The organism is Pedobacter sp. Leaf216 (genome assembly GCF_001421515.1).
GTDB lineage: Bacteria > Bacteroidota > Bacteroidia > Sphingobacteriales > Sphingobacteriaceae > Pedobacter.
This window is the reverse complement of the sequence record NZ_LMKM01000035.1, coordinates 57,672-115,342: the sequence shown is the minus strand read 5'-3', so window position 1 is coordinate 115,342 and position 57,671 is coordinate 57,672. Positions and strand designations below refer to the sequence as shown.

Below are 57,671 nucleotides of genomic sequence, written 5' to 3'. Positions count from 1 at the left end.
AGTTGCTGTTCTTCCCATCGGACGAACGGTTTTTTCATTGAAACGGATTGCCCTACCTGATCTTAAAGCCATTACAATCTCACTTTCGCCATTGGTTAAGCATGCTTCCAATAATACATCGCCATCATTAATGTTAATGGCGTTAATACCATTTACCCGCGGACGTGAATAAGCCTCAAGAGAAGTTTTCTTTATGGTACCTTTTTTAGTACACATAATGATGAAATTGTTCTCTAAATACTCCTGGTCTTTTAAGTTTTTAACTTTAATATACGCTTTGATTTTCTCTTCTTTCGGAATGTTGATGATGTTCTGGATCGCTCTTCCTTTACTGGTTCTTGAACCTTCCGGAATTTCGTAAACCCTCAACCAGAAACATCTTCCTGCCTCAGTAAAGAACAACATATAGTTATGGTTGGTAGCCACGAGCATGTGCTCAATAAAATCTTCATTTCTTGAAGTACTGCCTTTTGATCCTTTACCACCTCTACCCTGTGCCCTGAATTCGGTTGCTGGTGTACGTTTAACATAACCTTCGTGAGAAATCGTGATTACCACCTCTTCATCATCGATGAAATCTTCCATGCTCATATCCTCAGCCGAGTGAACGATAGTTGTTCTACGCTCATCTCCAAACTTCTGGCGGATTTCTGCTAACTCATCTTTGATGATCTGCATACGCAAACCTTCATCAGCCAAGATAGATTTTAAATGTTCGATGGTTTTCATTAACTCAGCATACTCTTCTTTGATCTTATCACGCTCTAGTCCTGTTAAACGACGAAGCGTCATATCCAGAATTGCACGGGCCTGAATATCGCTCAATCCGAATTTTTCCATTAAGCCTAAACGGGCATCTTCTGGTGTTTCGGAAGCACGGATTAATTTAATAACTTCATCTAAATGATCTAAAGCAATTAAATAACCTTCTAAAATGTGTGCACGTTTTTCGGCTTCTGATAATTCGTAACGGGTACGGCGAACAATAACATCATGGCGGTGATCTACAAAATGCACAATTAAATCCTTTAGATTTAGCATTTGCGGACGGCCTTTTACCAATGCAATATTATTTACACTGAAAGATGTTTGTAAAGCAGTATACTTATATAAGTTGTTTAAAACGATAGAGGCGTTTGCATCGCGTTTAATTTCGTAAACAATGCGGATACCATCTTTATTGGATTCATCTTTAATGTTAGAAATCCCTTCCAGTTTTTTCTCGCCAACCAACTCAGCAGTACGCTCAATCATTTGTGCTTTGTTAACCTGGTAAGGAATTTCAGTAACAATAATTACTTCGCGTTCCTTAATGCTTTCGATTTCGGCTTTTGCACGCATTACAATACGGCCACGCCCGGTTTCAAAAGCTTCTTTAACACCTGTATAACCGTAAATAATACCACCTGTAGGGAAATCAGGGGCTTTTACAAACTTCATCAGTTCCTCGATAGTGATATCTCTATTATCAATATAATTTACAACACCATCAATTACTTCTGTTAAATTGTGTGGTGCCATGTTGGTGGCCATACCTACAGCAATACCTGATGATCCGTTAACCAATAAGTTAGGAATTTTTGCAGGTAAAACAGTTGGCTCCTGTAAGGTATCATCAAAGTTTAACTGAAAATCTACAGTATCTTTATTGATATCGGCAAGCATTTCTTCAGCAATTTTAGAAAAACGTGCCTCAGTATAACGCATTGCAGCCGGAGAGTCGCCATCAATGTGACCAAAGTTTCCCTGTCCATCTACCATCGGATAACGCAAGCTCCAATCCTGAGCCATACGAACCATGGTAAAATAAACAGATGCATCACCATGCGGGTGATATTTACCCAAAACCTCCCCTACAATACGGGCAGATTTTTTATGGGGTTTATTACTGGTTACACCAAGATCGAGCATACCATATAAAACACGGCGGTGTACCGGTTTTAATCCATCGCGTACATCAGGCAAAGCCCTCGATACGATTACCGACATTGAATAATCAATGTAGGCCGATTTCATCTGCTCCTCTATATTAATTTGAATGATTTTGTCGTTCTGCTGATTTTCTAAATCTTCTGCCATAAATTATTATTCTCGTTACTTAAAACGATATTAAAAAAGGGTATTACTATAACCTTGCGAATTTAACAAAATTTAGCCGAATTAAGGCATTGTGGAAAAGTTTTGACCTTTGTTATAGGTTTTTTATTCCCAGTGAGATTTTAATTTATTGAAGGCCAGTTTAACGAGTTTACAGCATTTACAAAAAAAAATGGTTTGTAAGTTTTTTTGTAAATGTGAGGTTCTATTTTAGTGGCGGTCTGCAGTCCTGCTATCGCTGCAAGTCCTCACTCGTACCTCATTGCGGGCTTTCCGCTATATCAGGTTTATAAACAGTGGCCAGTATCATATTTAGATCTAAACCTCGCAGGTTTCAAAAACCTACTAGGTTTGTAATTGAGTTTGTAGAGAACTAAAATTTACATTGTTAACTAATTCTGATACTTTTGTTTTTCAACCTGATCTACGATGGCAAATACGAAGAAATCTGCAATGAGTTTTATTATGGTTACCCTCCTGATTGATTTTACAGGTTTTGGGTTGATTATTCCTGTATTACCAAAACTTATACAGGATTTTACCGGAGGCGGTTTCGGCCTGGCTGCAGAGTATGGCGGTTGGCTTACATTGGCTTATGCATCGGTTCAATTTATATTTTCGCCAATTATCGGAGCAATGAGCGACCGGTACGGCCGCAGACCTGTATTATTAAGCTCTTTATTCGGCCTCGGTATCGATTATATCTTTTTAGCCTTCGCCCCTTCTATCATCTGGTTATTTGTAGGCAGAATTATAGCTGGCATTACCGGTGCCAGTTTCACTACAGCGCAAGCTTATATTGCTGATGTTTCGCCGCCTGAAAAGAGAGCGCAAAATTTTGGTTTGGTTGGGGCAGCATTTGGCGTTGGGTTTATCCTTGGTCCGGTATTAGGAGGTGTTTTTAGTCATTTCGGCACTCGGGTTCCTTTCATGATTGCTGCTGGTTTATCATTAATCAACTGGCTTTATGGTTATTTTATATTACCAGAATCTTTACCCGTGGATAAACGAAGGGCTTTCGACTGGAAAAGAGCAAACCCGGTTGGTTCATTGTTGAGTATTGGTAAATATCCTGCGTTATTAGGCTTAATGGCAACATTATTCTTATTGTATTTCTCTAGCCACTCTGTTCAATCCAACTGGACATTTTATACGATGGAAAAATTTAAATGGGATGCTGCATGGGTTGGTTATTCGTTAGGCTTTGTGGGTTTGGTAATCGGTATTGTTCAGGGTGGGTTAATCCGGATTATCCTTCCAAAAATTGGAGAAAAGAAAGCTGTTTATTTTGGATTGATTTTATATGTAATCGGTTTTGTTGCATTTGCATTTGCCAGTAAAGGCTGGATGATGTTTGCTTTTATGGTTCCTTATGGCTTGGCGGGTATCGGTGGACCAGCGATGCAGGGGTTAATCTCCAATCAAATTCCGTCAAATGCTCAAGGTGAAATGCAGGGCGTTTTAACGGGGCTACAAAGTTTAGCAGCCATATTTGCCCCTTGGGTAATGACACATATTTTCGCTTATTTTATTGAAGGGAAAGCACCAGTTTACTTTCCGGGCGCACCATTTATACTCAGTGCGGTTTTAACTTTAATCGGTTTGTTTATCTGTTTAAGAAGCTTGAAGAAATACCATTAAATTGAAACAAGCGTCAATCCCACGCAGGCGGGAATCTTAATGCATTAGGATTCCCTATCAAGTTGGGAATAACGATCAACTTAGTTTTTACGTAATAAAGTATCCTTTACAACAACTCATTTGCCAAATTTGCCAACTCACTCCTTTCGCCTTTATGTAAGGTAATGTGTGCGTAAAGCGGATGATTCTTCGCATTTTCTATCAGGTACGAAAGCCCGTTACTTTCCGAATCGAGATATGGTGTGTCGATTTGATATATATCGCCAGTAAAAACAACTTTGGTATGTTCACCTGCCCTCGATATAATTGTTTTTACCTCATGGGGTGTTAAATTTTGGGCTTCATCAATAATGAAGAAAATTTTGGTAAGGGTTCTTCCACGGATGAAAGCTAAAGGAGCAATGGCTATTTTCTCGGTTGCAACCAGCTCATCAATCTTTTCAGTCATTTTATCATCGCCGATAAACTGCTCTTTAATAAAACGCAGGTTATCCCATATAGGAGCCATGAAAGGATCGGTTTTTGATTTTGCATCCCCTGGCAAAAACCCGATATCTTTATTACTCAATGAAACGATTGGTCGGGTTACATATATCTGCCTGAAGTTTTTGCGCTGTTCTAACGCACTGGCCAGAGCCAAAAGAGTTTTGCCTGTACCGGCATTCCCCTGAATACTTACGAGCTTAATTTCCGGATCCAAAAGCGCGTGAATTGCAAAGGCCTGTTCAATATTTTTTGGTTTAATTTTAAATATAGGGTCGGTAGAAACAGCAGAAATCGTTTTTAAATTATTGTTATAAAATACATTTGCTGTTTTCCTTTTATTTTTTAAAACGTAAAAATGGTTGGCGTTTTTAGGTGGCAACTCAATCTCGCGGGCATCGATAAAGAGGTGTTTTTTTATCTCCTCTATAACTTCAACAGGAAAATCCGTTATCTCAGTTTTCCCAGCATAAAGTTCATCAACGTTTTTAATTTTACCAGTTTCATAATCTTCAGCATTTAAATCGAGTGCTTTGGCTTTTAATCTAAGGCAAATATCCTTCGATACCAAAACCACTTTTTTATCAGGATGCTCCTCTTTTAAACTTAAGGCGGCATTTAAAATCTTATGGTCGGTTTTTCCTTTTCCATACACTTCCTCCGCATCAACAGTGAGCGGTTTTTCATTTAAAACTACTTTAAACTTACCTGCATCGGCACTTTTAAGTGCAATCCAATCGCTAATGAGTTTTTGTTTAGATGTTTCATCAATTAGGCGTATAAAACTTCTGGCTTCAAAATTCCTGGTGTCATTACCACTTTTAAAATTATCAAGTTCTTCTAAAACCTGTATAGGAATAGCTACGTCATGCTCATGGAAATTATTTATTGCATCGTGATCGTATAAAATGACAGAGGTATCTAAAACGAAGATCTTTTTTGATGGAGCGGAGATTGATTTACCTTTTTTGGCCATTTGGTAAATTTAATACTTTAGGAATAATAAGCAGAAAAATGTGTGCTTCTTTTTTGATTGCTGGAAAGTTTTTACCAAAATAAAAACGGGGACCTTCTTCTTTCGATTCAGTTCCCCGTTTTAACTTTAAAAACAACCTTAGTCGTATTTTAAAGCATCTAATTCTTGTTACTTTGATTTTTCCGTTATCGTTAGGTTTTGCAACTTTTGCGATTCGTGAAAATTTATTTCCAACTCTTCCGTCCGTAAACTTCTTAGTTTTCAATAAGCTCTGTTTGGGCCTGTGCGATTTTCTTATCGTCCAATCTTTCGATGGTTATATATATTCTTACTCGGTTTAACCCTTTCTGAAATTAATCGTTTTCCCTGTAAACTATCCGAAACAATTTCCCTTTCGGTTCTTTATCTCTTTTGGATTGTTTTATCAGAATTCAAAGTACTTCGTATTTGATATGATCTAATTTAGCATGAAAACGTTCTTTTGTCAAGAGAAAAATGAACGTTTTTATCCACAAAGTTATCCACCTAAGAACACTGTTTATCAACATGTTAAATATTTAAAACGGCTATTTATTTAATCTAATGGCATATTGTTTCATCTTATTAACAATTAGGAAAGATGTAATTACAAACATTTCTTATCATTCTAGCAGTCAGCGCATTAAAGTATTTCTGCTTAAAAGTTAAAAAAAAGCATAAAACTTAATTTTAATCGCAACAAAAAACTTCGCTATTATGTTATTTTTGTACATGCAGATTAGGCAACCCATTAGAAATGTACAAGACTTTTTATTGAGTACGTATTTTGCCGACGGGCTCCGAATAACCATTGGTGTACTGCTCCCCTCTTTAATACTGGCCCAGTTCGGTTTGCTTAAGTACGGCATGACTTTATCGCTTGGTGCATTATGTGTAAGTGTGGTTGATAGCCCCGGCCCTATGGTACACAGGAGAAATGCAATGCTGGTTACCACCGCGCTAATTTTCATCTTTTCGATTATTACAGGCTTAACCAATAAAAACCATTATTTCATCGGGTTTTTACTCGTGGTATCAAGTTTCGTATTTTCAATGTTTTATATCTACGGGCTCAGGGCTGCATCGGTTGGCACTGCGGTGCTGCTGATTATGGTTTTAGGTATCGATGATGTACGCCCCTGGCAGGATGTGCTACTACATGCCGTTATGGTGCTGGCCGGAAGCCTTTGGTATACCGGTTTGAGTTATTTTGTATACCGCCTCCGCCCTTTCCGTTTGGTACAGCAATCGCTGAGCGATTCGATTTTGGAGGTGGCAGAATTTCTGCGGGAGAAGGCGAAGTTTTACCATCAGAACAACAATTACGATAAAACGTATTCCGATCTTTTACAACTCCAGGTTTCTGTACACGAAAAACAGGATGCAGTAAGGGAATTATTGTTTAGAACACGCGAAATTGTTAGGGATTCTACTCCCGAAGGTAGATTTTTGCTCCTGGTTTTTGTAGATATGGTTGATCTTTTCGAGCAGGTTATGTCTACCTATTATAATTACCAGCAATTGCATGATCAGTTTGATAAGGCCGGGATACTTTCTGATTATGAAATGGCCATTAAAAGGATTTCTTATGCGCTTGATGATATTGCTTTCGCATTAAAAAGCGGTGGCACACCTGTTGTATCAAAACGTTTATTGATTGAGATTGAACGTTTGAAGATTAAAATAAACGACCTGGAGAAAAACAATCAAAACCAGGAGTACAATACCCTTGGCATTATTGCACTTAAAAACATAGAAGTAAATATTGAAAATATACTGGCCAGGGTTAAAACCATCTTCAGTTATTTTAAGATCAGGAACAGCAAAGATATCAGGCAGGCAGAGGTAGATACAGAGAAATTTATTACACGGCAGAAATTTGATTTTAAACTTTTTACCGAGAATTTAACCTATAGCTCTTCCACTTTCAGGCATTCGCTGAGGGTTACCGTGGTAATGCTTTTGGGCTTTATTGTTTCGCTGATCCTCAATTTCTCACACAGTTATTGGATTCTACTTACCATCCTGGTTATCTCAAAACCAGGCTTTAGTTTAACAAAAGAACGCAATTATCAGCGTTTAATTGGCACTACAATAGGTGCGTTTATTGGAATGGGCGTGTTGACTTATATTGATGACAGACACTCCCTATTTGTAATTTTGCTGATCTGCATGGTGGGGTGCTACAGTTTCCAAAGGAAAAATTATGTAGTAAGTGTGCTGTTTATGACACCTTATATCTTAATCCTTTTCGATTTTTTGGGTATGGGATCAATTGCGCTTGCCCGCGAGAGAATCTATGATACTTTTATAGGTTCAGGAATTGCGCTAATAGCCAGTTATTCTTTGTTCCCAACCTGGGAGCATGAAAAACTAAAAGAAGCCATGCTAAATATTTTAAGGGCCAATAAAGCATATTATGCGCAGGTAATTAAACTTTATTTCGAAAAGAATTACAACAGAACCGAATACAAGCTTGCCCGCAAAGAAGTTTATGTGAGCACCGCAAACCTGGCTTCTCTATTTCAAAGAATGTTTTCAGAACCAAAAAGCAAACAATTATTTATTAAGGAGGTGCATCAGTTTACTGCATTAAGCCATCTGCTATCATCATATGTGGCAACACTTTCTTTATATAATAAAGAACATCAGTTCATTTTTGAAAGTTTCGACGCTTTAAAGCCAATTGCCAATAACACAAATTACCTGCTGGATACCGCTATTGATAATTTGATACAAGGCACCAGTACAATGGATAATGTTCCACTCATCAGGTTAAATGATACTGGCTTAGCCATAAAAAAAGGTGAAGATTTAGTACCCGAACAGTTCGACCTGATTCAAAAGGTAGCGTACGATATCTATAAACTATCGGTAAAAATTAAAATTTAATTTACCATTTCATTACTTCCATTAACCATTTTCAAATCGATTTAGCCAGGCTGAAATTTTTTGGTAACTAACCCGTATCAAACAAAGGCCTTTGTGATTTGTTAACTCTTCACATTAATATATCATTATGGAAAAGCTATATACAGCTGAAGTTACAGCTACTGGAGGAAGAGACGGACACATCAAATCAAGTGATGGAATTTTAGATTTCGAATTACGTAAACCTAAAGAGCTTGGTGGCCAGGGCGGGGCAACAAACCCTGAAGAACTATTTGCAGCAGCTTGGGGACCATGTTATTTAGGTGCATTAGGCTCTGTTGCAGAACGTGAAGGTGTTGATGTTAGTGAAGCAAATGTAAAAGTATTGGTTTCATTTAATAAAGACGGAAACTCATTCGTATTATCTGCAGATCTGGATGTGCATATTCCAGGTATTTCTCATGAAGAAGCACAGGCATTGGCTGATAAAGCACACAGGGCTTGCCCATATTCTAAAGCAACAAAAGGAAATATTGAGGTAAGGGTAACAGCAGTTTAAAAAGATACTGTTTTACTTTTTAACATGGTGTCAGATGGTAGACATCTGACACCATTTATATTAATGGGTGGCATTGAATCATCATTGCACACCAAAATTAATTTATTTCTTTATTAAACAGCTTCTTCAGCAACCCTTGTATTGGCTGGTCTGCCATTTTTAAAAGCGTCGCGGGTTTTTAATCCCAACAATTCGAACATTGCCATATCATCTACAAAAGCAGGATTTGGTGTGGTTAACAATTTATCTCCTGCAAAAATAGAGCTTGCACCTGCCATAAAGCAAAAAGCTTGTTCCAATGTGCTCATTTCGTTTCGGCCTGCTGATAAACGCACCACTGAATTTGGCATTACAATACGGGCCGTAGCGATCATTCGCACCATATCCCAGATTGGAACACGAGGTTGATTTTCCAAAGGTGTTCCTTTTACCGGAACCAAAGCATTAACTGGTACAGATTCAGGGTGTTTTTCCATGTTGGAAAGTGTCTGCAACATCGAAACCCTGTCTTCTACCGTTTCACCTAATCCAATAATACCACCACTGCAAACCGTTAATTTAGCTTTACGTACATTTTTAATGGTATTTAAGCGATCATCGTAAGTTCTGGTAGAAATAATCCTTTTATAATCATCTTCTGAGGTATCAATGTTGTGGTTATATGCATATAAACCGGCATCAGCCAAACGTTGCGCCTGATTTTCGGTAAGCATACCTAAAGTACAGCAAACCTCCATATCCATATCGTTTACGGCTTTAACCATTTCAATAACACGGTCAAAATCGCGGTTATCGCGTACTTCGCGCCAGGCAGCACCCATACATAAACGAGATGCACCACCTTCTTTCGCTTTAACCGCAGCACTAACCACCTGGCTAACCTGCATTAATGGCTGTACCTCCAGTTCGGTATAGTAACGCGCCGCTTGTGGGCAATATGAACAATCTTCTGCACAGCCACCGGTTTTAATAGAGATTAATGAACTTACCTGAACTTCATTGTAATCTTTATTTTCTCTATGGATGCTGGCAGCTTCATAAACCAGATCTAAAAATGGTCTATTATAAATTTCGTATATTTCTTCTTTTGTCCAATCGTGTCTTGTTGTTTGCATCGGGATCAGATTTTACAGATTTAATTTATGTAGTCTTAGTTAAATTTACAAGGGCTTCATTCGGTTTGCAAGCGTTAATTCTTGCACCTAAACCCTAATTATAGTAAAAGTTTGCTGGCCAGCCCTAAAATCAATAGGAAACCAAAAACGTCGGTAAAAGTAGTAATAATTATAGATGATGCAATGGCAGGATCGATACCCACACGTTTTAAAATAAGCGGAATTCCGGCACCGGTTATGCCAGCAATAACCAGATTACCCGTCATAGCCAGGAAGATAACCAATCCAAGCAGTGGATTTCCGTCGAAAAAGTAAGCAAAAATAAATACGATTAATCCATTGGAAGCACCATTGATCAAGCCTACCGTAAATTCTTTCAAAACCGTTCTGTAAGCTTGTTTATCCGTTAAATCGTAAAGAGAAATACGCCTAACCGTTACAGCAAGCGCTTGCGTAGCTGCATTACCGCCCATCCCTGCAATAATAGTCATATACGCGGCTAAAGAAGGGATTAACTTAATTGTTGGATCGAAGTAACGCACCACGGATGATGCTAAAAAAGCTGTTCCGAGGTTAATAATTAACCAGGGCAAACGCGATTTTACAGCTTCTACCCAGTTACCGCTTAATTCCTCATCTTCTGATACCCCTGATATTTTTAATATATCTTCAGTACTTTCAGCCTCCATCACATCAATCACATCATCAAATGTTACCCTGCCGAGCAATTTTTGATGATCATCGATAACCGGGATACTGGTTAAATTGTATTGAGAAATAAGGTTGGCCACCTCTTCCTGGTCGGTATCGGGATGCACATACACAGCATCTATCTTAACCAGTTCGGTTATTTTAGCATTGTGTTTTGCTTTGATAATATCTTTTAACGAAACTATACCTTTAAAAATCTCTTCATCATCCACTACGTAAATGGTATAAAACTCCTCCATTTCTTCGCTCTGGCGGATAATCTCGTCGATGGCATCTTTTTTTGTTAGGTTGATGTTTACACAGATCAACTCTGTATTCATCAAACCACCGGCAGTTTTTTCGTCGTAAGTTAAAAGGTTGCGGATTTCGGAGGCATGATCTTCGGTAAGGTCTTGTAAAATTTCCTTCTGTTCATGATCCTCCAACTGAGAAATGATGTCGGTTGCATCGTCATAATCCAGTTCTTCAACAATTTCGGTACGTTTATCGGGGTGGAGCTCAAAAAGTAAATCTTCCGGATGGGATTCTTCATCCATCTCCGAAATGATCTCCGAGGCTATTTCCGCAGGAAGCAGGTTTATGATATGCCGCTGTTCGGATTTATCCAGACGTTCGAAAAGAATCGCAATTTCTGACGCATGGTATTCCTCTAAAACTATTTTTAATGTCTCATCACCAGCTAAAATTGCATTTTTAACTTTGAGAACGTCGCTTTTATCTATTTCGAATGACTGCATCTATAACCTTACCAAAATGCCCTAAAGCTACAAATATTAAAAATTGATTTTATAAAAATTTGACCTTTGTCCAATTAAAGTCCTGACATTTTAGCCCTTAAATCCATCTTAGCATGTAAAATCCTAGCTATTTCGATTTCTCCACTCTCAATTATCCGATAAAAAATGATACATTCACCTGCTTTGAATCTAATACATTTTGATTTGTTTCCTTATAATTCCTACCTACCCCTGGTTTTTTAGCAATTTGAGTACAAAATCCAATTAGTAATTTATAGTATTTGTCTGCTTGATTTTCAGACCAAACATCATAAGTATAATCCCAAATTTCACTTAAATCTTCAAGTGCTTTGTTACTAAAAGAAAAGCTACCCATCTTTCCTTTTTTTGGCTTTCAACATTTCAAGGTGTTTTTTCGGATCAAAATCCTTCACTATTCCACTATCGATTCCAACCTGAAGGGCTTCTCTTAAAATTTTAATCTTATTCTCTTCTTCTTCCAATAACCTTAATCCTGCGCGAACAACTTCGCTTGCATTTTTAAATCTTCCTTCAGAAATCCTTTCATCAACAAACTTTTCAAAATGATCTCCTAAAGCCATAGATGTATTTCGTGCCATCGTTGTAATATTATTTTAATTAAATTTACCAAAAATTGGTACATTTTTTAAAATAAAAATTATTTAAACCAACCTTTACGCCAAAAGTAAATTACCTGTATAACAGCTATCACAGCCATCACAATCCAGGTGTATAAATAACCATGTTCGGCATATAATTCCGGCATGTTATCTTTCAATATTTTTCCTGTTGCGGGATCTTCCCTGCTAAAATTCATTCCATAAATACCGGCAATGAATGTTAAAGGGATAAATATGGATGATATAATGGTTAATACCTTCATAATTTCATTCATCCGATTGCTGATGATGGATAAATTCATGTCGATATTTGCTGAAGCAATCTCTTTGAGTGATTCTATGAAATCAATAATCTGGATACAATGATCGTAAGCATCCTTCATATAGGTTTTTGTGAGATCGGAAATTAGCGGACTATCGGTGCGGATAATATCATTCAGTTTATCGCGCTCGGGCCAGGTTACTTTTCTAATGGTAATCAACGATCTTTTGATGGCCTGTGTATCGTACATAATCCGTTTATCAGGATGATCGTATAAACGGTCTTCAATTGCATCCAGCTCTTCGCCCCAAAAATTCAGCAGTGTAAAGTAATTATCTACAATTACATCCATTATGGCATACATTAAATAGCTGCTGCCACCAATCCGGATATTGCCCTTCCCTATTTCCAGTCGCTTTCTTACCGGCTCAAAACAATCGGCATAGGTTTCCTGAAAGGTAATAAGCGTCCGTTCAGATAAAATGAAAGAAATCTGGTCGTTACTGAGCACGTTTTCATCATTTAAAAAAAGATGCCTGCTTACCGAAAAGATGTATTTATCATTATCGTACTCATCCAACTTCGGTCGCTGGTAAGAGCTAGTAATATCTTCCAAAACAAGCCTGCTGATATCCAACTTGGTATACAGCGTTTCAAAAATATTGGGATCGGCAAAACCTTTAATATCGAACCAATAATAAAAATCAGTATTTTCAGTCAGCTTATCAATATTGTTGATATTCTCAAGCTCCGTTTTTTTGTAATTTTTATCGTTATAAGTATGCAGTACAATTATTGGCTTTAGTGCATCTTCATCTATAGCGTACAGGCCCGGACTGGTACCCGGAGCTGGAACTTTATAGTGTTTGTGTCGATTACGAGGTTTGTTTTTTCCCATCTGCTACAAATATAGTTTGGCCTGTGGGCCCTGGTTAAACAACAGATCAACCACGCTTAAGTTGGGCAGAAACTGATGTCTATCTTCAAAAACCTGATAATATGGCTTATTGTTTACAATATCATCTTCTTTTTTAGGATTCATAATCGTGCGGAAATCCAGCTCAGGAGCGATATCATCATAATACTCGGGCGTAACCTCAAAAGCTTTGTTCAGTTTTAACTTTTTGCTTAACCATTCTACCAGTTCGAGGTTGTAATCGAATAAAAATTCGAATTTGTTATTGTAAAAACGCGACAACTCATCTTCGTAAAATTCAAAATAGGCCGAACTTCTATAACAGCTTTCCAAACTTAACCAATGCAAACGCTGCCACTTAAAATCGTAGCTAATCCTCACATCTTTCATCTTCGTATGTGTTTTAGAGCCTTTAACAACCGGAACAGTGATATCCAATTTTCCGTTGGGCGAATAAATACTGGCCCTGTTGCGGTAGGTCTGCTTGGCTAAATGTTCATGTTTTTCGATTAAAAAATCTGTTCCCAGTTTTTGCAATAAACTAAAATAACCCACTGGTGGAAGATAAAATAATGGAAGTATAGCTGTATTCTGCATTTGAAAATTTATGTTTGTAGCTGAAACGTTTTAAAAATAATGATTAAAAGAGGGATTGCGCACGTTGGCGTATTTTTTTTATACCTGTTGTCGCTGCTCCCTTTGCCTTTGCTGTTTTTTTTTGCAAGATTACTATATTATCTGCTTTATTACGTAATAGGCTATAGAAAAAAAGTTGTCAGGCAGAATTTAACCTGTTCTTTTCCTGAAAAATCTCCTTCAGAAATCAGGGTAATTGAAAAGAAATTCTTTCTGTACCTCGCCGAGCTCATTTTTGAAATTATTAAAATGACGAGCATCTCTAAAGCAGAAACTTTAAAGCGCGTAAAGTTTACGGGCCTGGAACAACTGGAAAAACATTTTAAAGCGGGCGAAAGCGTTTTGGCCTGTACGGGCCATTATGGCAACTGGGAGTTGGGTACCTTAGCTTTAGGACTTAACATTTCTGCCAAAACAATGGTTATTTTTAAACCGATATCGAATAAAGTATTTGGCAAGTGGTTCGATTATGCACGAACAAAATATGGCAACATTTTTATCGCAATGCGGCAAACGCTTCGTGGTTTGGCAGCCTATAAAAATGAACCTACCCTATTGTGTTTTGCAAGTGATCAATCGCCAACAAGAGAGGAAACAAAATACTTTGTAGATTTTCTAAATCAGCCAACCGCTGCTTTACTGGGTGTAGAAAAAATTGCAAAATCAACCAAAAGGCCCATCTACTACTTTAAGGTTAAAGTAATTAAAAAGGGTTATTACCATATTGATGTGCTCCCGATGTGCCTTGAGCCAGAGCTGATGCAGGATTTCGAAATTACCGACTTACACTTTAAGTTTTTAGAAGATATTATTAAAGAACAGCCTCAATACTGGCTTTGGAGCCATAAACGCTGGAAATTTAAACCCGAATAACAAAGAATGAAGCCATCAGTAGCCATTGTAATTTTAAACTGGAATGGAAAAGCATATTTAAAACAGTTTTTGCCAGGAATATTACTTTCCGAATATGATAACCTGCAAATAATTGTGGGTGATAATGCCTCAACAGATGATTCTGTGGCATACTTACAAGAAAACTTTCCAACGGTTAAAATTATTCTGAACGACCAGAATTATGGTTTTGCAGGAGGCTACAATATGGTTTTAGAACGTGTTGAAGCCGATTATTTCATTCTACTCAATTCGGATGTTGAGGTGATCCCGAATTGGATACAACCGGTTATTGATTTGATGGAAAGCGATGCACAGATTGCAGCCGCACAACCAAAAATAAAATGGCAGCTTAACAAAAATCAGTTCGAATATGCAGGTGCGGCCGGTGGCTACCTGGATATTTATGCTTACCCTTTTTGCCGGGGAAGAATTTTTAATGTGTATGAGTTAGATAGCGACCAGTACAATATTGAACAAGAGGTTTTTTGGGCAAGTGGAGCGGCTTTTTTCATTAAAAGTAAATGCTGGACAGAAGCAGGCGGTTTAGATGCAGATTTGTTTGCACACATGGAGGAAATAGACCTCTGCTGGCGTTTAAAAAACCTGAACTATAAGATAATGTACTGTCCGGATGCCGAAGTTTACCATGTTGGCGGTGGAACTTTGCAAACAGAAAATCCTTTTAAAACATACCTCAACTTTAGGAACAACCTGATTATTATGCAAAAAAACCTGCCTGCTGGTGATGCTGTTTTCAGGATAACAATCAGGATGTTTATTGATTTTATTGCCTGGTGGCACTTTTTGCTGAGCGGGAAACCTAAATTTACCCTGGCGGTAAGCAAAGGGCATTGGCATTTTGTTAAATCATTATTCAAAACAAACAAAAAGCGTAAGGCATTTCAAAAAGCATACCCCCAACACACCGGTGTGTACAATAACAGCATTGTTTGGGCTTTTTTTATCAAAAAAATTAAGTATTTCACTCAGTTAAAGTAAAATCGACACCAATTATGTGCGATTTTGGTCTCCTGCAGAAATGTAAAGGCTAATTCTATGCAATTTTAGTCTCCTGCAACCCTGCGGCTAACAATTACACGCGATTTTGGTCTCCTGCACAAATGTAATGACCAATTTTATGCGATTTTAGTCTCCTGCAACCTTGCGGCTAACAATTACACGCGATTTTGGTCTCCTGCACAAATGTGAGCACCTTAAAATTTAGCTTTCATATTAATTGGGGCCTTACACTCTACTAAAAATGAGCACTATTATAATCAGGTGCTAATCAGCTGCTCAAAATCAGATCAGCAAACTTTCAATAGCCAAACGGTAACCCTTCATACCAAAGCCTGTTAAAACACCCTGGCAGTTTTTACCTGTTAAAGAAACATGACGGTATTCTTCGCGGGCATAAATATTGGATATGTGCACCTCAACAACAGGCGTAACAATTGCGGCAATAGCATCTGCAATGGCTACAGAGGTGTGTGTATAGCCGCCGGCATTAAGTATTATGCCATCGCAGCTAAAACCAACTTCGTGCAGTTTATTAATAATTTCACCCTCTACATTACTTTGGTAATAGCTTATTTCAATGGCTGGGTAAACGGTTTTTAATTCTTTTATATAATCCTCTATACTCGTGCTACCGTAAATAGATGGTTCGCGCACGCCTAATAAGTTTAAGTTTGGGCCGTTAATAATTTGTATTTTCATAATATAATGTTGTAACGTTGCAATGTTATAAAAAATCTCAAATAAAAGCATGCTTTGGCAATCATATATTAAAGGATTTAAATCATATTTAAAGCTCGAACGTTCGTTGTCTGGCAATTCTGTTGAGGCCTACCTTAGTGATATAGATAAGCTGATTCAATACTTCGAATCTATAAATCAGGAACCAAAACTAACTGATATCAGCATTGCACAATTAAAATCATTCATTACGTGGCTAAACGAATTGGGGATGCAAGCCAGTACACAAGCGCGGGTAATTTCGGGTTTAAAGGCTTTTTTTTCTTATTTGATGCTCGAGGAGGTGATTACAAACGACCCAACAGCATTGATTGAAGCCCCGAAGCTAAGCAGGAAACTCCCCGATACGCTGAACATTTATGAGATAAACGAACTCATTGCTGCAATAGATGCTTCCAAGCCTGAAGGAATGCGCAACAAAGCCATTATGGAAGTATTATATGGCTGTGGTTTAAGGGTGACAGAACTTACCGAACTAAAAATCTCTAACCTATTCCCACAAATTGAATTTATAAAAGTAATTGGAAAAGGCAATAAAGAGCGTTTGGTACCCATTGGAGGTGTGGCTTTAAAACTGCTCGATATTTATATAAATGAAGTACGGGTACATGCCAGCATCAAAAAAGGGAATGAAGATTTTATTTTTTTAAACCGCTTCGGTGCTAAATTATCACGGATTTCGATATTTAACCTGATCAAAAGCCTGGCAATAACCACAGGTTTAAAGAAAACAATCAGTCCGCATACCTTAAGGCATTCATTTGCAACGCATTTAATTGAAGGTGGTGCCGATTTACGTGCTGTACAGGAAATGTTGGGCCATTCGAGTATTACCACTACTGAAATTTATACGCATATGGACAGAGATTACCTAAGAGAGGTAATTACGCAGTTTCATCCGAGAGCCTAACTTTAAATTAAGTAAATATGATCAGTATTACTGTACCATTCAATAAAATGCTTTGTATTAAAGGCAACAGGCTAAAATTCAAATTAGAAAACAAGAATAGCTATATTAAATTGTTTATCTATGTTATGCTAACTATAGGGTTAATAATTTCAATTACAATTGATAACGGACGGGGTTCATCATTTTATGGAATAGTGGGGTTTATACTTTGTATACTAACACTTAATTATATTTTAAGAATTATAAATGCACGTAGCATTTTTTCTAAGGAATTAAATATACTATGTAAAAAACACGAGAATTTCATCTATACTTTTGAATTTTTGGATGATGAATTTAGTTATTTTGATAATGAAAAAAGATTTCATTTTAAATGGGGAGCATTTTCATCATATTCAATTCGAAATGATTTTTTCGTATTGCTAATCGAGAATAAAATATTTCTCATGCTGCATAAGTCTGAAACAAGTGAGTCACAATTTAATGATATCATTGAATTAACTAAGTCAAAGCTGGGTTTTAAAAAAGTTTAACGGTATTAGCCTTAAGCAAAACGGCTAATTTTCCGTGCATCAGTTAATAGTTTTTAACCGCAAAGGCATAAAAACGCAAAACACGAAGTTCAGCTGAAATGGTTTTTCCTTTCTTTATATATATCCATACTTTCAGACATCTAAATCCTGACTTAGTAATGATTTCTCTTACCATTAAGAAGTTAAGGCCATTAAAATCATTCAATGATAAAACCTATATCGTTAGAAATTGATCAGTTAAAATCAATTTTTGACTTCTATTCTTCGTCCATTTTCCATTACACCTCTTCCATCCCAATTTCCGCCATTACCATTCTGTCTTTGCCCTGCATATCCTGTCTCAACTCAATATGTAAAAAGCCCTTTTCCTTTAGCATGTCAACGGTATCATTCCCCAGGTATTCATTAATTTCAAAAAACAATAATCCCTTAGGTTTCAGGTTCGTTTTGGCAAAGTCGGCTATTGCTTTGTAAAAGATCAGCGGATTTTCATTGCTTACAAACAGGGCTAAATGTGGCTCGTGTGATAGCACATTGTGATGCATATCGGCTTTTTCTAAATCTCTGATATAAGGTGGGTTACTTACAATGATGTCAAATTTTTGTTCAGTACTATAACTTAAAATATCTGCTTCAATGAAATTGATTTCAACTCCCATTTTTAAAGCATTTTGCCTGGCTACAACAATTGCATCGGCAGATACATCCAAAGTAGAAACTTCGGCATTTTGCAAATGCTTTTTAAGCGTTATAGGGATACAGCCAGATCCTGTTCCGATATCAAGTACACTAATTACTTTACCATTGTGAACCGAGCGCAGTGAATTGCAAACTGAAATCATCCAATCCACCAGTTCTTCCGTTTCAGGCCTTGGGATGAGCACATGCTCGTTAACCTTAAATACCGAACCATAAAAATGAGCTTCTTCTAAAATATGCTGTATAGGCTTGCCAATCTCAAGGTCGTTTAAGATACTCAGTAGTTTTTGCATGTTGATGAAAGGGATATCCGTTTCCTTCTGCATAACCTGCTGATTTGGAGAAAGGCTTAAAACATGTTCAGCAGCAATATTAAATAGTGCTTTAGCTTCATTGCTTTCATACAAAGCCGCTAGTTCAACCTGGTAATGTGCCGCTAATTCTCCGATCTTCATGCGCACAAAATTACTTAATTGAGATGACAACAGATCTCTTTTGATAAGCCCGTGACTCTTTTTTTACTACTTTTGCTCCAATGAGCGATGAATTTTATATAAAACGCTGTTTGGAGTTAGCAGCCTTAGGCATCGGAAACGTAAGTCCAAACCCAATGGTTGGTTGCGTAATTGTGGCAAATGGCAAAATTATAGGCGAAGGTTACCATCAGCAATATGGAAAGGCCCATGCAGAGCCCAATGCGGTAAAGGCAGTATTCGATCAATATGGAACAGCGGCAGGAAGCCTGCTTAAACAAGCTACAGCCTATGTTAGTCTCGAACCCTGTGCCCACTTTGGCAAAACTCCACCCTGTGCGGATTTATTTGTTAAGCATCAGCTAAAAAAAGTTGTAATAGGCAATAGAGATCCCTTTTCGGGTGTGGACGGAAAAGGCATTGAGAAGCTCGAAAATGCTGGTATTGTTGTAGTAAGTGGAATTTTAGATGATGAATGCCGGTATTTTAACAGAAGATTTTTTACACGGATACAAAAACAAAGACCTTATATTATTTTAAAATGGGCAGAAACAGCTAATGGTTATTTTGCTACAAAAGATGGGCATCAAAAATGGATCAGCGGGGCTTTGGCCAAGCGTTTGGCGCACCAATGGCGTACCGAAGAAGATGCAATTCTAATTGGCAAACAAACCGCCATTATGGATAACCCACAGTTAACAGCCCGCGAGTGGCCAGGTAAAAACCCTGTACGTTTGGTTATCGATAAAAACCTGCAAGTGCCGTTAAGCAACCATATATTTAATACTGAAGCCAAAACCATCATCTTTAATGAAGTTAAAACCGATGTAATTGATAATGTGCATTACATCCAAATGGAAGATATGCACTTCTATTTAGCACAAAAAATTGCTTTTCAGCTTTACCTGATGGATATTCAATCCGTAATTATTGAAGGCGGTGCAAACATATTAAACCAGTTTTTAAGCACAGGCTTATGGGATGAGGCGCGTATTTTCACTTCATCAAACAGTTGGACCGATGGTGTACCATCACCTACCATTAATGGCAATTTAAAGGAAGCTGTACAAATTGGAAATGATAAACTCTCTATCTACCTTAACGACATTAAATAAATGATTTACATTATTTTAAGTATCTGCTGTAGTGTTACTGTAGCTATTTTATTAAAATTGGCAAAACGGTATCAAATCAGCATCATTCAAGCCGTTACCGTTAACTACCTGGCAGCATTAACTTTGTGCTTCCTTTTTTTCAGGCCAGATGTAAGTCAGCTTAGCCCAGGCGCACCATGGCCAGCTTATATTGCACTGGCAGTTTTATTGCCAGCTATATTTCTATTTTTAGCGGCTTCCGTTAAAAACCTGGGCATTGTTAAAACTGATATTGCTCAGCGTTTATCGTTGTTTATCCCTGTACTGGCTGCCTATTTCATTTTTAAAGAAGATTTCAACAGTTTCAAAATAGCCGGATTATGCATTGGCTTCGCAGCTATTTTTCTAACTTTTATACGCAAACCCGATCAGGTAGAAAACAGCAAAGGAAATTTGCTTTACCCTGTGGTGGTTTTTATTGGGTTTGGTGTTATTGATGTGCTTTTTAAACAGATTGCCTTATATAAAGATCTGCCCTATACCACTTCCCTTTTCACGGTTTTTGCGCTTGCATTTGTTGTTTCATTGCTGATAGTAATTACTTTGGTAGTTGCCCGAAAAATCAAATTACAACTCATCAACCTGGTTTGCGGACTTATTTTAGGCTTATTCAATTTCGGAAACATTCTTTTTTATATGAAAGCCCATAAAGCACTGGCAGAAAATCCCTCAACGGTTTTTGCAGCTATGAATTTAGGGGTAATCATTGTGGCGTCGTTAATTGGAATCATAGCTTTTAAAGAGAAGTTGAGTAAATTAAATTACGCAGGTATCATTTTGGCTATTGCAGCCGTCATCTTCATAACACTATCGCAAAATGCTGTTCGATGATGCTTATAAAACAATCGAAAGTGCTTCAGAAAGTATCTTTCGTGATAAAGGAAGCAAGTTTCTTGCATATGCCTACCCTATGCGCAGCGAATCGGAATTAAAACCGATAATTGCTAAACTCCGGGCAGAACACGTTAAGGCCAATCATTTTTGCTATGCTTACCGCTTAACACCTGATCGATCTGTTTATAGAGTGAACGATGATGGTGAGCCATCGGGTACAGCAGGCAGGCCAATATTAAACTGTTTGTTATCAGAAGATATCACCAATGTATTAATTGTTGTAGTGCGTTATTTTGGCGGTACACTACTTGGTGTGCCAGGTTTAATCAACGCGTATAAAACCGCTGGTATTGAAGCCATTAAAGCCGCTACCATTGTTAGCAAAACGGTAAATGATGTTTACGAGGCACATTTTGAATACCTGCAGATGAATGATGTAATGAAATTATGTAAGGAAGAAAACCTGCAGATTCTGAATCAACAATTTGATAGCAACTGTATCCTTAAATTTGAGATCAGAAAGGCACAACTGAACCAGGTTTTAAGTAAATTTGATAAAATAGATGGCGTAAAGTTAAAATACCTCCATACTATATAAGGCGTGAACCGAAATCAGCAGGCAAAACAAACCAAATATGAAAATATCCGAAAGCGATTTAATCATCAATTCTGATGGCAGTATCTACCACTTAAACCTTTTGCCCGGAGACATTGCAGACACCGTAATTACTGTTGGTGATCCTGACCGCGTAGGTGAAGTAAGTAAACATTTCGATACGGTGGAGTATAAGAAAGGTAAACGTGAATTTATTACCCACACCGGTTATGTGGGCAAAAAGCGCGTTACAGTACTTTCAACAGGGATCGGTACCGATAATATCGATATCGTGTTTAACGAGTTGGATGCACTGGTGAATATCGATTTTGAAACCCGTGAAGTTAAAAAATCGCTTACTTCCTTAAATATTATCCGCATTGGCACTTCAGGGGCAGTTCAACCCGATATCCCGATGGGCACTATACTGGCTTCGTCACATGGTTTAGGTATGGATGCCTTAATGAATTATTATCTTCAGCAACTTTCTGGAGATGAACAACTTTTAATGGATGATATTAAAACCCATTTCGGCCACCTTAAAAACATTAATCCTTATTTAACGGCAGGCAGCGAAACACTATTGAATACCATTGGCAAGGATATGCCGAGAGGCATCACGATTACCGCACCTGGGTTTTATGCACCGCAAGGCCGAATAGTGCGTGCAAAAAATGCTGTACCAAACTTTATAGAACTAATTAATAGCTTCAGGAGCAACCAGCATCGGATTACCAATTTAGAAATGGAAACCGCAGGAATTTATGCACTGGCGAAAGTGTTGGGCCACCATGCACTTTCCATTAATGCAATTCTGGCTAGCAGGGTAAATTTTGAATTTAGCAAAGAGCCAAACAAAATTGTAGAGCAGGCCATTAAAATGGTGTTGGAAAGAGTTTAAAGTTAAAGTTGTTAGATGTAAGGTAGTAACATTAGCCTAAACTAATAAAATAGCAACATTATATTGAAAATTCAAAGTAGATGGTAACCTTAAACATTACCATTTGGTTTAAACAATAAAGGCCCGATATTTCGGGCCTTTATTGTTTAATGATCTATTATTTTTTTGCTATCGTTTCCTTTACGAGTTCATTCCCTTCGGCATCCAGATATGTACAGGTCATTTCTTCCAGATCAACCACCCATTTCTCTACTCCTGCATCTGCAGCCTGCTTACAAAACGTAAAATAATCTGTTTCACCTTGCTGATGGATAGTCAATGCATGCTTTAACTTATCGGCAGATGCTTCATCATTTATAATTAAAGCCGGATAATCATCAGGACTTCCCTGTTGCGCATTATCTTCATTATCAAAATAAATCGACAAGCCGTTAGATACATAGACATCGTTCCGTATCACACCCATTTCCTTAATTTCTTTAACAAACTGAGGAAAATCTGCACCAGTTTTAATTTTTGATTCTGCCGCCTGGATGTTTTCAATGGTGAACATAAGTTATCTATTTAATGAGATTTTATAAATTGTAGTTTGCGTGTACAAATCATCAGGGTTTAAAATGGTAGTCGGAAACTCAGGTATATTTACAGCATTGGGATGGTGTTGGGTTTCAACACAGAAAGCACCGTAACTATCGTAATCTTGACCGCCTTTTCCATTTTTAACAGCTAAATACTTAGCAGTATACAAGTGCGCTACCGGCTCTGTAGTGTACACACTTAAAACTAAACCGCTTTCATCTTCAATTGTTTTACTGGCCAGAGATAAATCGCCGTAAATTTTATCCAGCACAAAGGTTTGATCGTAGCCCTCTTCTTCATTCCAGTTTTCGCCAATTGCTTTTGATTTTGTAAAATCCCATGCAGTTCCCGCCACAGGGATTAATTTACCTGTAACTGAATAATTATCATCCTGTTCTAAATAATTCGAAGCAAAAATCTGCTGTTTATGATCTTTAACATTGCCAACTTTTGGCGATAAGTTAAAATAACTATGGTGCGTTAAGTTAATGGCTGTAGCTTTATCCGTTTCTGCTTCATAGCTTAAAATCAACTCATCATTTTCAGTAAGCTCGAAGGTTAAATCAACAATCAGGTTTCCCGGGAAATTCTCCTCACCATCCACACTTTCGTATTGAAAGGTTACCGATGATTGCGGCCCTTCGCTGATATCAACAATATCCCAAACTTTTCTATCGAAACCCACCACGCCACCGTGCAGCGTATCAGTGCCGGCATTTTGTGCCAATTGGTAAGTTTCTTCGCCGATAGTAAATTTCCCGTTTTTAATGCGGTTGGCATAACGGCCTATAATTGCACCGAAATATGGGTAGTTTTCTAAATAAGCCGGATCAAGATATTGATCAAAACTATCGAAACCCAGCACAATATCCTGCATTTCACCACTGGCATTTTTTACTACAAACTTATTTATAATGGTACCATAATTAAATATTTTAACATAACTGCCTTTACTATTGGTTAGTTCGATTGCGATAACTTCTTCGAGATCAATAATTTTTCCTGTAGGTATTTGCTGAACGCTCATAAATTGTAACTTAGGGCTTTTGTTTCCTAAGCAAACATAACATTATTAATGCTTTTTATAAATATATTTTAGCCAAATGAACATTAACCTTGAGGAAAAATTTTCAGCAGAATACCATAAAAAAGCCGATGCGGTTTATTTTACTCCCGGACGCGTTAACCTAATTGGCGAACACATCGATTACAATGGCGGTTTGGTAATGCCCTGCGCCATCACCTTAGGCACCTGGGTTGCCATTGCCCCAAGCAGTGATCAGAAATTCAGATTTAAAAGCCTAAATTTTGAAAATCAGGTAGAAGTAAACAGCAATGTTTTAAATGATAAAGACGGGAGTTCGTGGACCAATTACCCCGTAGGCGTAATCAATGAATTTATTAGAGACGGCAAAGAAATTAACGGCCTCGATTTTTTGTTTTACGGTAATATTCCAATCGGATCTGGACTTTCCTCCTCAGCATCTATCGAAATTGCAACCGCTTTTGCACTAAACAGTTATTATAATCTTGGTTATGACAGATTAGATCTTGTTAAAATTGCAAAGCGTGTTGAAAATGATTTTATTGGCTTAAATTCGGGCATAATGGATCAGTTTGCTGTTGCTTTTGGCGAAAAAAACAAAGCAATAGTATTGGATTGCGAAACTTTAAAGTATAAAATGGTTGATGTAACGCTTGGCAACTATGTACTTGCCATCATCAATACCAACAAACCACGTGAACTTGCCGATTCTAAATACAACGAGCGTGTTGCAGAATGCCAGCAGGCTTTAAAATTATTGAACCAGGAAATAACACTGCATTATCTTTGTGAATTAACTGCAGAGAAACTTGCGCTCCATAGCCACTTAATTACCGACGAAACTATTTTAAACCGCGCAACCCACGTGGTAAAAGAAAACGACCGTGTGCATTTGGCAGCAAAAGCTTTAAACAACGGAAACCTGGAAGAATTTGGAAGATTGATGTATGCCTCGCACGAATCTCTTAGAAATTTATATGAAGTAAGCGGAACCGAACTTGATGCAGTTGTTGATTTTTGTAGCGGCTACGATCATGTTATCGGCGCACGAATGACGGGTGCTGGCTTTGGTGGTTGCGCAATAGCATTATTGGAAAAAGGTTATGAAGAAGATTTTGCGAAGCACCTTACAGATTATTATGTAGATAAAATTGGTTATCCAGCTGCGATTTACATCAGCGAAATTGGCAATGGCCCATATTTAATAACAAATGCACAAGGATAAACACAGTTTCATAAATTACATTTAACCGATGTAAGCTATCAACTGCTCAATCCTTTTTAAAAAATAATGAGAAAATTAAAATTAGACGAACTAAACCGTCCTGATATTGAAGAATTTAAAGCACAGGAAAAATTGCCTGTTGTAGCTGTATTGGATAATGTTCGCAGCATGCACAATATAGGTTCGATTTTCCGAACCGCAGATGGATTTGCTTTAGAAAAAGTAATTTTATGCGGCATTACCGCACAACCACCACACCGCGAAATTGAAAAAACAGCCCTTGGTGCAACACAATCGGTTGATTGGATTCATTATGCAGATACCTTACAGGCTGTTGATACGCTAAAGGAACTGGGCTATGAGATTGTGGCCATAGAGCAGGCTGAAAACAGCACCATGTTAAACACTTTTAACCCTGATCCCAATAAAAAATATGCATTAATTTTTGGAAACGAAGTAGATGGTGTAAGTGATGAAGTAATGAATAAAATTGATGAGTGTATCGAAATTCCGCAATTTGGAACCAAGCATTCTTTTAACATTGTGATTTCTGCAGGCATTGTTTTTTGGGATTTCTTTGCTAAATTGAGGCTGTAATGCCATCATTTAAACTATAAGGCAACGAAAGGATGATATCTATTAGTATTAGTTAAATAAGTCGAATTTTTAAGCTACAAATGGAAAATCTATTACTAAAAAAACTTCAGGTAAAGCCAGGTTATGTAATTAAGGTAGTTGATGCGCCAGAAAATTCAGCTGCAATATTTGGTGATGTTCCGACTAACATCACATTTAGCGAAGAAACTGATTTTAATGTATTAATTACATTTACTATAAATAGAGATCAACTCAATCAGCAGATTAAAAATCATCTTAAAAAGATAGATTCAAAAACCATTTTTTGGATTTTCTATCCAAAAAAATCATCAAAAATCAAATCTGATCTGGATTTGATGAAAAGTTGGGAAGAACTGAATGTTTACGGCTTAACACCTTGTGCCTCAGCTGCTGTAAATGAAACATGGACGGCTTTACGCTTAAAGCTGATCACTGAAGTAAAGCCATCAGGCATGCGGAATGATCATATCAAAACAAACGATTTTGGCGAATACATCGATCCCGTAAACAAAACGGTTAAACTTCCAGAGGATTTGAAAAGTATTCTTGAAAACCAACCTAAAGCATTGGCTTACTTTAACCAACTCGCTTATTCCCACCGTAAAGAATATGTGCTATGGGTTATATCGGCAAAACAAGAAAAAACCCGCTTAAACAGGCTCGAAAAAACCTTGGAAATGCTTTTAAACGGAAAGAAAAATCCATCCGAAAAATAAATAAACAATTCTTTCCTTAAGCCGCAATAGTAAAAATGTATAGAATAATATACATAATAATGAGTATTTCTTAATGCTAAGTAACATTTCTGTGAATTTATTTTAACATGCTAATCTTCTGATAACATGCTATTTGTATGTAAAATATCTCCTTTGGCAAGATTTTTTCTTAGTCGATGCAAAACAGTACGATATAAAAACTGTTAAGAGACTATTAATTACAAAATAGAAGAAAATGAATACGAGAATTACAAAATCAACAATGTTGGTTGCTTTATTAGGTTTATCATCACAATTATTTGCACAGGAGACGCCAACTACAACCAGTACTACAACAGGAACAAGATTTGGAGAAAAATCTTTCCGCACATGGACTGTAGGTGTACACGGAGGAATACTTTCTCCTAACACCATCTTCGGATCAGGAAGTGTTAGAGCAAAAGAATTTAAAAGTATCGGTTACGGTGCAAACGTTAGAAAACAAATTTTACCATCTTTAGGTATCCAGGCTGATTTCTTAAGAGGTGATATTAAATCTACCAATGGAGCAACTGATTTTCAACAAAGTGTTGAATGGTCTGGAGCTTTAACAGCAGTTTTCAATGTTGCTAACATCAACATCAATAACGAAAATGCAGTATTAATTCCTTATTTAAAAGGTGGTGCTGGTTACATGTCGTCTGATTATAGCACAAGTGGCGCAATTGTAAGCGAAAGCAACAATAGAGAAGGTTGGTTTATCCCGGTTGGTGCTGGTGTTAAATTAGGTGTTGCAAAAGGTATCAACATTGATTTAGGTTACGATGTAAATTTCATCAAATCGCCAGAATCATTACCTAAAAGTAGATTCGCTTATGCACATGCAGGTGTTGAATTTGCATTGGGTAGCAAAGAAAAACCTCAATTACAAAACTACAGTTCATTAGCAAACTTACGTAAAGAAAGTGCTGAAGAAAGTTCAGAATTAAGAAGAGCATTATCTACTGCTGAGCAAAATGCACAACGTGATAGAGAGCAATATGCAAAAGATCTTGGTGATGATGATAATGATGGTGTAGCAAACAAATTCGATAAATGCCCTGGTACTGCATCAGGTACAGTTGTTGATGGTTCTGGTTGCCCAATTAAAGTTCAACGTGAAGTAATTAAAGAAACAAGAGTAATTACTGAAGAAGATCGTAAAGTTGTTAAAGATGCAATTTCTAATTTGGAATTTGATTTAGGTAAATCAACTATCCGTTCTAAATCTTATGCTACTTTAAACCGTGTTGCTGCTTTATTAGTTGAGAAAAACTTTAGCTTAAAATTAGCTGGCCATACTGATAATACCGGTGGTAGAGAATTAAACTTACGTTTATCTAAAGATAGAGCTGAATCGGTGAAAGCTTACTTAGTATCTCAAGGTGCTAATGCATCAAGAGTTGAAGCTACAGGTTACGGACCTGACCAACCAATTGCAACCAACAAAACTGCAGCTGGTCGTCAACAAAACCGTCGTGTAGAGTTTACTTTATATTAATCGTAAATAACAACTAACAAAAAAGCTCCTCAGATTAATTTCTGAGGAGCTTTTTTTATGTTAACTTTCGTCAATTTGAATTTATCAGGATCCATATACTCAATGTATAACACCACACTTGTAAAATTGAGCTAACCTTAAAAGATCCGGAAACAAGTGCAGGATGGCGATTTATAAAAACGATTATTTAGTTAAGATAAACCCTTCTTATTCTTATAAGTCATTTTGGCTTTTGTACCAGCACTATAGTTGTAATTTTTTAAGTTACTGGCTTTCTTCTCATGAAAGGCCGCGCCACGATCGGTATCTTCTTCCTCATCGGTGCCTTTCTTTTTCTTAGGCTTGGCTACTGCATCAACAACTTTTAAATCTTCTGGCAATTCCATTACCTCTAATTTCTGACCAATGGCTTGTTCAATCTTTTTAACCTCGATTAATTCAATATCTGTAGAAAAAGTAATTGCTACCACATCCTCATCATCGTGTTTAACAATACGCTGAATTAAAGTTTCTTTTTGCTCAGGTAATTCTAGGTGCAAAATAAAAGGAATTCCCTTAATATTTAATTCTTCGAGATTCTCATTGGCCACAATTAGCACCCTGGCCTCAGGATTATCTTTAAAATCTTCAATATCATCATAACCTTTATCATCAAAAAATAATGAGCGGTAAATGGTAATCTCGTTTTCTTTGGTATGATTAAAATTTTTATAAACTGTTTGAGCAGTTAAGCGGGTGTTCACAAATACTATAACTTTATCAAAAACCTCAGCATCATTTAACAATAGGGTTAACAGGTTAAGCTTTGTTCTGAAATTTGGTACCTGGTAAAGCATTTGCTGATATACTTCAGCTTGTTTTTCGCCAATTTCATCTACCTCTATAGTTGTGGTAGAATCTTTCATGAAAGGAGAAATCATATGGTTTAATTTCTCATGCAATACTTCAGTAAATACTACATGCTGAGATTTATAAGCACTATTGGCCAATTCTACAACGGGCAGTTGCAAGCCTTTTTTAACGATAAGCTCTGCATTATCTACAATAAACAATTGAATTTTATTGGTATTAAGTGCCAGTTTTAAGTATAAAGCACGTGCGCGATCAGGTACTGCAACAATAATATCACATCCATCTGTTATTTCGTTCATTTGCGTATCAACTGCACCACGGCTATCAATACCCAAAATCCTAAAAGTGCTATTGCGGTTTAATAATTTAAACTGTTCCAAAACGTGATCAACATGTTCTGCATCTGGCACTAAAATTAAAGCCCTTGGTGCTTCTTCAAAAGCATACTTCAATTTCATTAAAGTAGCTAAAACATAAGTTGTCGTTTTTCCCGAACCCTCTGGTCCCACCGCTATAACATCTTGACCACCTAAAATGCGCGACATTGTTCTGGACTGGATTTCTTTTGGTGTTAAAAATCCTGCGTCAGTCATGGCTGCAACAAGTGGTTTGCTAAGTTTTAATTTATCTAAAGACACAATTACTATTTTAATTTTTGAACTGCAAATATCCTTAAAATAATTAGCTTTTCTGAAATTGAATTTTCTGCTCCAGAAACGATGTAGGGTTATAATGAATTTCTGCTATGCTCTTCTTCAAACCTATAATAAAAATGAGAAGGTTTATTTTTAAGTTCTTGCGCCGAATTAATAACCATAAAACAAAATTTTCAATTCAATGAAAAATTATTAAACTGAAAATGAATAAGTTAAAAAATAATTTAAATTAATAACTACTAAATCTATAGATATTATATACTTATTTATATATTTGCTCAACGGTAATAATAAGAAATAATATGTCAATCATTTAAACCACTAAATTATGTCCATATATTTTCAATATCCTGCCATAAGCGAATATCCGAACCAGATTTTTCCATTAAATAGCGAAAAAGAAGATCATCAGATATTAAGGGATGAAGATAGCTTAATTAAGGATCAGATTTTAGAGTTAAGAGATTATTTATCGTTAAAACAGTTATAAAAATTGGCCAGTTGACCGATTGGAAGGTTGGAGTTTCATAAACTTTTTACAATGGTTCGAATCCATTACTAGGCCGCAAAGTGTATCTCATAGCACTTTATCCTGATTCTGCTCAATCAGGCAAGATTTGGTTATCTTATATTTGTTTTGTTGTTAGCAAAGGCTATTCGCGATGAATAGCCTTTTCCTTTAAAAGCAAATTATTTTTAATATCTATTTAATATGACAACATTACCAAAATTATTTCTGCTCGCATAAGGGCTATTCAGTAATGGCAATGATTGAAAATTATTTTATTAATAAGGAATGAAATAGAATTCATTTTTTTTCAGAAATCCCAAAACATTTTATTTCATTCTGGGTTATTTATATAATTCACATTATACTAATCTTTTACAGATTAATTTGTTTGGTTTAAAAAAGGGATTTATGGATATAAATCCCTTTTCTTTTATGCAAAAATTTTAAATCATATCTTAGCAAAATCAACATTACATCACATTTTAGATGAATAGAAAATACTTCCTTTCTTCATTTATCGCAGCAGCAACTGCATTTCCTGCATTTAAAACATTAGCCAATACTGTAGAAAGTGAAAATCTATCATTTAAAACGCCTCCATATTTAAAACCTGGGGATACTATTGCAATTACCAGTCCTGCAGGTTATATCACATTAGAGCAGATTCAACCTTCTATTTTACAGATGCAAAGCTGGGGTTTTAACATAAAAATAGGTGACACAATCGGTAAGCGCGATTTTACGTATGGCGGAACGGATGAAGAAAGATTAGCTGATTTCCAAAAAATGCTCGATGATTTAACCATTAAAGCCATTATGTGTGCCCGGGGTGGTTATGGTTTTGTAAGGATAATTGATAAACTTGATTTCTCATCTTTCAAAAAGAATCCAAAATGGATTATTGGTTTTAGTGACATCACTGTTTTGCACTGCCATTTGGCAAAAAATTATAATATTGCCTCTATCCATTCCAAAATGTGCAACAGTTTTCCCGATGATTGGAGTAAAGCCGAGCCCATTCAGATTGAAACTATTCTATCCATAAAAAATGCTTTAATTGGTGAGCAAATGGGTTACTCCGCTCCCACCAATAGCAATAACAGACTTGGAAAAGTTGATGGAATTTTAGTTGGTGGAAATCTCAGCATTATTGAAACCTTATCTGGTAGCGATTCTGATTTAGATACGAAAGGTAAAATACTTTTTATTGAAGATACCGGCGAATACCTGTACAGTATTGATAGAATGTTATGGAACCTGAAGCGAAGTGGCAAACTAAAATACTTAAAAGGATTAATTATAGGTGGTTTTAAAGTTAAACCTGATGATGCTGGTGAAGAATTTGGCAAAACCATTTATGATATTGTTATAGAAAAGGTAAAGGAATACAGTTATCCAATTGCTTTTGATTTCCCTGTAGGGCATCAAAGAAATAACTTCGCTTTAAAATGCGGCGTAAACCATACTTTAATCGTAAACGAAACAGGCTCTACATTACGCACAATTTAACTTGGTAAACTTTTTGGCTTTTAGTGTTAAACGATTTCAACTCAAAGGATAATTTTTTCATAACGATAGTTAAAAGCAGACTGGCAGGAAAGTTGATCGAATAATTTCGTATTTTTGATATAAAATAATTGTTATGACTATAATCGCACATCCTAAAAACAAAAAACAAGAGGCTGCAGTGGAGGCTGTTTTAAAAGCTTTAAATGTTTCTTTTCAAAAAGAAGAGGAAAGCCCTTATAATCCTGAATTTGTTGCAAAGGTAAAAGAAAGATCGGCCAATGCTGAAAATGGTAATGCAACCAGGATTAAGGATCCAAAAAATATATGGGAAAGTATTTTATAGAAGTTGAAAAACTAGCAAAAAAAGATCTCGAAACGCAATATAAATCTGGAGATAAAGCTTCGATAAAAAGAATAAACCAAATATTCGTAGAACTTTCGGAACATCCGGAAGTTGGAATTGGTAAACCGGAAAGACTAAAATTTGATTTATCTAGTTACTGGTCAAGACAAATAAATAGAAAAGACAGGTTAATTTACAGAATAGAAGATAATTTAGTAATCGTTACCATTATCTCCGCCCTTGGCGATTACGGAGATAAATAAATTAAACCGTTTTCACTTCATCTTCGTTATAATCCTTAATATCAGTAATATAACCATTAATTAAAAGAAAATCGAACAATGGCTTTGCATCCGGAGTAACCGGCATATTAGCTGTTGTGATTACTTCATTTGTCTTTTTATCTAAGAAAGGATAGGCAAACAACCTAACATTTGTATTAAACATATCATTTACGTAACTCAATAACTGACCTGAATAATTTTCTCCGGTGAAGTTTTTGGAATTGAACACAAATTTTAAGTTGTTAATATTCGTAGCTAAACCAACGCTTTTTGGCTTACACCGGGCCAAATATTTTGCAAGGCGGTTATGGCGCGTAAAGTTAGAAACGATCACAATATTCCCTGTATCGCACATTTCCTGGGCCCGTTTGGCTACTGTTTCAAGGTCGATGTCATCAGGTGTTTCCTGGGCATCAGTTAAAACATTGGTTAATAAAACCTCAATCATAACGGCTAAATTCCCATCTTCTACCTTATTTGTGCGTTTAAACTGATCGGTAGCTTTATTGAATAAGTTAAAGTTAGGCAATGATTTCTGACCATATTTGGTTCTTAAAATCATAATATCCTTTTTATATAAAAGATCTTTAGCCTGGCGTGGATGCGCATCTGCATCGAATATTGCCGCGGCAGAGAAATCTTTCATAATCATATACAGATTAAGCAGGATATTATCCACATCTGGAAAAGCTGGTCCTTTAACTGAAATCAAATCAATCTCCACTGATCCGATAGTCAAATTATCAGCCAAGGATTCTACCATCATTTTGGGATCCTGATAATGGTAAAAAGCTGCATAAAGTAGGTTTACACCAATAATACCTAGCACACGCTGTTGCATGTTTACATCTGTATCCAACAACCGGACATGGAAAAATATTTCGTTAGGTAAACCTCCTGGTTCGTTCTGGAAGCGGATACCAACCCAACCATGAGGCTCATTGGTACGCTTATAATTGAGGGTAGTTACAGTATCTGCGAAAGCAAAAAAGGTACGGCTTTCATATTTTTCGCCTGATAAACGCTCATTAAGCAAACCAAACTCATGATCGAGCATTTGTAAAAGCCTGTTCTGACTTACATACCGACCATTGGTTTCTGCGCCATAAATGGCATCGCTAAAAGTCATGTCGTAAGCCGACATTGTTTTTGCAACGGTTCCAGAAGCTGCACCAGCATTAAAAAAGTTCCTGGAAACTTCCTGTCCCGCACCAATTTCGGCGAAAGTGCCGTAGATTCTTGGGTCAAGGTTTATTTTAAGTGCTTTGCGTTTCGTATCCAGAATTTCTCTCTCCATGCGGCAAAAATACGAAAAATGAGATTAAGGTGATTTTAAGAATGCAACTTAAAATCAATCTAAATACTAAGGTCCTTAATTCTTCATATCAATTAAGCTCAGTAGACTGGAAACATTCATTACTATTATTTAACTAGTCAGATTTTTTTACTCGGGTCGAGATAAAAGTTTCTTAAAAAAATAAGGTTAATGCCATCCAGCATTAACCTTATAAAACCTAAACTTAAACTATTATGAAGCCTGCACCATTCCTTACATCTCATCTAAAACCACTAAATGCAAGCTTCATAACCTTTGAAAAACTAAACTATTATGAAAATCCTCTCTCGAGAAAATCTTATTTACGATACTACAATTTCTTTATTCTGTAATTTAGCATCGTCTTTTTTACTGATATTGATCAATAAGATACCGTCTTTATATTCGGCGGTAATGTTATCACCATCAGCACTATCAGGCAAATTGAATGATCTTGCAAATGAGCTGTAATCAAATTCTTTGCGTGTAAAATCTTTTGCTACCTGGGTTTCGTCTTTTTTAACTTCTGCCCAAACAGAAAGGTTATCTTTTTTTAAATTGATTTGAAAATCTTCTTTTTTCAAACCTGGAGCAGCCAACTCGATTACATATGCAGTTTCATTTTCGTAAATATTCACATTTGGTGATTTATCAACCATTTTGTTTTTAGTTACGGCATCGCTAAACAATGAATCGAAAACATTGTTAAAGTATGGAGCTGTGTTACGGGTTCTGTTGTTAAAATTTACTAGTGTCATATCGCTTATTATTTATTTTTAAATTGATAATACACCATATTCAACTTACATACCAAAGCAAAAATTTATGATTTTTAAGACATTTTGGCAAAATAAATTCAAATCAAAAGACAAATTGGCAGAAATAAGGAATTTCTCAGACAAATTCAACTACAAAACCAATATTCATTTGCGCTTTATTGATTTCGATATGATGGGCCACGTGAATAATTCCATCTATTTTACCTACTTAGAAATTGCCCGGACTAAATACTGGGAAGAAATTATTAAATGGGATTGGAAAAAAACCGGAATCGTTATTGCCCATGCCGAATTGGATTACATTTCACCCATCGTTATGAATGATAAGATTGCAATTCATGTAAAAACATCGCGTATTGGGAATACCAGTTTTGATCTTGATTACCAGATCGTTAAATTAAAAGGAAGTGAAGAGGTTATTTGCAGCAAAGGAAAAACGGTATGCATTGCAGTTGATTACACCACAGGCAAACCAACCACAATACCTGAAGATGAAAAACAAAAAATGCTCGGTTTTGAGCAACTTGGGTAAGAAGTCAAGTTTTAAAAACTTGACTTCTTTAATTCATCAGGCATAATTTTACCAGGATTTAGGATTCCGGTTGGATCGAAAACATGCTTAATCCCCCTCATTAAATTAAGGTGAATTTCGGAGTATTTGATCGGCATAAACTCCTTTTGCACCAAACCGATGCCATGTTCACCAGATAGTGTTCCTCTTAAATTTGTGGTGAGCTCAAATATCTCCGCAATCCCGAATTTAAGTTTATTCTTCCAGTCATCATCGCTCATACCCGCCTTAATAATGTTTACATGAAGGTTCCCGTCGCCTGCATGGCCATAACAAACACTTTCAAAGCCATATTTGGCACCGATTTCCTTTATTCCGTTAATTAACTTTGGTAAAGCGGCGCGTGGTACTACGGTATCTTCTTCTTTGTAAACGGAGTTGGATTTAACAGATTCGGCCATGGTTCTACGCATTCGCCATAATTCTTCTTTTTGTGAAGCGGTATCTGCAAATAAAACCTCGGTACATTGATGCGCTTCTAAAACGATATTTGTTTTCTCACAATTTTTAAAAATATCGTCTAAATCATCGCCATCAAATTCTATCATAAGCAACGCGGCTACATCATCTTTTAAATCGAATTTAATATCATCGAATTTAATTACCCACTCCACTCCTTTACGCTCCATAAACTCTAAGGCAGATGGCGTTACCCCTGCCCTAAATATTGCCGAAACCGCAGCACAGGCATCTTCATTGGTACTAAAAGAGCCCATCATTAATACAGATTGTGTAGGTTTTGGCAAGAGCTTGGTTACAATTTTCGTTACTACACCCAAAGTACCTTCTGAACCAATCATTAACTGGGTTAAGTTATATCCTGAAGCATATTTTAAAGTATTCGCCCCAGTCCAAATGATCTCTCCGTTAGGCAAAACCACTTCAAGATTCAAAATATATTCACGTATTGTTCCGTATTTTACAACCCTTGGCCCGCCAGAACCATGAGCCACATTACCACCTATAAAGCAGGATCCTTTACTACTCGGATCAACCGGGTATAAAAGTCCTTTCTCGGCTACGGCATTAATAAATTCTTCGGTAATTACGCCGGGCTCTACTGTGGCCTGCAAATTTTCTGTATCAATATCAATAACAGCTTTAAATTTCTCCATGGATAAGGAAATGCCACCATAAATAGGCAGAGCAGCACCGCTTAAACCGGTACCACCTCCACGGGGCGTAACCGGAACGTGGTGTGCGTTACAGATTTTCAATAAAGCAGAAACTTCTTCGGGCGTAGTCGGTTTTACTACAACTTCTGGCTGGTAACGCAAATCTTCTGTTTCATCATGACTGTAATTTGCTAAACTATCTGCATCAGTAAATACTTTATCTGCTCCGATAGCAGCCTTGATTGCTGCTAAAATTTCAGGATTTATTTTGGTAAAATTCATTTTTTAGTTTGCTGATGTATAGTTTAATTTAACAAAAGAGTGGCCAATCTGTCCTGGCATAGGTGGGTGTAATTTTTTAATGCTCACATCAACAGTTTCCACAAAGGGATACAGTTCAATCACTTTCGAAATAATATTTTTTAAAACGGTTTCCAAAAGTTTTTGAGTGTGTTTCATTTCTTCGAGAATAATTGCGTTTAAATCTTCGTAGTTAACGGTTTGAGCAAGTTCATCGTTAAAGCCTTTTGGTACAAACGTGGTTTCTAAATCAACAACAAAATGATTTCCAATAAGTTGTTCTTCGGGATAATACCCGTGTAAAGCGAAACACTTTACATCTTTTAAAGCTACGGTTTGTTTAAAATGGCTCATGTATGTTTTGTATGCTGCAAAATTAAATTTTTATTCATGAATATAATGCCCATTGCGGTAAATTGTTACCTTTGAAATTAACGCGATTTCTTAACCAGATAACACGAAATTAAATGAGCAAATCAGCAAAAAAAGGCCTGTACGAAGCGCCAGACTATTATTTATTGGACGAACTGTTAACCGATGAGCATAAATTAATCCGTGCTACGGCCAGAGATTGGGTAAAACAAGAAGTAAGTCCGATTATTGAAGATTATGCGCAAAAGGCAGAATTTCCGAAACACCTGATTAAGGGCCTTGCTGACATTGGTGCTTTTGGACCAACAATACCTGTTGAATATGGTGGTGCAGGATTGGATTATACTGCTTATGGAATTTTGATGCAGGAAATAGAACGTGGCGATTCTGGAATCCGCTCTACAGCATCAGTACAAGGCTCGTTGGTAATGTACCCAATTTATGCTTATGGCACAGAAGAACAACGTAAAAAATACCTTCCTAAGTTAGCCAGTGGCGAAATGATGGGCTGTTTTGGTTTAACAGAGCCTGATCATGGTTCTAACCCAGGCGGAATGGTAACCAATATTAAAGATGCTGGAAGTCATTATATATTAAACGGTGCCAAAATGTGGATCAGCAATGCTCCTTTTGCAGATATTGCGGTGGTTTGGGCCAAAGATGAAGCTGGAAAAATAAGAGGTATGGTGGTGGAGCGCGGGATGGAAGGATTTTCTACACCGGAAACACACAATAAATGGAGTTTGCGTGCTTCGGCAACCGGTGAATTGGTTTTTGACAACGTTAAAGTGCCAAAAGAAAATATTTTCCCTGAAATAAGTGGATTAAAAGGTCCGTTGGGTTGTTTAAACCAGGCCCGTTATGGTATTGCATGGGGCGCATTAGGGGCTGCAATGGATTGCTACGATACTGCTTTACGTTACTCGAAAGAAAGGGTTCAGTTTGGCAAACCTATTGGTGGTTTTCAGCTGCAACAGAAGAAACTTGCAGAAATGGTAACCGAAATTACAAAGGGCCAGTTACTGGTTTGGCGATTGGGCGTATTGAAAAGTGAAAACAGGGCATCGGCAGAACAGATATCAATGGCGAAACGGAACAGTGTTGAAATTGCATTGGACATCGCCCGAAATGCACGCCAAATGCTGGGTGGAATGGGCATAACAGGCGAATATTCGATTATGCGCCACATGATGAACCTGGAATCTGTAGTAACTTACGAAGGCACCCATGATATACACTTACTGATTACCGGAATGGATGTTACAGGATTAAACGCTTTTAAATAGATATGATAAAAAAAATTACGCTCTCAGTTTGTATTATTTTGGCAATGGCCAATTTGGCTTTGGCGCAAAAAGGAAAGGTTGCTATAAATGCGAAATTGCCTGATTGGCTACAAACAGTAAAGGTGGTAAACAGTAAACCAGCTTACAAAAATATTCAGGATGGATATTATCTTTTTCTTTTAGAAAAACAGAACAATTTAGAAACAAAAGAACAGTATTCGCATATTATAAGAGAAATCAGTAATGGTACCGGTGTTCAAAATGGTTCTGAGATATCTGTTTCTTATGATCCAAGTTACGAAAAGCTCGTATTTCATAAATTGACCATCTGGCGCGACAATAAACCAATAGATAAACTCAGTTTACAGAATTTCAAAATCCTGCAAAATGAAAAAGAATTATCACGGTTTATATATAGTGGTTTATATACGGCTTACTTAATATTGGATGACATTAGAAAGGGTGATCGGATTGAATACGCATACACGATCCAGGGAAGTAATCCCGTGTTTCCTAAGTACTCGAACACCATTTATTTCGAAGGCAGCAGTCAGATTGTTAACGTTTATAATAACGTTATTTTCAAACCAAGCAGAAATATCAGGACTAACAATTTTTATGGTGTACCCGCCTTAAAAAAGTCTGTCGTAAATGGCCTAAATGTTTTCGAATGGCAAAATTCAATGACAAAAACTTACCCTGCTAATGATTTTGAACCTTCTGATTATGATCCGTTTGCAAGGGTTCAAATATCTGAATATAACAATTGGCAAGAAATTGTAGATTGGGGTTTGAGTTTACAACAGTTTAATACCAAAAATTCGCCTATTATAAATGAAAAAGTATCAGAATTAAAGCTTAAAGCCAAGGGCGATAAAGAAAAATATCTTGAGCTGGCAACCAGATTTGTACAGGATGAAATAAGATATATGGGCATTGAGATCGGTGAATATTCGCACCGTCCAAATAGTCCGGAAAAGATATTAAAACAACGATACGGAGATTGCAAAGATAAATCTACTTTGTTATGCAATTTATTAAAAGCCAATGGCATTAATGCCTATTCAGTATTTCTTAATACTTATCTTAAAAAAGAAACTGCTTCTTTATTACCCAGTCCAAGTGTATTTAATCACGAAACAGTTGTTGTAGAACTTGAGGATAGAAAGATCTATATCGATCCAACTGTTGCCAATCAACGTGGACCAATTTTTAATAATTACTTTCCATACACCGCAAAAGTTTTGGTGATAAAAGATGGCAATAAAGAATTGACTGAAACCGCTCAACAGAACCTTGGCAAACTAAAATCATTAGTGGTTTTTAATGTTGGCGACACCTCTAACACAAGCAAATCTACACTTCGTATTACCAGCGAATATTCGAACAATTATGCTGATAATTTTAGAGAAAATTTAAACAACGAGGGAGCAGACAATATAGAGAAATCGTATGTGAAATATTATTCAAATCTTTATCCTGGTTTAATCATAAAAGAACCAATTGAGATTCATGATAATGAAGCTGAAAATATAATTACTGTAACTGAAATATATGAAATAGATAGTTTATGGACACGTAGCGAAACTGATCAATCAAAACGTTTGGCATACTTTTATGGTGACTTGATTAATGACCAAATTATTTCAATCAAGAAATTTAGAAATGCTCCGCTCTCGTTAAAATTTCCCTGCACCATTGAGCAAGAAGTAAGGGTTATCCTGCCAGAGGTTTGGAATTTCGAGAATGAAAATCTAAATATAGATAATGAGAATTACAGGTTTTTATACAGTGCAAATGCAAAATACAATACTTTGACACTAACGTATTATTACCAAAATTTCACTTCTGTATTACAAACTAACAGTATAAATAATTATATAAAGGATAGTAAAGAAATTCTTAATACACTTTCGTATGGTATTTATTGGAATGGAACAGGCCCTGTTGAAAACGACGGACTAAATATCAAATTACTTGGAATCGCATTTATAGCACTTTTACTCTACGTATTTATGACCATTTACCTTTATACCAGAAAAACTGCATATAATCTGGACTCTATTAAAAATGCATGGAGATTAGGAGGCTGGTTAGTTATACCAGGCATCGGCATTACACTAAATCCATTAATAATACTGGTTGCAGCATTAAAGCAAGGCATATATACTGATAAGATATGGCAAGGCATTCAACTAAATGCACATTCGTTTTTACTTAATTTGTCTGTAATATTTACAGTTGTATTTAATGTGATGTTGTTTGTTTTTAGCATCTTTATATTGGTATCCTTTTATAAACGAAGGGATTTTTTTCCGAAATATTATATTGCCTTCCTTATTTTTTCATTCTTAATTACTTTATTAGATACTATAGCAGGTATCTATATCAATAAGCTGGTAAATAACAAGACTTTGGGAGCTTCAGAATTTTATTCTGTATTAAGAATTGGTATTTTTGCTATTATTTGGATAACCTATTTCTTTAAATCGGAACGTGTTAAACAAACCTTTGTATTTTCTTATCCCGATTCTGACTGGAGAAAGGCAGTAATTCAGGATTTAAATGAAAATTTTAGAATAAGCAATCTCCAGCAACAAGAAGTTATAAACGAAAAGCAAGAAATAATAAATATAGAAGAAAATGAAAGACTTTAAAAAATACACCTACATCCCTGCCCCACCCGAAGAAGTTTATTTAGCACTCACCAAAGAAACCAGTATAAAATTGTGGACTGGTGCCGATGTTGAATTTGAAGAAGTACCCGGCACTGAATTCTCTTTTTGGGATGGCGATATCACCGGCAAAAACATAGAATTTACTTACGGTAAACAGATTGTTCAACAATGGTATTTTGGCGAAGATAACGAAGCTTCTATTGTAACCATAAAACTGCACGAAGATAAAAAAGGCACTTCACTGGAGTTTAAACAAACTAATATTCCTGATGAAGATTATGAAGATTTTACCTCGGGCATTCAGGAATATTTTCTGGGTGGACTGGTAGATTTTTTTGACGAATAAACAAAACATCAATATGAAAACTAAAATTACCGCTCTCTTTTCCAGCTTACTTTTTATCATCTCAATCAGCTCCTGCACAACATTTCTTACCCCGGCCATCCTCGGCAACAATATGGGCTACATGCCCAAAGCAATGGGTGCAGATTCTGTTAAAACGTTAACCACCTTATCTGGAAGTTATGCGGCTTCCATATCACCGGATGCCAATGTTGGCTTTGAATTTGGAATGGCGAACATCAGCCGATCACATACTTTCGAAAAAGCAAACATCTCATATGGAATTTTTGGTTACGCGGGCGTTGCCAAAGGTGGAAACGACGCTACCGTGGTAGACAATTCTGATAATTACCTGCCATCCTTTAAAAAATCAATCGGCGGCATTGGGTTTAGGCTTTCCACAGGTTTGCATCACACTTCTGCAAATGGAAATACTGACTTTAGATTCGTCAACTTTGAGAATGCAGTAAGTTTTGAAGGAGGCAGTTATACTGCTTTCAGGAAGCAAATTTTTAACGGCAAAATTCCTGATCACGTAGGTGTTACCGATAGAAAAGTAATCTGGACAACGGGGCTATCTACCGAGGTAATTTGGAGGGCAAGAAAGGAACACGAGATTAAACATGCTTTCAGGTTTTTTATCGGTGGTACTCCTGATTTGGTAAAGAGCTTTAGATCCGGAAGTGAAGCCGCTATTGATATCCGTGATAAAAATTCATTGGGCTGGGCTTTTAACTACTTCCTTTACGTAAAGCGGTTTTCACTCAGTTTTGAGCTTGCGAACAGTGTAAACTATTCAGAAAAACTAAGTTTAGGATATTCATTCAGATAAAACATAATTCACCTATTGCTGTTCTGCTATAAATTAAATACCATGAACAAAACTGTAGGACTTATATTAATCGTTGTGGGTATCGCTATGCTCATCTGGACGGGATTTAGCTATACAAAAAAAGAAAAAATTGTAGATGCAGGCCCAATTCAAATATCTGCTGATAAGGAAAAATCGGTTAATTGGCCCCCATTCGCTGGCGGAATTATTCTGGTGGCCGGGGTTATTGTTTTTGTGGCTGCTAAGAAAAAATAACACTCCTTTATCGTAGGGAGTTGCCAGTCGCAAAGTTGCAAGCGACTAAAATCGGGTAACATTGGGCATTACATTTATGCAGGAGACTAAAATCGCGTGTAATTATTAGCCGCAAAGTTGCAGGAGACCAGAATCGCGTAATATTGGGCATTACATTGCTGCAGGAGCCCAAAATCGCGTGTAATTGTTAGCCGCAAAGTTGCAGGAGACCGAAATCGCGTGTAATTGGTTAGTAGAAATGTTACAAGAGCACAAATTAAAAAATAAACCGGCTTTTAAAGATCATAACTTTTAAATATTTATAAAAAAGCCTCGATATATACTTTGATTTGCCTTAAAAATAAAAAATCTGTTATTGATACCTAACCCAGGCATCAATAACAGATTCAATTATGCATATTTTCTTTGTAAACTATAGCTCGTAACTATAAACTGATCTTATTGCATCCCTTAGGTTATATTTCGAAGCCATTACCTCTCCATATGCACCAGCACTACGGATGGCAAAAATGTCTCCCCTGAAAGATTCTGGCTGTTCTACTTCTTTTCCAAAGCAATCGGTACTCTCGCAGATCGGACCTACGATATCATATTTAATAACTTCTGATTTCTGGTTACCAACTTCCGACTGACTAAGATTTTCGATCTTATGATAAGCCTGATACAATGCCGGGCGCATCAATTCTGTCATACCTGCATCCAAAACCACGAAGTTTTTCTTCTTCCCTTTTTTAATGTAAAGTGCCCTGGTAATTAATGAAGCTGATTGTCCGACTAAAGCTCTTCCCAGTTCGAAATGTACTTCCTGACCAGGTTTAATTGTCAAAAATTCATTAAAAATTTTAAAGTAAGCTTCAAAATCCGGAATTTGATGATCTGGATTATAGTAATCAATACCCAAACCACCGCCAACATTTAATACCTGAAGGTTAAATCCTTTATCTTCAAACCAGGCCGCAAATTCGTTTACACGCACACAAAGGTTTTTATATACATCGAGGTTGGTAATTTGCGAACCAATATGAAAGTGAATGCCAATAAACTTAAGGTTTGGCGATGCTTTTAACGTTTCGGCACACTCTGGCAAATCCCATGAATTGATTCCGAATTTATTTTCATCTAAACCTGTGGTGATGTTGTGGTGTGTATGCGCATCTACATTCGGATTGATCCTGATGGCTACCTGAGCTGTTTTGCCTTTATTGGCCGCAAGTTCATTTAACACCTCCAACTCCTGGATAGATTCTACATTGAAGCAGAAGATATCAAGATCCAAGGCCTCGTTAATTTCTTTATCGGATTTACCCACCCCGGCAAAAACAATTTTTTTATGGTCGAAACCAACTTCTACTGCTCTCCTTACCTCGCCGGCACTCACACAATCAGCACCGAAACCGATCGCTTTGATCTGGTTTAACAGCACACTGTTAAAATTTGCTTTTAGGGCATAATGGATATGAAACTGATACGGAGCCGCTGCATCTGCACAGGTGCGCAAGGTTTTTTGCAACAAATCGGTATCATAGTAGTAAAAAGGCGTTTCAATATTGTTAAACTTTGATATATCTTTATCGGCGAACATGTTCAAATTCCTTATTATAATTTTAATTTTATTCTTTGGGCTAATTTATTTGGGTAACTACCTGGATTTAAAGCATGGAAGAATTACCCAGAAACAATACAATGGAAAAATCCGATTTTTTATCGTATTACTTTTCATCGTACTGTTCCTTTTATTTATCAAAAAATGAAGATAGCAGCTGCCATATTTATCGTTCTTATTCTTTCTGCGGGACTGTATAACTCATACAAAAAATATAAAAACGGATTATTACCATCAAGCTTTCTGGCTTTTCACTTCCTCATCGGATTGCTGGTAATAATAGGCGCCTTTTTCCTCTTATTCGAATAACCTGTTGTGCAAACTTCTTAACGCTTCGGTTTTATATTCACTTAAAATTAAAAGCGATACGTTATAATTGCTACCTCCGTAAGAAATCATACGGATTGGGATGTGCTTTAAACCTTCTAAAACCCTGCTGGCGAAACCATGTTTCTCTGATCCGAAATCGCCAACAACACATACAATGCTGTGATCGGTATCTACTTCTACAGTACCAAAACTTTCCAGTTCTGCTATAATCTGTGGTAAATGCGCAGTTTCATCAATGGTTAACGATACCGCAACTTCAGATGTGGTAATCATGTCGATTGGCGTTTTATAGCGCTCAAAAACTTCAAAAACCCTGCGCAAAAAGCCATAAGCAAGTAGCATCCGGCTTGATTGAATGCGGATAGCAGTAATACCATCTTTGGCCGCAATGGATTTAATTTTACCTTTTTCGCTATCGTGAGTAATTAAAGTACCTGCTGCAGAAGGTTCCATTGTGTTTAGTAAACGAACAGGAATTTTATACTTCTGTGCAGGAAAAACAGATTGAGGGTGTAAAATCTTTGCGCCAAAATAAGCCAGTTCTGCTGCTTCATCAAAAGATAATTGAGCAATCGGTTTGGTTCCTTTAACAACACGGGGGTCGTTATTGTGCATTCCGTCAATATCCGTCCAGATTTGAACTTCTTCTGCCAAAATTGCTGCACCTAGTAATGATGCGGTATAATCGCTTCCACCACGACGCAGGTTATCTACCTCGCCAAAGCTGTTGCGGCAGATATAACCTTGTGTAATAAATAATTTATTGTCTTTATGCTGCTCCAAAAGCGGCATTAAATGTTTTGTAGTAAAAGGAATATCAGGTTCATTATCTTCATCAGTTTTCATAAAATCCAAAGCAGGCAGCAATACAGAAGGTACACCGATCGACTTTAAATAAATATGATATAGGGTTGTAGACAATAATTCGCCCTGTGCCAACACCAGTTTTTCTTCTATTGAAGTAAAAATATCGTTTGCAAGGCCAGCTAAAAAGCCAAAATGGTAATCAATCACTTCATTTCCCTGCTCTTGAAATTCGGCAACAGGCAATAATTCAACAACAAAGGATTTATATTTTTGATATAGATTTTCAACACACTCGCTACCCTTCTTCTTATCTCCAGCTAAAAAATAATTTGCAATTTCTACCAAACTATTTGTAGTACCAGACACTGCTGATAACACTACAATCTGCTCTTCATTTGGATTAACGATATCCAACAACTTCGTCATGCGCTCAGGACTACCTACAGAGGTACCCCCAAATTTTAATATCTTCATCTATTTAGTAATTGTTTTTTTACCCATTGATTATATGACGGTAACTGTATAAGCTTTACAACTATTTTAAAAAAGTTACAATCACATCATATTAATAATGGATTTTCTTTATTATTGTATCGGGGCGTGAAATTAAACAAAAGCAGCTTAAAAGCAACACCCTCAACAAAATAAAATTTGGATGGATTGAAATAAATACGTTTCAGCAAAACATCATTCATTAAAATTTGTTCAACACCAGATATTAAATTAAAAAAACAGCTCAATGCAGGCAATTGACCAATCAACACAAGCTACAATCAACCAGTGGTTAAGTGGAAATTACGATGAGAATACCAAGGCAGAAATACAGGCCCTTGTAGACAAAGATGCAACTACAGAATTAACAGATGCATTTTACAGAAGTTTAGAATTTGGAACAGGCGGTTTACGCGGCATTATGGGTGCTGGTTCTAACCGGATTAATAAATACACCATTGGAACGGCTACACAGGGATTAGCCAACTACCTGAACAACAAATACCCTAACGAGAAAATTAAAGTTGCCATTGCGCACGATAGCCGCAACAATTCTGATTACTTTGCCAAAATTACTGCGGATGTTTTCTCTGCAAACGGCATACACGTTTACTTTTTTTCTGCGTTAAGGCCAACACCTGAGCTTTCTTTTGCTGTACGCCATTTCGGTTGCAAAAGCGGCGTAATGTTAACTGCATCACACAACCCAAAAGAGTACAATGGTTACAAAGCATACGGTGCCGATGGTGGCCAGTTTACCTCTCCTGATGATAAATTGGTAATTGATGAGGTTAACAAGATTAAAAGTATTGATGAAGTGAAATTCGACCGTGTTGAGGCGAATGTTGAACTGATTGGCGAAGATGTAGATAAATTATATTTAGATGGCATTACAGCACTTTCAATTTCTCCTGAAGCCATTAAAAGACAACACGATTTAAAAATTGTATACTCGCCTATTCATGGAACCGGAATTACTTTGGTACCTAAAGCTTTGGCGCAATTTGGCTTTACCAATGTTACTTTGGTTGAAGAGCAAAGTACACCTGACGGTAATTTCCCTACAGTGGTATATCCTAACCCTGAAGAAAAAGATGCATTAACCCTTGCGATGAATAAAGCAAAGGAAATTGATGCTGATTTGGTTTTAGCTACCGATCCTGATGCAGACCGTGTTGGTATCGCAGTAAAAGATAACAATGGCGAATGGGTATTGCTTAATGGTAACCAAACGGGAAGTTTGTTAATTAACTACCTTTTATCTGCCTGGGAAGAAAGCGGAAAACTGGATGGCAATCAATTTATTGTGAAAACCATTGTAACTTCTAACCTGATTGAAGAAATTGCAAAAAAGAAAGATGTTACCTATTATAATACCTTAACCGGATTTAAATACATTGGTCAGTTAATGACTGAACTGGAAGGTAAAAAATACTTTATTGGCGGTGGCGAAGAAAGTTATGGTTACTTAATCGGCGATTTAGTACGTGATAAGGATGCGGTTGTTTCTGCTGCTTTTATTTCTGAAATGACAGCTTATTACAAAGATAAAGGTGCAAGTTTATACAACGCATTATTGGATATGTATGTAGAATATGGCTTGTATAAAGAAGATTTGGTTTCGTTAACAAAAAAAGGTAAATCGGGTGCGGAAGAAATTAAAGCCATGATGGTTAAATTCAGAGAAAACCCTCCTGCAACCTTGGGTGGCTCTAAAGTTTCGGTATTAAAAGATTACGAATTGAGTCAGGAAACGGATTTAGCTACAGGAAAAGTAACTAAACTGGATTATCCAACTTCGGATGTATTACAATTCATTACTGAAGATGGAAGTATTGTTTCGGCCCGTCCGAGTGGTACAGAACCTAAAATTAAATTCTATTGCAGTGTAAATGCGCCATTAGCCGATAGAAAAGATTTTGATTCAGTTAATGCACAGCTTGGAGAAAAAATTAAAGCGGTTATGGCCGATTTACAGGCATAGTTTTTTACCTGTTTTTCGGTAAAATGAGTTTAGTTTTTAAATTAAAGAGACTTAGTTGTAAAAATGCTAAGTCTCTTTTAATCATATGGTCTATTTTTTCCTCAGTTATATTAATTAATCTCAAAAGATGAAACCTTATGTTGATTTGTAAAAGCCTATTTATACAATACATGCTTTCAGAATCATTTGATAAGTCTATTTTAATTTCCTTATTTAAATGCTGAAAATAATCTCTCATATCACTAATTATATCCAATACTCTTTCTACTTCTGCATTCTCAATATAATCACTTGTCAATAATAAAAAATCATTATTGAAAGATGCATGAAGTATTTTTAGCATTCCTTTTCTTAAAGGCTTTCCATCAAAACGACTATTAGAAAGTCTCTTAAAACTAAAGACTTCCAATCCCTGAATTATTGAACATAGATTCTTAAACCTATCATCCAAAATATAATTTTCAGAATTAATTTCATTAAAGTACAACCGTAATAAAGTCGTTTTTTTTGATAAAATATCTTGCCATTTACTGTAATTATGGGTTAACTTATCGGATAAATCTCTGATTGTAAAAGCAACCTGTGTTTGACTTTCGACCCCTTGATTTAGATAGCCCTTTATAATCTCCTTATGATAATAATGCATTGTGGAAATTCCCCTTTGCTGTTCAGTTGAATTAAGTCCATCAATTTGAATTGAAATAACTGATTGCTTTATATTAAAAACCAATTTCAAGAACCAACTGATACTTTTATCAAGTTCTTGAACCTCTTTTAGATTAATATAACCATCATTTTTTTTCGCTAAAAAATACGGATGCTTTTTTATTTTAAAGTACTCATAATTATCATTTTTTAAATGCCAATTATATTCATTCTTAAGTTCTAAACTCCCTTTTCCTTCCTCATCAAAAATAATTTTTTCATAATCTTGGTTGATTTTGATGTTATTTTTTTCAATATCAAGTTTGATAAAATTATCTAAATAGATAAGATTATCATATTCAAATTTAATGGTTTCGCATTTTAATGTTCGATAATCATCCTGACTTTCACATACAACAAAATCTTCAAGTAAATAAACTTGTTTTCCATAAGAAAACTCAGTCTGGAAGAAATTATAAGAACTAAAAAACCACTTTCCTTTTTCCGTAATAATATACCCAAAAACTCCGTCTTCTTTGTGAAAATTAGTTTGTGTTTCGTTTTCAATCAAAGTAACTAACAATTGAATTTTGCCAAATGGAAAGGAAACAATAGCTGGAACATAAGTTTTTTCAACTACAGCTCCTGCAGAATAAGATTTTGTAAAGTCAAATAGCGAATATCGCATAGAGCAATTTTATTTGGGTTATTATTAATTTAGGAATTAGAACAACAAATATTAAATGTAAGAATTATCTTTTTGCATTTGACAGTACCAATTTCTTTAATACTTTTGCATCGCAATACCATGTTCAAAAAAATCTTAATATATCTAATCATTACGTGTACCGTGAGCAACGGTTTCATGCAATTGGTTATCTATTCTGGTTATAAGATGAATAAAGAATACATTACAAGTGTATTCTGTATCAATAAAGAACATCCGGAGCTACATTGTGATGGCCAGTGTTTTTTAGCAAAAAAATTAAAAGATCTTGATGGTAAAAATAAGCAGGCTCAAGAAAACCTGAAAAGAGTTGCAGAAGCTGAGCCTCAATTTCAAACTTTAGCCATAAATCACCATCTTTCTTATTTTATTATCACTTCTGAAAATCTTTATATCGAAAAACCTGTTAAAGATCTTTCAATCTCAATTTTTCATCCACCGAAAACGGTTTAGGGCAGTCTTTCTTTTGTGGTTATCACCTTGTCCAAATAATTGGTCATCAGGAGGTATTCATGTATACTATTAATTAGATGCTGAAATAAATTCAGCATGACGACTGTATTAGAATTTCTTTAAATATTTTAATGTTCATTCGCCTTGATTTGTGCCCTCACGAATCATAGCGACTGGCTAATCCATTTTTTACTTATTCAATTTACTTAAAATGAAAATTTCAACATACTTTTTGGCCTTGTTATGCCCTGTTATACTCTTATCTTCTTGCAAAAAAGATGCAGAAGAAGTAACCGCCAATACTAAATCCACTTTCTCTATCGAGTTTGAAAATCAGGTAAACGGAAGTCCGCTGGTTTTAAACACAACATCTTACAAAAATGCAAAAGGCGAAGATTTTAAGATTAACGTATTTAAATATTATGTAAGCAACATTAAATTAAGCAAAGCAGATGGAACAACCTACCTTATTCCGGAAAGTTATTTCTTGATTGATGCTTCAAAATCAGAATCGACCAATATCACCTTTAAAGATGTGCCGACAGGCGATTACACAAAAATAGAATATACAATTGGTGTAGATTACGCACGTAATTTTGCTGGTGCACAAACCGGTGCTTTAGATCCCATCAACGGCATGTTCTGGACATGGAACAGCGGCTATATCTTTGTTAAACTGGAAGGAACTTCGCCGCAATCTACCGCCGATAAAAATTTGCTAACGTTTCACATCGGCGGCGTAACCGATCCAAATAATACGATCAGAACGTTTGCTACAGAAATTAATTCAGCAAATCCACTTCGTGTTAGAGCAGATGGCAAACCGAATATGCACTTTATTGTAAATGCAGCTGCATTATTTACCGGTAAAACCGATGTGAGTTTCGCTACTTTGAATTTTACAATGGGTGGAACAAATTCGGTTATCGTAGCCAATAATTATGCAAATGGTTTATTCCGTTTAGATCATATCCATAACTAATGTTAAGGAAAATAACTGTCTTCGCAATGCTTTTTTTAAGCATTGCGTTGATGTATGCCTGTAGTAAGAATGAAGATGAGGTTGCTCAGGAAGAAAAGAAAATCACCTTTTCTATACCGGCTAACTTTCCTGCTCCTGCATATAATTTCGAAGACAATAAGTTAACCAATGCAGGTTTTGCGCTTGGTAAAAAGCTGTTTTATGAAGCAAGGCTATCGGCCGATAAAAGTGTTTCGTGCGGAAGCTGCCACCAACAGTTTGCCGGCTTTACACAGCTTGATCATAAGGTAAGCCATGGGGTAAATAACTGCCAGGGTAAGCGCAACACGCCCCCACTAGTTAATTTGGCCTGGCAAAAGGCGTTCTTTTGGGATGGTGGCGTAAAAAACATCGAAACTTCACCATTAAATGCCATTACTGACGCTTGCGAAATGGGTACAGATATACAAACCATTGTAGCATTTCTTAAAAATACGGCACCTTATCCGGATTTATTTAAACAAGCTTTTGGTTCAACGGAAATCAACTCACAGCTCATTTTAAAATCGATTACACAATTTGCAGCAGTGTTGGTTTCAGGAAATTCTAAATATGATAAGGTAATGCGTAAAGAAGGCGGCATTTCTTTTACATCTACAGAACTGGCAGGCTACAACCTGTTTAAAGAAAAATGTACTTCCTGCCACGCAGAACCATTTTTTACAGATTTTTCTTACCGGAGTAACGGGTTGGATTTGATAAGTGCAGACGAAGGACGTTCGCATATTACCGGAGTTGCATCAGATTTTGGAAAGTTCCGCGTACCTACGTTACGCAACATCGAATATACCAGCCCATATATGCACGATGGCCGATTTTACAGCCTGGATGAAGTTCTGGAACATTACAATTCGGGCGTAAAAGCATCAACTAATCTCGATGCCCAACTTAAAAATGGTATCCCTTTAAATACAACTGAAAAAGAACAGATTAAAGCTTTTTTAAAAACATTAACAGACAATGAATTTATCAAAAACACACTATACAGCGAGTCGTAAACTCTTGGTATTAGTTTTCCTACTCATGAGCAGTCAGGTTTTTGCCTGCGATATCTGTGGCTGTTTTATGGGTATTACCCCCTACTACAACCGCAACAGCATCAGCTTATTGTACCGTTACCGCTCTTTTAACGGATACGAAGGTCAATCACACTCACTATTTCCAAATGGGGGAAGTTTCTTTATTCCAGCCAGAAGTCAGGATTCTCCAATTACCAATCATGCCGGCAACCCTACCGATTATGAACTTTACAGATCCTTGGAGGTCAGGGGAAAATACTTCATCAATAGCAAACTGGAAATCAATGCCATTTTACCTTATGTTTCCAACAGTGAGCGATACAATGGCTACACCTCTTCAATTTCGGCTATTGGTGATATCAATTTATATGCAGGCTACCACCTTGTTCAGAAACTGGAAGATAATTTTAAGCAACAGCTAATTGCGGGGGCCGGAATAAAATTGCCTACTGGTAAAAATGATTTTAAAAATACAGCAGGTATCCGTTATTCATCATTAATGCAGGCAGGAACAGGAAGTACAGATGGTTTTGTTTATCTCAATTACATGGTTGGTTTGGGTAAATTTGGAGCAAGTTTAAATACCTCTTATAAAGTTAATGGAACCAATAGCAGAGATGAGGGCATTGCCAATAGTACAACCAGTTTCCTTAATATTTTTTATACGCAAAGTATTGGTAAGGATGTAAAAATTATGCCATCGGCACAGTTTTTTTATGAATATTCTGGCGGAGAAAAATATAAAGGCCAAAAAACAGGAGAACATGTGATGAATAACCTGATGGGTGGCGTTGGTGTTGATGTTTTTTATAAAAATGTGGCCTTAAATGTTGGGGTACAAAAAAACATTTGGGAAGCAGAAACCGATCACCCGATGAGTGCTGGAAAAGCTTATGTTGGAGTTACCTATAATTTTTAAATCTAGGAAAATGAACAGATTAAATGTTGCAATGTTATGCCTGATAACCGTTTTTGTGATTTCGTGCAAAACTGAACCCGATTCAAAAGCCGTACGGCAGGAAGTATTAAATATCCATGATAAGTTAATGGTTGATGGTGAAAAAGTAATCAAAAACAAAATGAAATTGGACGCCTTAATGGTTTCTGACAAAATTAAAAACACTCCGGATTCAGCCATGCGTAAGCAAGAGATTAATACCTTAATAATTAAACTAAATGCTGCTGATGAAAAAATGATGGATTGGATGCATTTTTTTAAAGATGATTTTAAAGGGAAAACAGCGCAGGAAGATCTTGATTATTATAAATCTGAAATGATTAAAATCAGGGCTGTGGAAGATGGTTACATTAAAGTCACCAGAGAATCGGATTCGTTAATAAGGATGTATCAGGTAAAATAAATGGTCAACAATTCGGGTGTTAGAAGACTGGAGTCAAATGATAGGAAATTGGTGGTTAAACGGCCTAAACTTTAGTCTTCTAACTACCAGCTTTAAACTTAAAATGAATTCAAAAATGAAAAAATCAATCTTAGCAATAATCCTAATTGGATTAACAATAATAGCGGTAAAATCAAATGCAAACTCCGTAAAGGATTTTTCAAAAACAAATTTAACCGATTCAGTAAAAAAGAATGTGGTAGATCCGGTTTGCAAAATGAAATTAAAAGCCAATGCATCAAAAACAACGGTTTATAATCGAGTTACCTATAGTTTCTGTTCAGAAAGCTGTAAGCAAAAGTTTGTGGCAGAGCCGGCAAAGTATGTAAAAAAATAATTAGTCGGAGCTTATCTTCGTCACCCTGATCCGATAGCTATCGGATTTATTTCAGGTTATTTAATGCTGGATGGATGCTGAAATAAATTCATCACGAAGATACCTCAAACAAAATACGTTGTATATTTACATTTTAAAATAAAATCATGAATAAAATTACTGCTTACCTGGCTGTCTCCCTATCAGCCATTTCCATATTTACGGCTTGTAAACAAGAAAAAAAACTCCCTTTTTATGGTGAGCGTCATGCAGAAACGGTCAAAGATGCAGCTGGTGTTGAAAAAGTTGATACGGTTTATCAAACCATTCCAGATTGGTCGTTCTTGAATCAAGACAGTATAATCACCACCAATAAAGCTACCGATGGTAAAGTATATGTTGCAGATTTTTTCTTTACTTCCTGCACAACCATCTGCCCTACTATGCACCGCAATTTAATGACGGTTTATAATGAATTTAAAGCAAATCCAGATGTAATGTTTGTTTCACATACGATAGATTTTAAATACGACAAACCTCACGTTTTAAAAAAATATGCTCAAAAACTAGGTGTAGATGGACCAAAATGGCAATTTCTTTATGGAAGTAAGGACAGTGTATATACTTTGGCTGAGAAAAATTATTTAGTGGCTGTGGGCGAAGATAGTACTGCTAAAGATGGTTACATCCACCAGGGTTATCTAGTTTTGATCGACAAAGACAGACGTATCCGTGGTGCTTACGACGGCACGAAAGAAGAACAGGTAGAACAATTAAAAAAGGATATTCCTGTTTTATTGGCTGAATATAAAAAGTAAAATTATTAGCCACGAAAACACGGATTTATACGGAATAAAAAATTGTTATTTAAGCAAAAAAGTGTCTTCACGACAAATTAAGCTATTTCCTTTTTACCACAGCTATATAGGATGAACACAGATAAGCAACAAAATCTGTGTTTATCTTTCTTTATCGGTGGTTAATTATAAAAAAACATTATGCGCAAGTACATCATCAACGCTTTATTTTTACTTTCACTTATCGCCATTATTGTTTCTTGCCAAAACCAGGAAACTATTGATCTTCAGAATTATATGTCTAATGGTAAAGATATTTATAAAGCCAAATGTCAGAACTGCCATGGTGAAAATGGAGAAGGATTAGGCCAGCTTGCGCCCCCACTCACTGATTCGGTATTTTTAAAGGCAAATAAAACCCGATTGGCCTGTTTCATTAAAAATGGTGCAAACGAATCATTGATTATTCATGGTAAAGAATACAAGGAAAAAATGCCGGCTTTCCCCGAACTTGCCGATATTGATGTGGCACAGGTTATGGTATTCATAACCAATTCATTTGGAAATAAACAGGGTTTTGTCCCTTATTCAAAGGTATCACAAGATTTGCAGAATTGTAAATAAATATAATTTCGTATATTTAAACTATGACAACGATAACCCTACAAGTTCCAGATAGCTTAGGCGAACATGAGCATGATACCGTGCGATTTATCGCAGCAAAGTTATATGAATCTGGAAAATTATCTTTAGGTCAAGCAGCATCTATGGTGGGCCTATCTAAACGTACTTTTTCTGATTTGCTTTCTAATTATGGTGTTTCAATACTTAACTATCCCGTTTCAGAAATGTTAAGTGATGCAGAAAAAATATGAGCTAGTAATTGCTGATACCAGTTGCTTCATTCTTCTGGAAAAAGTTGGAGAACTCGGCCTTTTAAAATTACTTTTCTCAAAAATTATTACTACAACAACCATTGCTTCTGAATTTGGGTCTCCCTTACCTGAGTGGATTGAGATCAGAACGCCAAAGAACATTTCATTTCAAAATTCTCTCGATATTGATGCTGGTGAAGCAAGTGCTATTGCATTAGCTATGGAATCAGAAAACACACTACTTATTTTAGATGATAACAAAGGTAGAAAAGCAGCTGAGCGGTTTAATCTTGTTTATACAGGCACCTTAGGCATCATTCTGAAAGCAAAAAATTACGGACTTATCACTTCAGTTAAACCTATTTTTCAAAAAATACAACAAACAAATTTTAGATTTTCTAAAAAAGTGCTTGATGAAATATATTTATTGGCAAATGAATAGTACAATGCAAATTCGCATAATATGAATAAAAAACCCATCTTTGCGCAAAATGCAGGTTGTTCTATCGCTGTTCCGGATAAAACCGGAAGAGAGGAAAGTCCGGGCAACGCAGGGCATCCCGCTTTCTAACGGAAAGGGATTTAGGAATGAAAACCTGAATTACGGATTAGTGCAACAGAAAATATACCGCCCCGACTTTGTCGGAGTAAGGGTGAAAACGTGCGGTAAGAGCGCACGAGCATTACAGGCGACTGTAGTGGTTTGTAAACCCCGGGAGTTGAAAGACCAAATAGGCTAACATCCCAACTTTACGTCGGGATAAAGGGCTGCCCGTCCGATGTTAGTGGGTAGGTCGTTAGAGATAAACGGCAACGTTTATAGTGGATAAATGATAGAAATCCTGAGCAATCAGGAAACAGAACCCGGCTTATAGACCTGCATTTTTTTATTCATTCAATAAGATCGTTTTTGTTTCGTTGAGCTTTGCAACTTCTTCTTCGCCCAATACGGGAAACTTAAGGTCTAAACTTTTTAATTTATCTACAATTATTTCACTGATTGCCAACCTTGCAAACCATTTTTTATCAGCAGGTATAATATGCCATGGCGAATCTTCGGTACTGGTTTCGTTAATGGCATCTTCGTAAGCGTTCATGTATTTATCCCAAAGCGCCCTTTCTTTAATGTCGCCTGATGAAAATTTCCAGTTTTTAGTGGGGTCATCAATCCGGTCTAAAAAACGCTGCTTTTGTTCATCTTTACCCACATTCAGAAAAAACTTTAGAATTACAGTTCCATTTGCTGTTAAATGCTCTTCAAAGTTCCTTACGCTCTTGTAACGTTGCTGCCAAAAATTTTTATTAATCTTTTTTATGTCTGCAAAACCAGGGATATTTTCACTTAAAATATATTCAGGGTGTACTTTACAAACCAACACGTTTTCATAATGAGAACGGTTATGAATTCCAATCCGTCCACGCTCCGGCAAAGCCTTATAATGTCTCCATAAAAAATCATGTTCATATTCTTCGGAAGTTGGCACCTTAAAACTGTATACCTGGCATCCTTGAGGATTTAAACCAATCATAACGTGTTCTATTGCACTATCTTTCCCTGCGGCATCCATCGCCTGAAAAATTATCAGAACTGAATGTTTGCCAGATGCGTATAATCTTTCCTGTAAGTGGTTAAGCTCTATTTTCGAATTTACCAATGCATCCTTGGCTTTTTCCTTATTGTAGCCTCCGGTAAAATCTGTTTTATGGTTTTTTAATGAAAATTTCTTCTCGCCCTGTACAATTAGTCCCTTAAATTCGTTTTTCATAATCGTATATTATATTAGCTAAATTGATGCATCTGTAATTTAAATATAGAACTAAAAAATAAGTAAATTAAATACGTTAATTTGCATATAGAGTTTTTTATATTTAACGCCACAGCTTTTACCTAAAGATCATCTTATTCAATATGTTTAAAGAGATAAAAAACAAGTACTTACGTTATCCTACAATTGTTTTATTTTTTATAGTAATTTTCTTTTCAGCACTACAATTAAACTTTTTATGGTTATTTGGTTACTCACCAAGTGTTCATGATATTAAAGCCCCTACCCTTCGCGTTGGCTCTGAGCTCTATACTGCAGATGGAAAACTGATCGGCAGGTACTTTAAAGAGAACAGAACACCTATCAATTATGAAGAAATTGCGCCTAGTGTAATACAGGCTTTGGTAGCAACAGAAGATGTTCGTTTTTATAAACATTGGGGTATTGATTTACAAGCTGTAGGCCGTGCAGTTGTAGGTTTTGGAAAAGATGGCGGGGCCAGTACCATTACACAACAATTGGCAAAAAACCTTTACCGCACAAGGTATAATAAATCTCAGGGCTTATTAATTAAAATCCCTCTGGTAAGAACATTGATCGTAAAATTAAAAGAATGGCAAACGGCAGTAAAGTTGGAGTCTAACTATCCTAAAAATGAGATCATTACGATGTACCTCAATACCGTTTCTTTTGGTAACAATACCTACGGAATTAAAACCGCAAGCCGCATTTATTTTGATAAAGAAGCAAAAGATTTATCCACTACTGATGCTGCAATGCTTGTAGGAATGCTTAAAGGCACAACCTTATATAACCCGACTAAAAATCCTGCTAAAGCATTAGAAAGAAGAAATGTGGTGCTTGCGCAAATGAATAAATATAAGTACCTGAGTAAAGATAGTTTAACTGAATTATCAAAAGAACCGATTAAATTAAAAGAAGGTAAAGTACAGGATGGTAGTGATGGCGATTCCTATTTACGTGCTGCTGTAGCCAAATATCTTGAAAAATGGTGCACGGATAATGGTTATGACCTTTACGAAGATGGACTTAAAATTTATACCACTATTGATTCCAGACTTCAGGGGTATGCCGAGGAAGCTGTTGCAGATCAAATGAGAATTCTGCAACGCAGGTTTTATAGTGTTTGGGGTAATGAAGATCCATGGTACGATTCAGAAAAGCAGAAAGTTGATTATCCGGATAGAGCAATGAAAAACCTGCCTATTTATGCCCTTTTACAGAAGAAATTCCCAAATAATCCGGATTCTGTTAAAGCCTATTTCAATAAAAAGAAAAGGATGCAGATTTTCACTTAC

60 protein-coding genes and 1 other RNA gene (2 of these 61 cut by a window edge) are annotated in these 57,671 nt (G+C 36.4%); 38 read left to right on the top strand and 23 right to left on the bottom strand.

The annotated features are described in order from the left end of the window. Positions 1–2,079, bottom strand: partial view of a DNA gyrase subunit A gene (gyrA, locus tag ASE74_RS21185; RefSeq protein WP_055913681.1) — the 5' portion only. 516 nt of this gene lie to the left of the window's left edge; the window shows 2,079 of its 2,595 coding nt (coding positions 1–2,079); it begins with the start codon at positions 2,077–2,079; the stop codon falls past the left edge of the window. A 447-nt stretch (positions 2,080–2,526) separates the two neighbouring features. On the opposite strand from gyrA, the gene ASE74_RS21180 reads away from it, so the two are divergent. Beyond that, complete coding sequence (locus ASE74_RS21180) at positions 2,527–3,738, top strand: TCR/Tet family MFS transporter (protein ID WP_055913678.1); 1,212 nt, start codon at positions 2,527–2,529, stop codon at positions 3,736–3,738. A gap of 106 nt (positions 3,739–3,844) precedes the next feature. On the opposite strand, the gene ASE74_RS21175 is transcribed toward ASE74_RS21180, so the two are convergent. Further along, the gene (locus tag ASE74_RS21175; protein WP_055913675.1) at positions 3,845–5,197 is read right to left on the bottom strand and encodes a PhoH family protein; all 1,353 of its coding nucleotides are present in this window, start codon (positions 5,195–5,197) and stop codon (positions 3,845–3,847) included. Continuing rightward, positions 5,181–5,462 (bottom strand): hypothetical protein, encoded by a 282-nt coding sequence (locus ASE74_RS24860; RefSeq protein ID WP_157255498.1) that lies wholly within the window; start codon positions 5,460–5,462, stop codon positions 5,181–5,183. Before ASE74_RS24860 ends, ASE74_RS21175 begins: the two co-directional genes overlap by 17 nt. Before the next feature lie 470 nt (positions 5,463–5,932). Between ASE74_RS24860 and ASE74_RS21170 the strand changes: the two genes are divergently transcribed. Both ASE74_RS21170 and ASE74_RS21165 read left to right on the top strand, forming a co-directional pair. Beyond that, entirely contained in the window at positions 5,933–8,107 is a 2,175-nt protein-coding gene (locus ASE74_RS21170) for an FUSC family membrane protein (RefSeq protein ID WP_055913672.1), read from the top strand. 127 nt (positions 8,108–8,234) lie between these two features. Further along, positions 8,235–8,645 (top strand): organic hydroperoxide resistance protein, encoded by a 411-nt coding sequence (locus tag ASE74_RS21165; protein ID WP_055913669.1) that lies wholly within the window; start codon positions 8,235–8,237, stop codon positions 8,643–8,645. Between the two features lie 113 nt (positions 8,646–8,758). On the opposite strand, the gene bioB is transcribed toward ASE74_RS21165, so the two are convergent. From bioB to ASE74_RS21135, 7 genes are all read right to left on the bottom strand, one after another. After that, positions 8,759–9,760, bottom strand: a complete 1,002-nt coding sequence (gene bioB, locus ASE74_RS21160) for a biotin synthase BioB (RefSeq protein ID WP_055913666.1) — start codon at positions 9,758–9,760, stop codon at positions 8,759–8,761. A gap of 98 nt (positions 9,761–9,858) precedes the next feature. Next, the gene (gene mgtE, locus ASE74_RS21155; protein WP_055913663.1) at positions 9,859–11,208 is read right to left on the bottom strand and encodes a magnesium transporter; all 1,350 of its coding nucleotides are present in this window, start codon (positions 11,206–11,208) and stop codon (positions 9,859–9,861) included. A gap of 74 nt (positions 11,209–11,282) precedes the next feature. After that, complete coding sequence (locus ASE74_RS25565; RefSeq protein ID WP_369800229.1) at positions 11,283–11,363, bottom strand: hypothetical protein; 81 nt, start codon at positions 11,361–11,363, stop codon at positions 11,283–11,285. Further along, positions 11,360–11,584, bottom strand: a complete 225-nt coding sequence (locus ASE74_RS21150; protein WP_200912342.1) for a type II toxin-antitoxin system RelE/ParE family toxin — start codon at positions 11,582–11,584, stop codon at positions 11,360–11,362. Before ASE74_RS21150 ends, ASE74_RS25565 begins: the two co-directional genes overlap by 4 nt. Continuing rightward, positions 11,577–11,828 carry a type II toxin-antitoxin system ParD family antitoxin gene (locus ASE74_RS21145; RefSeq protein ID WP_055913660.1) on the bottom strand — a complete coding sequence of 84 codons (252 nt, stop codon included), beginning with the start codon at positions 11,826–11,828 and terminating at the stop codon, positions 11,577–11,579. Before ASE74_RS21145 ends, ASE74_RS21150 begins: the two co-directional genes overlap by 8 nt. A 59-nt stretch (positions 11,829–11,887) precedes the next feature. Further along, a complete protein-coding gene (corA, locus tag ASE74_RS21140; RefSeq protein WP_055913657.1) occupies positions 11,888–13,009 on the bottom strand; it encodes a magnesium/cobalt transporter CorA in 1,122 nt (373 codons plus the stop codon). Between the two features lie 3 nt (positions 13,010–13,012). Further along, entirely contained in the window at positions 13,013–13,624 is a 612-nt protein-coding gene (locus ASE74_RS21135) for a WbqC family protein (protein ID WP_055913652.1), read from the bottom strand. Between the two features lie 39 nt (positions 13,625–13,663). Between ASE74_RS21135 and ASE74_RS21130 the strand changes: the two genes are divergently transcribed. Both ASE74_RS21130 and ASE74_RS21125 read left to right on the top strand, forming a co-directional pair. Continuing rightward, positions 13,664–14,536, top strand: coding sequence for a lysophospholipid acyltransferase family protein (locus ASE74_RS21130; protein WP_055913649.1), 873 nt, complete (start codon positions 13,664–13,666; stop codon positions 14,534–14,536). Positions 14,537–14,542: 6 nt separating this feature from the next. Next, positions 14,543–15,556: a glycosyltransferase family 2 protein gene (locus ASE74_RS21125; RefSeq protein WP_055913646.1), complete on the top strand. Its 1,014-nt coding sequence runs from the start codon at positions 14,543–14,545 to the stop codon at positions 15,554–15,556. A gap of 303 nt (positions 15,557–15,859) precedes the next feature. Here the strand turns inward: ASE74_RS21125 and aroQ are convergent, their stop codons facing one another. After that, positions 15,860–16,276 carry a type II 3-dehydroquinate dehydratase gene (aroQ, locus tag ASE74_RS21120; RefSeq protein ID WP_200912341.1) on the bottom strand — a complete coding sequence of 139 codons (417 nt, stop codon included), beginning with the start codon at positions 16,274–16,276 and terminating at the stop codon, positions 15,860–15,862. A gap of 49 nt (positions 16,277–16,325) precedes the next feature. Between aroQ and xerD the strand changes: the two genes are divergently transcribed. After that, positions 16,326–17,225, top strand: a complete 900-nt coding sequence (gene xerD, locus ASE74_RS21115; RefSeq protein WP_055913643.1) for a site-specific tyrosine recombinase XerD — start codon at positions 16,326–16,328, stop codon at positions 17,223–17,225. Between the two features lie 17 nt (positions 17,226–17,242). Beyond that, positions 17,243–17,758 carry a hypothetical protein gene (locus ASE74_RS21110; protein ID WP_055913639.1) on the top strand — a complete coding sequence of 172 codons (516 nt, stop codon included), beginning with the start codon at positions 17,243–17,245 and terminating at the stop codon, positions 17,756–17,758. 278 nt (positions 17,759–18,036) lie between these two features. Here ASE74_RS21110 and prmC read toward each other — a convergent pair whose 3' ends face one another. After that, positions 18,037–18,912, bottom strand: a complete 876-nt coding sequence (gene prmC / locus ASE74_RS21105) for a peptide chain release factor N(5)-glutamine methyltransferase (protein ID WP_055913636.1) — start codon at positions 18,910–18,912, stop codon at positions 18,037–18,039. Positions 18,913–18,992: 80 nt separating this feature from the next. Here prmC and ribD point away from each other — a divergent pair, with 80 nt between their 5' ends. Genes ribD through ASE74_RS21085 form a run of 4 tightly spaced genes read left to right on the top strand, consistent with a single transcriptional unit; the run spans position 18,993 to position 22,414 of the window. Continuing rightward, entirely contained in the window at positions 18,993–20,045 is a 1,053-nt protein-coding gene (ribD, locus tag ASE74_RS21100; RefSeq protein ID WP_055913633.1) for a bifunctional diaminohydroxyphosphoribosylaminopyrimidine deaminase/5-amino-6-(5-phosphoribosylamino)uracil reductase RibD, read from the top strand. Then, positions 20,046–20,915, top strand: a complete 870-nt coding sequence (locus ASE74_RS21095; RefSeq protein WP_055913630.1) for a DMT family transporter — start codon at positions 20,046–20,048, stop codon at positions 20,913–20,915. Further along, positions 20,902–21,516 carry a YigZ family protein gene (locus ASE74_RS21090; RefSeq protein ID WP_055913627.1) on the top strand — a complete coding sequence of 205 codons (615 nt, stop codon included), beginning with the start codon at positions 20,902–20,904 and terminating at the stop codon, positions 21,514–21,516. Before ASE74_RS21095 ends, ASE74_RS21090 begins: the two co-directional genes overlap by 14 nt. Before the next feature lie 37 nt (positions 21,517–21,553). Further along, positions 21,554–22,414 carry a nucleoside phosphorylase gene (locus ASE74_RS21085; RefSeq protein WP_055913625.1) on the top strand — a complete coding sequence of 287 codons (861 nt, stop codon included), beginning with the start codon at positions 21,554–21,556 and terminating at the stop codon, positions 22,412–22,414. Between the two features lie 157 nt (positions 22,415–22,571). On the opposite strand, the gene ASE74_RS21080 is transcribed toward ASE74_RS21085, so the two are convergent. Both ASE74_RS21080 and ASE74_RS21075 read right to left on the bottom strand, forming a co-directional pair. Next, the gene (locus ASE74_RS21080) at positions 22,572–22,967 is read right to left on the bottom strand and encodes a DUF1398 domain-containing protein (protein ID WP_055913623.1); all 396 of its coding nucleotides are present in this window, start codon (positions 22,965–22,967) and stop codon (positions 22,572–22,574) included. A 3-nt stretch (positions 22,968–22,970) separates the two neighbouring features. Then, a complete protein-coding gene (locus tag ASE74_RS21075) occupies positions 22,971–24,020 on the bottom strand; it encodes an aldose epimerase family protein (protein WP_055913620.1) in 1,050 nt (349 codons plus the stop codon). A 76-nt stretch (positions 24,021–24,096) separates the two neighbouring features. Between ASE74_RS21075 and ASE74_RS21070 the strand changes: the two genes are divergently transcribed. The 4 genes from ASE74_RS21070 (at position 24,097) to ASE74_RS21055 (ending at position 28,116) form a co-directional block, all read left to right on the top strand. Further along, positions 24,097–25,263: a galactokinase gene (locus tag ASE74_RS21070; protein WP_055913617.1), complete on the top strand. Its 1,167-nt coding sequence runs from the start codon at positions 24,097–24,099 to the stop codon at positions 25,261–25,263. 66 nt (positions 25,264–25,329) lie between these two features. Next, positions 25,330–25,860, top strand: a complete 531-nt coding sequence (locus tag ASE74_RS21065) for an RNA methyltransferase (protein WP_055913615.1) — start codon at positions 25,330–25,332, stop codon at positions 25,858–25,860. Positions 25,861–25,940: 80 nt separating this feature from the next. Next, positions 25,941–26,597 (top strand): YdeI/OmpD-associated family protein, encoded by a 657-nt coding sequence (locus ASE74_RS21060; protein WP_055913612.1) that lies wholly within the window; start codon positions 25,941–25,943, stop codon positions 26,595–26,597. Positions 26,598–26,832: 235 nt separating this feature from the next. Further along, the gene (locus ASE74_RS21055) at positions 26,833–28,116 is read left to right on the top strand and encodes an OmpA family protein (protein ID WP_055913609.1); all 1,284 of its coding nucleotides are present in this window, start codon (positions 26,833–26,835) and stop codon (positions 28,114–28,116) included. A gap of 191 nt (positions 28,117–28,307) precedes the next feature. On the opposite strand, the gene ASE74_RS21050 is transcribed toward ASE74_RS21055, so the two are convergent. Continuing rightward, positions 28,308–29,606 (bottom strand): DEAD/DEAH box helicase, encoded by a 1,299-nt coding sequence (locus ASE74_RS21050; RefSeq protein WP_055913606.1) that lies wholly within the window; start codon positions 29,604–29,606, stop codon positions 28,308–28,310. A 346-nt stretch (positions 29,607–29,952) separates the two neighbouring features. Between ASE74_RS21050 and ASE74_RS24855 the strand changes: the two genes are divergently transcribed. The 4 genes from ASE74_RS24855 (at position 29,953) to ASE74_RS21035 (ending at position 32,250) form a co-directional block, all read left to right on the top strand. After that, complete coding sequence (locus ASE74_RS24855; protein WP_157255497.1) at positions 29,953–30,114, top strand: hypothetical protein; 162 nt, start codon at positions 29,953–29,955, stop codon at positions 30,112–30,114. Positions 30,115–30,621: 507 nt separating this feature from the next. Further along, positions 30,622–31,644, top strand: a complete 1,023-nt coding sequence (locus ASE74_RS21045) for an LD-carboxypeptidase (protein WP_055913603.1) — start codon at positions 30,622–30,624, stop codon at positions 31,642–31,644. 133 nt (positions 31,645–31,777) lie between these two features. Beyond that, entirely contained in the window at positions 31,778–31,987 is a 210-nt protein-coding gene (locus tag ASE74_RS21040) for a DUF2683 family protein (protein ID WP_055913600.1), read from the top strand. After that, positions 31,969–32,250 carry a Txe/YoeB family addiction module toxin gene (locus ASE74_RS21035; protein WP_055913597.1) on the top strand — a complete coding sequence of 94 codons (282 nt, stop codon included), beginning with the start codon at positions 31,969–31,971 and terminating at the stop codon, positions 32,248–32,250. Before ASE74_RS21040 ends, ASE74_RS21035 begins: the two co-directional genes overlap by 19 nt. Position 32,251: 1 nt before the next feature. Here ASE74_RS21035 and ASE74_RS21030 read toward each other — a convergent pair whose 3' ends face one another. Continuing rightward, a complete protein-coding gene (locus ASE74_RS21030) occupies positions 32,252–33,568 on the bottom strand; it encodes a hypothetical protein (RefSeq protein ID WP_055913593.1) in 1,317 nt (438 codons plus the stop codon). Positions 33,569–33,909: 341 nt separating this feature from the next. Next, positions 33,910–34,344, bottom strand: a complete 435-nt coding sequence (locus tag ASE74_RS21025) for an Hsp20/alpha crystallin family protein (protein ID WP_055913590.1) — start codon at positions 34,342–34,344, stop codon at positions 33,910–33,912. 67 nt (positions 34,345–34,411) lie between these two features. On the opposite strand from ASE74_RS21025, the gene ASE74_RS21020 reads away from it, so the two are divergent. Beyond that, positions 34,412–34,897 (top strand): thioesterase family protein, encoded by a 486-nt coding sequence (locus tag ASE74_RS21020; RefSeq protein WP_055913587.1) that lies wholly within the window; start codon positions 34,412–34,414, stop codon positions 34,895–34,897. 11 nt (positions 34,898–34,908) lie between these two features. On the opposite strand, the gene ASE74_RS21015 is transcribed toward ASE74_RS21020, so the two are convergent. Both ASE74_RS21015 and ASE74_RS21010 read right to left on the bottom strand, forming a co-directional pair. After that, the gene (locus ASE74_RS21015; protein ID WP_055913584.1) at positions 34,909–36,333 is read right to left on the bottom strand and encodes an FAD-binding oxidoreductase; all 1,425 of its coding nucleotides are present in this window, start codon (positions 36,331–36,333) and stop codon (positions 34,909–34,911) included. A 3-nt stretch (positions 36,334–36,336) separates the two neighbouring features. Next, positions 36,337–36,705 carry a dihydroneopterin aldolase gene (locus ASE74_RS21010; protein ID WP_055913581.1) on the bottom strand — a complete coding sequence of 123 codons (369 nt, stop codon included), beginning with the start codon at positions 36,703–36,705 and terminating at the stop codon, positions 36,337–36,339. A gap of 113 nt (positions 36,706–36,818) precedes the next feature. Here ASE74_RS21010 and ASE74_RS21005 point away from each other — a divergent pair, with 113 nt between their 5' ends. The 5 genes from ASE74_RS21005 to ASE74_RS20985 are packed head-to-tail and all read left to right on the top strand — an operon-like array spanning position 36,819 to position 42,117. After that, the gene (locus tag ASE74_RS21005; protein ID WP_055913578.1) at positions 36,819–38,009 is read left to right on the top strand and encodes an acyl-CoA dehydrogenase family protein; all 1,191 of its coding nucleotides are present in this window, start codon (positions 36,819–36,821) and stop codon (positions 38,007–38,009) included. A gap of 2 nt (positions 38,010–38,011) precedes the next feature. After that, on the top strand, positions 38,012–40,666 hold the full coding sequence (locus ASE74_RS21000; protein WP_055913575.1) for a DUF3857 domain-containing protein: 2,655 nt from the start codon (positions 38,012–38,014) through the stop codon (positions 40,664–40,666). Beyond that, positions 40,653–41,033, top strand: a complete 381-nt coding sequence (locus ASE74_RS20995) for an SRPBCC domain-containing protein (protein WP_055913572.1) — start codon at positions 40,653–40,655, stop codon at positions 41,031–41,033. Before ASE74_RS21000 ends, ASE74_RS20995 begins: the two co-directional genes overlap by 14 nt. 13 nt (positions 41,034–41,046) lie before the next feature. Next, a complete protein-coding gene (locus ASE74_RS20990) occupies positions 41,047–41,862 on the top strand; it encodes a hypothetical protein (RefSeq protein ID WP_055913569.1) in 816 nt (271 codons plus the stop codon). 42 nt (positions 41,863–41,904) lie between these two features. Then, entirely contained in the window at positions 41,905–42,117 is a 213-nt protein-coding gene (locus ASE74_RS20985; RefSeq protein ID WP_055913566.1) for a hypothetical protein, read from the top strand. A 412-nt stretch (positions 42,118–42,529) separates the two neighbouring features. Here the strand turns inward: ASE74_RS20985 and lysA are convergent, their stop codons facing one another. Together lysA and ASE74_RS20975 are read right to left on the bottom strand one after the other, a co-directional pair. Beyond that, on the bottom strand, positions 42,530–43,699 hold the full coding sequence (gene lysA, locus ASE74_RS20980) for a diaminopimelate decarboxylase (protein WP_055913563.1): 1,170 nt from the start codon (positions 43,697–43,699) through the stop codon (positions 42,530–42,532). 318 nt (positions 43,700–44,017) lie between these two features. Further along, positions 44,018–45,331 (bottom strand): aspartate kinase, encoded by a 1,314-nt coding sequence (locus ASE74_RS20975; RefSeq protein ID WP_055913560.1) that lies wholly within the window; start codon positions 45,329–45,331, stop codon positions 44,018–44,020. Between the two features lie 265 nt (positions 45,332–45,596). Here ASE74_RS20975 and ASE74_RS20965 point away from each other — a divergent pair, with 265 nt between their 5' ends. Further along, complete coding sequence (locus ASE74_RS20965; protein WP_055913550.1) at positions 45,597–47,333, top strand: phospho-sugar mutase; 1,737 nt, start codon at positions 45,597–45,599, stop codon at positions 47,331–47,333. Positions 47,334–47,337: 4 nt separating this feature from the next. Here ASE74_RS20965 and ASE74_RS20960 read toward each other — a convergent pair whose 3' ends face one another. Then, complete coding sequence (locus ASE74_RS20960; RefSeq protein WP_055913547.1) at positions 47,338–48,666, bottom strand: hypothetical protein; 1,329 nt, start codon at positions 48,664–48,666, stop codon at positions 47,338–47,340. Between the two features lie 162 nt (positions 48,667–48,828). On the opposite strand from ASE74_RS20960, the gene ASE74_RS20955 reads away from it, so the two are divergent. The 11 genes from ASE74_RS20955 (at position 48,829) to rnpB (ending at position 55,474) form a co-directional block, all read left to right on the top strand. Further along, positions 48,829–49,158, top strand: coding sequence for a hypothetical protein (locus ASE74_RS20955; protein WP_235526187.1), 330 nt, complete (start codon positions 48,829–48,831; stop codon positions 49,156–49,158). 211 nt (positions 49,159–49,369) lie between these two features. After that, positions 49,370–50,140: an MbnP family protein gene (locus ASE74_RS20950; RefSeq protein WP_055913542.1), complete on the top strand. Its 771-nt coding sequence runs from the start codon at positions 49,370–49,372 to the stop codon at positions 50,138–50,140. Between the two features lie 26 nt (positions 50,141–50,166). After that, entirely contained in the window at positions 50,167–51,177 is a 1,011-nt protein-coding gene (locus ASE74_RS20945) for a cytochrome-c peroxidase (protein ID WP_235526186.1), read from the top strand. Further along, positions 51,140–52,117 (top strand): transporter, encoded by a 978-nt coding sequence (locus tag ASE74_RS20940; RefSeq protein ID WP_157255495.1) that lies wholly within the window; start codon positions 51,140–51,142, stop codon positions 52,115–52,117. The genes ASE74_RS20945 and ASE74_RS20940 overlap by 38 nt, the downstream gene beginning before the upstream one ends. Positions 52,118–52,127: 10 nt before the next feature. After that, positions 52,128–52,559: a hypothetical protein gene (locus ASE74_RS20935; RefSeq protein ID WP_055913534.1), complete on the top strand. Its 432-nt coding sequence runs from the start codon at positions 52,128–52,130 to the stop codon at positions 52,557–52,559. Positions 52,560–52,674: 115 nt separating this feature from the next. After that, positions 52,675–52,935 carry a YHS domain-containing protein gene (locus ASE74_RS20930; RefSeq protein WP_162235830.1) on the top strand — a complete coding sequence of 87 codons (261 nt, stop codon included), beginning with the start codon at positions 52,675–52,677 and terminating at the stop codon, positions 52,933–52,935. 146 nt (positions 52,936–53,081) lie between these two features. Further along, positions 53,082–53,732 carry an SCO family protein gene (locus tag ASE74_RS20925; RefSeq protein ID WP_055913528.1) on the top strand — a complete coding sequence of 217 codons (651 nt, stop codon included), beginning with the start codon at positions 53,082–53,084 and terminating at the stop codon, positions 53,730–53,732. A 180-nt stretch (positions 53,733–53,912) separates the two neighbouring features. After that, a complete protein-coding gene (locus tag ASE74_RS20920; protein ID WP_055913525.1) occupies positions 53,913–54,335 on the top strand; it encodes a cytochrome c in 423 nt (140 codons plus the stop codon). Between the two features lie 23 nt (positions 54,336–54,358). Continuing rightward, positions 54,359–54,586 (top strand): UPF0175 family protein, encoded by a 228-nt coding sequence (locus ASE74_RS20915; RefSeq protein ID WP_055913522.1) that lies wholly within the window; start codon positions 54,359–54,361, stop codon positions 54,584–54,586. After that, positions 54,570–55,028, top strand: coding sequence for a DUF3368 domain-containing protein (locus tag ASE74_RS20910; RefSeq protein WP_055913519.1), 459 nt, complete (start codon positions 54,570–54,572; stop codon positions 55,026–55,028). The genes ASE74_RS20915 and ASE74_RS20910 overlap by 17 nt, the downstream gene beginning before the upstream one ends. Before the next feature lie 48 nt (positions 55,029–55,076). Beyond that, positions 55,077–55,474: RNase P RNA component class A (gene rnpB / locus ASE74_RS21775), an RNA gene on the top strand. On the opposite strand, the gene ASE74_RS20900 is transcribed toward rnpB, so the two are convergent. Continuing rightward, positions 55,474–56,352 carry a polyphosphate kinase 2 family protein gene (locus ASE74_RS20900; protein ID WP_055913513.1) on the bottom strand — a complete coding sequence of 293 codons (879 nt, stop codon included), beginning with the start codon at positions 56,350–56,352 and terminating at the stop codon, positions 55,474–55,476. The genes rnpB and ASE74_RS20900 overlap by 1 nt on opposite strands. A gap of 143 nt (positions 56,353–56,495) precedes the next feature. Between ASE74_RS20900 and ASE74_RS20895 the strand changes: the two genes are divergently transcribed. Further along, positions 56,496–57,671 carry the beginning of a transglycosylase domain-containing protein gene (locus ASE74_RS20895; protein ID WP_055913511.1) on the top strand. 1,275 nt of this gene lie beyond the right edge of the window, so only the first 1,176 of its 2,451 coding nucleotides appear in the window; its start codon is at positions 56,496–56,498; its stop codon lies beyond the right edge, outside the window.

Coding starts and splice junctions, on each gene's coding strand:
- lysA (WP_055913563.1), bottom strand. CDS start 43,699: ATGTTCGCCGATAAAGATATATCAAAGTTTAACAATATTGAAACGCCT.
- ASE74_RS21020 (WP_055913587.1), top strand. CDS start 34,412: ATGATTTTTAAGACATTTTGGCAAAATAAATTCAAATCAAAAGACAAA.
- ASE74_RS21060 (WP_055913612.1), top strand. CDS start 25,941: ATGGAAAATCTATTACTAAAAAAACTTCAGGTAAAGCCAGGTTATGTA.
- ASE74_RS21075 (WP_055913620.1), bottom strand. CDS start 24,020: ATGAGCGTTCAGCAAATACCTACAGGAAAAATTATTGATCTCGAAGAA.
- corA (WP_055913657.1), bottom strand. CDS start 13,009: ATGGGAAAAAACAAACCTCGTAATCGACACAAACACTATAAAGTTCCA.
- ASE74_RS20935 (WP_055913534.1), top strand. CDS start 52,128: ATGAACAGATTAAATGTTGCAATGTTATGCCTGATAACCGTTTTTGTG.
- ASE74_RS21065 (WP_055913615.1), top strand. CDS start 25,330: ATGAGAAAATTAAAATTAGACGAACTAAACCGTCCTGATATTGAAGAA.
- ASE74_RS20925 (WP_055913528.1), top strand. CDS start 53,082: ATGAATAAAATTACTGCTTACCTGGCTGTCTCCCTATCAGCCATTTCC.
- ASE74_RS21070 (WP_055913617.1), top strand. CDS start 24,097: ATGAACATTAACCTTGAGGAAAAATTTTCAGCAGAATACCATAAAAAA.
- ASE74_RS21135 (WP_055913652.1), bottom strand. CDS start 13,624: ATGCAGAATACAGCTATACTTCCATTATTTTATCTTCCACCAGTGGGT.
- ASE74_RS21040 (WP_055913600.1), top strand. CDS start 31,778: ATGACTATAATCGCACATCCTAAAAACAAAAAACAAGAGGCTGCAGTG.
- ASE74_RS21005 (WP_055913578.1), top strand. CDS start 36,819: ATGAGCAAATCAGCAAAAAAAGGCCTGTACGAAGCGCCAGACTATTAT.
- ASE74_RS21035 (WP_055913597.1), top strand. CDS start 31,969: ATGGGAAAGTATTTTATAGAAGTTGAAAAACTAGCAAAAAAAGATCTC.
- ASE74_RS21030 (WP_055913593.1), bottom strand. CDS start 33,568: ATGGAGAGAGAAATTCTGGATACGAAACGCAAAGCACTTAAAATAAAC.
- ASE74_RS21090 (WP_055913627.1), top strand. CDS start 20,902: ATGCTGTTCGATGATGCTTATAAAACAATCGAAAGTGCTTCAGAAAGT.
- ASE74_RS21095 (WP_055913630.1), top strand. CDS start 20,046: ATGATTTACATTATTTTAAGTATCTGCTGTAGTGTTACTGTAGCTATT.
- ribD (WP_055913633.1), top strand. CDS start 18,993: ATGAGCGATGAATTTTATATAAAACGCTGTTTGGAGTTAGCAGCCTTA.
- ASE74_RS20960 (WP_055913547.1), bottom strand. CDS start 48,666: ATGCGATATTCGCTATTTGACTTTACAAAATCTTATTCTGCAGGAGCT.
- mgtE (WP_055913663.1), bottom strand. CDS start 11,208: ATGCAGTCATTCGAAATAGATAAAAGCGACGTTCTCAAAGTTAAAAAT.
- ASE74_RS20915 (WP_055913522.1), top strand. CDS start 54,359: ATGACAACGATAACCCTACAAGTTCCAGATAGCTTAGGCGAACATGAG.
- ASE74_RS21125 (WP_055913646.1), top strand. CDS start 14,543: ATGAAGCCATCAGTAGCCATTGTAATTTTAAACTGGAATGGAAAAGCA.
- xerD (WP_055913643.1), top strand. CDS start 16,326: ATGCTTTGGCAATCATATATTAAAGGATTTAAATCATATTTAAAGCTC.
- aroQ (WP_200912341.1), bottom strand. CDS start 16,276: ATGAAAATACAAATTATTAACGGCCCAAACTTAAACTTATTAGGCGTG.
- ASE74_RS20910 (WP_055913519.1), top strand. CDS start 54,570: ATGCAGAAAAAATATGAGCTAGTAATTGCTGATACCAGTTGCTTCATT.
- ASE74_RS21175 (WP_055913675.1), bottom strand. CDS start 5,197: ATGGCCAAAAAAGGTAAATCAATCTCCGCTCCATCAAAAAAGATCTTC.
- ASE74_RS24855 (WP_157255497.1), top strand. CDS start 29,953: ATGTCCATATATTTTCAATATCCTGCCATAAGCGAATATCCGAACCAG.
- ASE74_RS21045 (WP_055913603.1), top strand. CDS start 30,622: ATGAATAGAAAATACTTCCTTTCTTCATTTATCGCAGCAGCAACTGCA.
- ASE74_RS20990 (WP_055913569.1), top strand. CDS start 41,047: ATGAAAACTAAAATTACCGCTCTCTTTTCCAGCTTACTTTTTATCATC.
- ASE74_RS20940 (WP_157255495.1), top strand. CDS start 51,140: ATGAATTTATCAAAAACACACTATACAGCGAGTCGTAAACTCTTGGTA.
- ASE74_RS21165 (WP_055913669.1), top strand. CDS start 8,235: ATGGAAAAGCTATATACAGCTGAAGTTACAGCTACTGGAGGAAGAGAC.
- ASE74_RS20995 (WP_055913572.1), top strand. CDS start 40,653: ATGAAAGACTTTAAAAAATACACCTACATCCCTGCCCCACCCGAAGAA.
- ASE74_RS21055 (WP_055913609.1), top strand. CDS start 26,833: ATGAATACGAGAATTACAAAATCAACAATGTTGGTTGCTTTATTAGGT.
- ASE74_RS21085 (WP_055913625.1), top strand. CDS start 21,554: ATGAAAATATCCGAAAGCGATTTAATCATCAATTCTGATGGCAGTATC.
- ASE74_RS20985 (WP_055913566.1), top strand. CDS start 41,905: ATGAACAAAACTGTAGGACTTATATTAATCGTTGTGGGTATCGCTATG.
- ASE74_RS21080 (WP_055913623.1), bottom strand. CDS start 22,967: ATGTTCACCATTGAAAACATCCAGGCGGCAGAATCAAAAATTAAAACT.
- ASE74_RS20920 (WP_055913525.1), top strand. CDS start 53,913: ATGCGCAAGTACATCATCAACGCTTTATTTTTACTTTCACTTATCGCC.
- bioB (WP_055913666.1), bottom strand. CDS start 9,760: ATGCAAACAACAAGACACGATTGGACAAAAGAAGAAATATACGAAATT.
- ASE74_RS21110 (WP_055913639.1), top strand. CDS start 17,243: ATGATCAGTATTACTGTACCATTCAATAAAATGCTTTGTATTAAAGGC.
- prmC (WP_055913636.1), bottom strand. CDS start 18,912: ATGAAGATCGGAGAATTAGCGGCACATTACCAGGTTGAACTAGCGGCT.
- ASE74_RS21130 (WP_055913649.1), top strand. CDS start 13,664: ATGATTAAAAGAGGGATTGCGCACGTTGGCGTATTTTTTTTATACCTG.
- ASE74_RS21025 (WP_055913590.1), bottom strand. CDS start 34,344: ATGACACTAGTAAATTTTAACAACAGAACCCGTAACACAGCTCCATAC.
- ASE74_RS21145 (WP_055913660.1), bottom strand. CDS start 11,828: ATGGCACGAAATACATCTATGGCTTTAGGAGATCATTTTGAAAAGTTT.
- ASE74_RS20950 (WP_055913542.1), top strand. CDS start 49,370: ATGAAAATTTCAACATACTTTTTGGCCTTGTTATGCCCTGTTATACTC.
- ASE74_RS21150 (WP_200912342.1), bottom strand. CDS start 11,584: ATGGGTAGCTTTTCTTTTAGTAACAAAGCACTTGAAGATTTAAGTGAA.
- ASE74_RS21170 (WP_055913672.1), top strand. CDS start 5,933: ATGTTATTTTTGTACATGCAGATTAGGCAACCCATTAGAAATGTACAA.
- ASE74_RS20945 (WP_235526186.1), top strand. CDS start 50,167: ATGCTTTTTTTAAGCATTGCGTTGATGTATGCCTGTAGTAAGAATGAA.
- ASE74_RS21015 (WP_055913584.1), bottom strand. CDS start 36,333: ATGAATTTTACCAAAATAAATCCTGAAATTTTAGCAGCAATCAAGGCT.
- ASE74_RS20975 (WP_055913560.1), bottom strand. CDS start 45,331: ATGAAGATATTAAAATTTGGGGGTACCTCTGTAGGTAGTCCTGAGCGC.
- ASE74_RS21000 (WP_055913575.1), top strand. CDS start 38,012: ATGATAAAAAAAATTACGCTCTCAGTTTGTATTATTTTGGCAATGGCC.
- ASE74_RS20900 (WP_055913513.1), bottom strand. CDS start 56,352: ATGAAAAACGAATTTAAGGGACTAATTGTACAGGGCGAGAAGAAATTT.
- ASE74_RS20965 (WP_055913550.1), top strand. CDS start 45,597: ATGCAGGCAATTGACCAATCAACACAAGCTACAATCAACCAGTGGTTA.
- ASE74_RS20930 (WP_162235830.1), top strand. CDS start 52,675: ATGAAAAAATCAATCTTAGCAATAATCCTAATTGGATTAACAATAATA.
- ASE74_RS21010 (WP_055913581.1), bottom strand. CDS start 36,705: ATGAGCCATTTTAAACAAACCGTAGCTTTAAAAGATGTAAAGTGTTTC.
- ASE74_RS21180 (WP_055913678.1), top strand. CDS start 2,527: ATGGCAAATACGAAGAAATCTGCAATGAGTTTTATTATGGTTACCCTC.